The organism is Streptomyces sp. NPDC020747 (assembly GCF_044334695.1).
Lineage (GTDB): Bacteria > Actinomycetota > Actinomycetes > Streptomycetales > Streptomycetaceae > Streptomyces.
The window spans coordinates 1-57,142 of sequence record NZ_JBIRTJ010000014.1; the positions used below are offsets into that span (position 1 = coordinate 1).

51 protein-coding genes (1 of these 51 cut by a window edge) are annotated in these 57,142 nt (G+C 70.2%); 23 read left to right on the forward strand and 28 right to left on the reverse strand.

Annotation, left to right across the window (positions count from 1 at the left end):
• Positions 1–396 precede the first annotated feature (396 nt).
• Positions 397–1,038 carry a DNA-3-methyladenine glycosylase gene (locus tag ACH4YP_RS32395; protein WP_398494311.1) on the reverse strand — a complete coding sequence of 214 codons (642 nt, stop codon included), beginning with the start codon at positions 1,036–1,038 and terminating at the stop codon, positions 397–399.
• 167 nt (positions 1,039–1,205) lie between these two features.
• Here ACH4YP_RS32395 and ACH4YP_RS32400 point away from each other — a divergent pair, with 167 nt between their 5' ends.
• From ACH4YP_RS32400 to ACH4YP_RS32410, 3 genes are all read left to right on the forward strand, one after another.
• Complete coding sequence (locus tag ACH4YP_RS32400) at positions 1,206–1,991, forward strand: sporulation protein (protein WP_398494313.1); 786 nt, start codon at positions 1,206–1,208, stop codon at positions 1,989–1,991.
• Positions 1,992–2,041: 50 nt separating this feature from the next.
• Entirely contained in the window at positions 2,042–2,581 is a 540-nt protein-coding gene (locus ACH4YP_RS32405; RefSeq protein WP_398494315.1) for a YbhB/YbcL family Raf kinase inhibitor-like protein, read from the forward strand.
• 145 nt (positions 2,582–2,726) lie between these two features.
• Positions 2,727–3,233: an HNH endonuclease gene (locus ACH4YP_RS32410; protein ID WP_200399165.1), complete on the forward strand. Its 507-nt coding sequence runs from the start codon at positions 2,727–2,729 to the stop codon at positions 3,231–3,233.
• A gap of 233 nt (positions 3,234–3,466) precedes the next feature.
• Here the strand turns inward: ACH4YP_RS32410 and ACH4YP_RS32415 are convergent, their stop codons facing one another.
• The 3 genes from ACH4YP_RS32415 to ACH4YP_RS32425 all read right to left on the reverse strand — a co-directional run bounded on the left by ACH4YP_RS32415 (position 3,467) and on the right by ACH4YP_RS32425 (position 5,842).
• Positions 3,467–4,417 carry an SPFH domain-containing protein gene (locus tag ACH4YP_RS32415; RefSeq protein ID WP_306940712.1) on the reverse strand — a complete coding sequence of 317 codons (951 nt, stop codon included), beginning with the start codon at positions 4,415–4,417 and terminating at the stop codon, positions 3,467–3,469.
• Positions 4,418–4,547: 130 nt separating this feature from the next.
• Entirely contained in the window at positions 4,548–4,979 is a 432-nt protein-coding gene (locus ACH4YP_RS32420; RefSeq protein ID WP_361072896.1) for an NfeD family protein, read from the reverse strand.
• 71 nt (positions 4,980–5,050) lie between these two features.
• Positions 5,051–5,842: an ABC transporter ATP-binding protein gene (locus ACH4YP_RS32425; RefSeq protein WP_361072899.1), complete on the reverse strand. Its 792-nt coding sequence runs from the start codon at positions 5,840–5,842 to the stop codon at positions 5,051–5,053.
• Between the two features lie 122 nt (positions 5,843–5,964).
• Here ACH4YP_RS32425 and ACH4YP_RS32430 point away from each other — a divergent pair, with 122 nt between their 5' ends.
• Positions 5,965–6,753, forward strand: coding sequence for a hypothetical protein (locus ACH4YP_RS32430; protein WP_361072902.1), 789 nt, complete (start codon positions 5,965–5,967; stop codon positions 6,751–6,753).
• 409 nt (positions 6,754–7,162) lie between these two features.
• Here ACH4YP_RS32430 and chpE read toward each other — a convergent pair whose 3' ends face one another.
• The 3 genes from chpE to ACH4YP_RS32445 form a co-directional block, all read right to left on the reverse strand.
• On the reverse strand, positions 7,163–7,408 hold the full coding sequence (chpE, locus tag ACH4YP_RS32435) for a chaplin ChpE (protein WP_361058598.1): 246 nt from the start codon (positions 7,406–7,408) through the stop codon (positions 7,163–7,165).
• Between the two features lie 192 nt (positions 7,409–7,600).
• Positions 7,601–8,245 carry a response regulator transcription factor gene (locus ACH4YP_RS32440; RefSeq protein ID WP_361058601.1) on the reverse strand — a complete coding sequence of 215 codons (645 nt, stop codon included), beginning with the start codon at positions 8,243–8,245 and terminating at the stop codon, positions 7,601–7,603.
• The gene (locus ACH4YP_RS32445) at positions 8,238–9,383 is read right to left on the reverse strand and encodes a GAF domain-containing sensor histidine kinase (protein ID WP_361058603.1); all 1,146 of its coding nucleotides are present in this window, start codon (positions 9,381–9,383) and stop codon (positions 8,238–8,240) included. The genes ACH4YP_RS32440 and ACH4YP_RS32445 overlap by 8 nt, the downstream gene beginning before the upstream one ends.
• Before the next feature lie 187 nt (positions 9,384–9,570).
• Between ACH4YP_RS32445 and ACH4YP_RS32450 the strand changes: the two genes are divergently transcribed.
• The 3 genes from ACH4YP_RS32450 to ACH4YP_RS32460 all read left to right on the forward strand — a co-directional run bounded on the left by ACH4YP_RS32450 (position 9,571) and on the right by ACH4YP_RS32460 (position 12,417).
• Complete coding sequence (locus ACH4YP_RS32450; RefSeq protein WP_398494319.1) at positions 9,571–10,266, forward strand: SDR family NAD(P)-dependent oxidoreductase; 696 nt, start codon at positions 9,571–9,573, stop codon at positions 10,264–10,266.
• The gene (locus ACH4YP_RS32455) at positions 10,263–11,405 is read left to right on the forward strand and encodes an S-adenosylmethionine:tRNA ribosyltransferase-isomerase (protein WP_361058607.1); all 1,143 of its coding nucleotides are present in this window, start codon (positions 10,263–10,265) and stop codon (positions 11,403–11,405) included. The genes ACH4YP_RS32450 and ACH4YP_RS32455 overlap by 4 nt, the downstream gene beginning before the upstream one ends.
• 301 nt (positions 11,406–11,706) lie before the next feature.
• Complete coding sequence (locus ACH4YP_RS32460) at positions 11,707–12,417, forward strand: transglycosylase SLT domain-containing protein (protein WP_361058609.1); 711 nt, start codon at positions 11,707–11,709, stop codon at positions 12,415–12,417.
• A gap of 102 nt (positions 12,418–12,519) precedes the next feature.
• On the opposite strand, the gene ACH4YP_RS32465 is transcribed toward ACH4YP_RS32460, so the two are convergent.
• On the reverse strand, positions 12,520–15,030 hold the full coding sequence (locus ACH4YP_RS32465; protein WP_361058610.1) for an FHA domain-containing protein: 2,511 nt from the start codon (positions 15,028–15,030) through the stop codon (positions 12,520–12,522).
• 241 nt (positions 15,031–15,271) lie between these two features.
• On the opposite strand from ACH4YP_RS32465, the gene ACH4YP_RS32470 reads away from it, so the two are divergent.
• Together ACH4YP_RS32470 and serB are read left to right on the forward strand one after the other, a co-directional pair.
• The gene (locus ACH4YP_RS32470; RefSeq protein ID WP_398494321.1) at positions 15,272–17,248 is read left to right on the forward strand and encodes a streptophobe family protein; all 1,977 of its coding nucleotides are present in this window, start codon (positions 15,272–15,274) and stop codon (positions 17,246–17,248) included.
• A 174-nt stretch (positions 17,249–17,422) separates the two neighbouring features.
• Positions 17,423–18,628 (forward strand): phosphoserine phosphatase SerB, encoded by a 1,206-nt coding sequence (gene serB / locus ACH4YP_RS32475; RefSeq protein ID WP_398494323.1) that lies wholly within the window; start codon positions 17,423–17,425, stop codon positions 18,626–18,628.
• Positions 18,629–18,732: 104 nt separating this feature from the next.
• On the opposite strand, the gene ACH4YP_RS32480 is transcribed toward serB, so the two are convergent.
• The 4 genes from ACH4YP_RS32480 to ACH4YP_RS32495 form a co-directional block, all read right to left on the reverse strand.
• On the reverse strand, positions 18,733–19,251 hold the full coding sequence (locus tag ACH4YP_RS32480) for a histidine phosphatase family protein (protein WP_055615411.1): 519 nt from the start codon (positions 19,249–19,251) through the stop codon (positions 18,733–18,735).
• Positions 19,252–19,327: 76 nt separating this feature from the next.
• Positions 19,328–19,543: a hypothetical protein gene (locus ACH4YP_RS32485; RefSeq protein ID WP_361058616.1), complete on the reverse strand. Its 216-nt coding sequence runs from the start codon at positions 19,541–19,543 to the stop codon at positions 19,328–19,330.
• A 212-nt stretch (positions 19,544–19,755) separates the two neighbouring features.
• Positions 19,756–19,872 (reverse strand): SGM_5486 family transporter-associated protein, encoded by a 117-nt coding sequence (locus ACH4YP_RS32490; protein WP_107102519.1) that lies wholly within the window; start codon positions 19,870–19,872, stop codon positions 19,756–19,758.
• Between the two features lie 83 nt (positions 19,873–19,955).
• Positions 19,956–21,278, reverse strand: coding sequence for a CynX/NimT family MFS transporter (locus ACH4YP_RS32495; protein ID WP_398494326.1), 1,323 nt, complete (start codon positions 21,276–21,278; stop codon positions 19,956–19,958).
• Between the two features lie 124 nt (positions 21,279–21,402).
• Here ACH4YP_RS32495 and ACH4YP_RS32500 point away from each other — a divergent pair, with 124 nt between their 5' ends.
• Positions 21,403–22,107 carry a FadR/GntR family transcriptional regulator gene (locus ACH4YP_RS32500; RefSeq protein WP_361058620.1) on the forward strand — a complete coding sequence of 235 codons (705 nt, stop codon included), beginning with the start codon at positions 21,403–21,405 and terminating at the stop codon, positions 22,105–22,107.
• A 41-nt stretch (positions 22,108–22,148) separates the two neighbouring features.
• Here the strand turns inward: ACH4YP_RS32500 and ACH4YP_RS32505 are convergent, their stop codons facing one another.
• The 5 genes from ACH4YP_RS32505 to ACH4YP_RS32525 form a co-directional block, all read right to left on the reverse strand.
• Complete coding sequence (locus ACH4YP_RS32505) at positions 22,149–22,475, reverse strand: hypothetical protein (RefSeq protein WP_398494605.1); 327 nt, start codon at positions 22,473–22,475, stop codon at positions 22,149–22,151.
• Positions 22,476–22,774: 299 nt separating this feature from the next.
• Positions 22,775–23,542, reverse strand: a complete 768-nt coding sequence (gene fabI, locus ACH4YP_RS32510) for an enoyl-ACP reductase FabI (RefSeq protein ID WP_361058622.1) — start codon at positions 23,540–23,542, stop codon at positions 22,775–22,777.
• 5 nt (positions 23,543–23,547) lie between these two features.
• Positions 23,548–24,264 carry a 3-oxoacyl-[acyl-carrier-protein] reductase gene (gene fabG, locus ACH4YP_RS32515; protein ID WP_361058624.1) on the reverse strand — a complete coding sequence of 239 codons (717 nt, stop codon included), beginning with the start codon at positions 24,262–24,264 and terminating at the stop codon, positions 23,548–23,550.
• A 463-nt stretch (positions 24,265–24,727) separates the two neighbouring features.
• The gene (locus tag ACH4YP_RS32520) at positions 24,728–26,215 is read right to left on the reverse strand and encodes a hypothetical protein (protein ID WP_398494329.1); all 1,488 of its coding nucleotides are present in this window, start codon (positions 26,213–26,215) and stop codon (positions 24,728–24,730) included.
• Between the two features lie 5 nt (positions 26,216–26,220).
• Positions 26,221–31,968: a hypothetical protein gene (locus ACH4YP_RS32525; RefSeq protein ID WP_398494331.1), complete on the reverse strand. Its 5,748-nt coding sequence runs from the start codon at positions 31,966–31,968 to the stop codon at positions 26,221–26,223.
• A gap of 356 nt (positions 31,969–32,324) precedes the next feature.
• Between ACH4YP_RS32525 and ACH4YP_RS32530 the strand changes: the two genes are divergently transcribed.
• The 3 genes from ACH4YP_RS32530 (at position 32,325) to tyrS (ending at position 36,591) form a co-directional block, all read left to right on the forward strand.
• Positions 32,325–33,848: a TldD/PmbA family protein gene (locus ACH4YP_RS32530; protein WP_361058630.1), complete on the forward strand. Its 1,524-nt coding sequence runs from the start codon at positions 32,325–32,327 to the stop codon at positions 33,846–33,848.
• On the forward strand, positions 33,845–35,239 hold the full coding sequence (locus ACH4YP_RS32535) for a metallopeptidase TldD-related protein (protein ID WP_361058632.1): 1,395 nt from the start codon (positions 33,845–33,847) through the stop codon (positions 35,237–35,239). The genes ACH4YP_RS32530 and ACH4YP_RS32535 overlap by 4 nt, the downstream gene beginning before the upstream one ends.
• 89 nt (positions 35,240–35,328) lie before the next feature.
• Positions 35,329–36,591 (forward strand): tyrosine--tRNA ligase, encoded by a 1,263-nt coding sequence (gene tyrS, locus ACH4YP_RS32540; protein WP_398494333.1) that lies wholly within the window; start codon positions 35,329–35,331, stop codon positions 36,589–36,591.
• 64 nt (positions 36,592–36,655) lie between these two features.
• Here the strand turns inward: tyrS and ACH4YP_RS32545 are convergent, their stop codons facing one another.
• A complete protein-coding gene (locus ACH4YP_RS32545) occupies positions 36,656–36,931 on the reverse strand; it encodes a GlsB/YeaQ/YmgE family stress response membrane protein (protein WP_361058637.1) in 276 nt (91 codons plus the stop codon).
• A 212-nt stretch (positions 36,932–37,143) separates the two neighbouring features.
• On the opposite strand from ACH4YP_RS32545, the gene ACH4YP_RS32550 reads away from it, so the two are divergent.
• Positions 37,144–37,530, forward strand: a complete 387-nt coding sequence (locus ACH4YP_RS32550) for a DUF3099 domain-containing protein (protein WP_361058639.1) — start codon at positions 37,144–37,146, stop codon at positions 37,528–37,530.
• 289 nt (positions 37,531–37,819) lie between these two features.
• Positions 37,820–38,122 (forward strand): hypothetical protein, encoded by a 303-nt coding sequence (locus ACH4YP_RS32555; protein WP_398494335.1) that lies wholly within the window; start codon positions 37,820–37,822, stop codon positions 38,120–38,122.
• Between the two features lie 12 nt (positions 38,123–38,134).
• On the opposite strand, the gene moaA is transcribed toward ACH4YP_RS32555, so the two are convergent.
• The 3 genes from moaA to ACH4YP_RS32570 all read right to left on the reverse strand — a co-directional run bounded on the left by moaA (position 38,135) and on the right by ACH4YP_RS32570 (position 41,336).
• Positions 38,135–39,124: a GTP 3',8-cyclase MoaA gene (gene moaA, locus ACH4YP_RS32560; RefSeq protein WP_361058643.1), complete on the reverse strand. Its 990-nt coding sequence runs from the start codon at positions 39,122–39,124 to the stop codon at positions 38,135–38,137.
• A 215-nt stretch (positions 39,125–39,339) separates the two neighbouring features.
• On the reverse strand, positions 39,340–40,983 hold the full coding sequence (locus ACH4YP_RS32565) for a cation acetate symporter (RefSeq protein WP_398494337.1): 1,644 nt from the start codon (positions 40,981–40,983) through the stop codon (positions 39,340–39,342).
• Entirely contained in the window at positions 40,980–41,336 is a 357-nt protein-coding gene (locus ACH4YP_RS32570) for a DUF485 domain-containing protein (protein WP_361058647.1), read from the reverse strand. The genes ACH4YP_RS32565 and ACH4YP_RS32570 overlap by 4 nt, the downstream gene beginning before the upstream one ends.
• A 395-nt stretch (positions 41,337–41,731) precedes the next feature.
• Between ACH4YP_RS32570 and ACH4YP_RS32575 the strand changes: the two genes are divergently transcribed.
• The 3 genes from ACH4YP_RS32575 (at position 41,732) to ACH4YP_RS32585 (ending at position 46,231) form a co-directional block, all read left to right on the forward strand.
• Positions 41,732–43,258: a S8 family peptidase gene (locus ACH4YP_RS32575; protein WP_398494339.1), complete on the forward strand. Its 1,527-nt coding sequence runs from the start codon at positions 41,732–41,734 to the stop codon at positions 43,256–43,258.
• Between the two features lie 62 nt (positions 43,259–43,320).
• Complete coding sequence (locus tag ACH4YP_RS32580; RefSeq protein ID WP_398494341.1) at positions 43,321–44,865, forward strand: S8 family peptidase; 1,545 nt, start codon at positions 43,321–43,323, stop codon at positions 44,863–44,865.
• Between the two features lie 343 nt (positions 44,866–45,208).
• The gene (locus tag ACH4YP_RS32585; protein ID WP_398494343.1) at positions 45,209–46,231 is read left to right on the forward strand and encodes a CopD family protein; all 1,023 of its coding nucleotides are present in this window, start codon (positions 45,209–45,211) and stop codon (positions 46,229–46,231) included.
• A 131-nt stretch (positions 46,232–46,362) separates the two neighbouring features.
• Here the strand turns inward: ACH4YP_RS32585 and ACH4YP_RS32590 are convergent, their stop codons facing one another.
• The 7 genes from ACH4YP_RS32590 to ACH4YP_RS32620 all read right to left on the reverse strand — a co-directional run bounded on the left by ACH4YP_RS32590 (position 46,363) and on the right by ACH4YP_RS32620 (position 53,245).
• On the reverse strand, positions 46,363–47,061 hold the full coding sequence (locus ACH4YP_RS32590) for a lysoplasmalogenase (protein ID WP_361058653.1): 699 nt from the start codon (positions 47,059–47,061) through the stop codon (positions 46,363–46,365).
• Positions 47,058–48,023: a sterol desaturase family protein gene (locus tag ACH4YP_RS32595; protein WP_361058655.1), complete on the reverse strand. Its 966-nt coding sequence runs from the start codon at positions 48,021–48,023 to the stop codon at positions 47,058–47,060. Before ACH4YP_RS32595 ends, ACH4YP_RS32590 begins: the two co-directional genes overlap by 4 nt.
• Positions 48,024–48,173: 150 nt before the next feature.
• Entirely contained in the window at positions 48,174–48,908 is a 735-nt protein-coding gene (locus tag ACH4YP_RS32600) for a VIT family protein (RefSeq protein ID WP_398494345.1), read from the reverse strand.
• 25 nt (positions 48,909–48,933) lie between these two features.
• Positions 48,934–50,163: an amidohydrolase family protein gene (locus tag ACH4YP_RS32605; protein WP_398494607.1), complete on the reverse strand. Its 1,230-nt coding sequence runs from the start codon at positions 50,161–50,163 to the stop codon at positions 48,934–48,936.
• Between the two features lie 71 nt (positions 50,164–50,234).
• Entirely contained in the window at positions 50,235–51,521 is a 1,287-nt protein-coding gene (locus ACH4YP_RS32610; RefSeq protein ID WP_398494347.1) for an amidohydrolase family protein, read from the reverse strand.
• A 41-nt stretch (positions 51,522–51,562) separates the two neighbouring features.
• Positions 51,563–52,447, reverse strand: coding sequence for an SDR family NAD(P)-dependent oxidoreductase (locus tag ACH4YP_RS32615; protein WP_398494349.1), 885 nt, complete (start codon positions 52,445–52,447; stop codon positions 51,563–51,565).
• Entirely contained in the window at positions 52,448–53,245 is a 798-nt protein-coding gene (locus ACH4YP_RS32620; RefSeq protein ID WP_398494351.1) for an acetoacetate decarboxylase family protein, read from the reverse strand.
• A 113-nt stretch (positions 53,246–53,358) separates the two neighbouring features.
• Between ACH4YP_RS32620 and ACH4YP_RS32625 the strand changes: the two genes are divergently transcribed.
• From ACH4YP_RS32625 to ACH4YP_RS32645, 5 genes are all read left to right on the forward strand, one after another.
• Positions 53,359–54,060 carry a TetR/AcrR family transcriptional regulator gene (locus ACH4YP_RS32625; RefSeq protein WP_398494353.1) on the forward strand — a complete coding sequence of 234 codons (702 nt, stop codon included), beginning with the start codon at positions 53,359–53,361 and terminating at the stop codon, positions 54,058–54,060.
• A gap of 2 nt (positions 54,061–54,062) precedes the next feature.
• Positions 54,063–55,073 carry a DEDDh family exonuclease gene (locus ACH4YP_RS32630; RefSeq protein ID WP_361058666.1) on the forward strand — a complete coding sequence of 337 codons (1,011 nt, stop codon included), beginning with the start codon at positions 54,063–54,065 and terminating at the stop codon, positions 55,071–55,073.
• A gap of 122 nt (positions 55,074–55,195) precedes the next feature.
• Positions 55,196–55,429 (forward strand): hypothetical protein, encoded by a 234-nt coding sequence (locus ACH4YP_RS32635; protein ID WP_361058668.1) that lies wholly within the window; start codon positions 55,196–55,198, stop codon positions 55,427–55,429.
• 77 nt (positions 55,430–55,506) lie between these two features.
• Entirely contained in the window at positions 55,507–56,298 is a 792-nt protein-coding gene (locus tag ACH4YP_RS32640) for an SURF1 family protein (RefSeq protein WP_398494608.1), read from the forward strand.
• Positions 56,299–56,461: 163 nt separating this feature from the next.
• Positions 56,462–57,142, forward strand: partial view of a glycoside hydrolase family 15 protein gene (locus ACH4YP_RS32645; protein WP_361058670.1) — the start only. Its footprint extends 1,140 nt past the window's final position; only the first 681 of its 1,821 coding nucleotides appear in the window; its start codon is at positions 56,462–56,464; the stop codon falls past the right edge of the window.

Consider the following 57,142-nt stretch of genomic DNA (forward strand, 5'->3'; position numbering starts at 1 on the left):
GCGTTGATTTTTGGCACGCTGTTGAGTTCTCAAGGAACGGACGCTTCCTTCGTACTCACCCGAGAGACTCTCTCGTGGCTTTCCTCCGGGCGCTTTCCTCCGGGCGCTTCCCTTCGGTCTTGCGTTTCCGACTCTATCAGACCCTTTCGGGCCGTGATTCCCAATCGGCGGGATTTGCCTTTTGGCCTCGCGGCCTTTCGACATTCACTACGTTAGCCGATTCCCTCAGCAACTCATAATCGAGTTCCGCAAGCTTGAATTCAGGCATGCAGACACGCCGAACTCGCCCTCGCTCAGAGGAAGTCGTAGGTAGTGGGTTGGCCGCTTCCGACTGCTGACTGAACGCCGTACCCGGTTCAGCGGCTCGGGCTACATTACGGACCCTTCAAGGGAGAGTCAAGTTCGGCGACGGCGGGGGGTATGGGCCCGATAAGGGCTCACCGTCGGGTCGTTGTCGGCCCAGAAGCGCCACGGGTGGACGCCTCCGTCGCCGGACACACCGGTACGTGGACCGTTGCGCACCTGGTCGGAAGGCACCGGAGTGCCCGTGAGGAGGCTCAGGGGTGAACCCTCGGTGGCGCAGGCGTCCGTACCGTCGAGAGCCCGGTCGATCCCGAGGGCCGTGGCCAGGCGGGCCGGGCCTTTGGCCAGTTCTCTGTCATTTCGGGCCGAAAGTCGACGTTTGCGTGCCAGTTCGGCGCCCTCGGTGATCTCGCCGGCGCGAAGCAGGACCGCGCTCGCCCTGCCCTCCGGGCCGCACACCAGGTTCATGCAGTGCCACATGCCGTAGGTGAAGTAGACGTAGACGTACCCGGGCGGACCGAACATCACGCCGTTGCGGGCCGTGGGGCCGCGATAGGCGTGGGAGCCGGGGTCGTTGGGACCGTCGTACGCCTCGACCTCCGTGAGGCGGAGTTCGATCGGGCCGTCCGCAGTGGTGCGCACGAGTACGCGCCCCAGGAGGTCGGGGGCGACCTCCAGTACGGGTCGGTCGAAGAACTCCCGGGTGAGGGGCGTACGGTCAGGGGCCGCGATCATGGCGTACGAGCGTAGTGCAGAGGTGTGACTGCGTGCGGGGTGGTCAGGGAGCGTGCGTCTTGCCAGGGTGAGTGCGCGGAACCGGACACGGCTGGATCGCGTTTGTATGGATCAAGGATCCGATCCGGACAGAACAACAACGGGGCGTTGCCCGAGGAGGAAAAGACATGGGGTTCAAGCGGCTGCTCGCGAGCCTGGGGGCCGGTGGGGCTTCGGTCGAGACGGTGCTGACCGAGGTCAACGTCGTACCCGGCGGCGTCGTCCAGGGTGAGGTGCGGATCCAGGGCGGGTCCGTGAACCAGGCGATCGAGGGTCTGTCGGTCGGTCTCCAGGCCAGGGTCGAGGTCGAGGGCCATGACGACCAGGAGTACAAGCAGGACGTCGAGTTCACGAAGCTGCGGCTCGGCGGTGCCTTCGAGCTGCAGGCGGGCGGGGTGCACGCGGTGCCGTTCGGGCTCGAGATCCCGTGGGAGACGCCGATCACGACGATCGACGGGCAGCCGCTGCGCGGGATGAACATCGGTGTGACCACGGAGCTGGAGATCGCGCGCGCGGTGGACTCCGGTGACCTGGACCCGATCAGCGTGCACCCGCTGCCGGCGCAGCAGGCACTGCTTGACGCGTTCATCCAGCTGGGCTTCCGCTTCAAGAACGCGGACCTGGAGCGCGGCCACATCCGGGGTACGCGGCAGAAGCTGCCGTTCTACCAGGAGATCGAGTTCTTCCCGCCGCAGCAGTACCGCGGTCTCAACCAGGTCGAGCTCAGCTTCGTCGCGGACGACCGTGAGATGGACGTCGTACTGGAGATGGACAAGAAGCCGGGCCTCTTCAGTGAGGGCAGCGACACGTTCCGCTCCTTCAAGGTGGGGCTCAACGACTTCCAGGGGACCGACTGGAACGCGTATCTCAACCAGTGGCTGTCCGAGGTCGGTAGTAAGCGCAACTGGTTCTAGGCTCGGGGCGAGAGTTTCCAAGGATCAGGAACCGATCAGGAGGTGCCGAGGTGACCGAGCCCAAGAGGCCGCCGCTTCCCCATGACTTCCATCCCGTCGTGCCGTCGTTCACGGTCACGAGTGAGGACGTCGAGCCGGGCGCGACGCTGAAGGACGCTCAGGTCTACGCGGCCGGGAACACCTCGCCGCAGCTGCGCTGGGAAGGCTTCCCGCCGGAGACCAAGAGTTTCGCCGTGACGTGCTTCGACCCGGACGCCCCCACGGGGAGCGGCTTCTGGCACTGGGTCGTGTTCGACATTCCGGCCTCGGTGGCGGAACTGCCGACGGGCGCGGGCACGGGGAAGTTCGAGGGGCTGCCCGAGGGCGCCGTGCAGGTGCGCAACGACTACGGGTCGAAGGACTTCGGCGGCGCCGCGCCGCCTGCCGGGGATCCGGCGCACCGGTACGTGTTCACGGTGTACGCGGTGGACCAGGAGAAGCTCGGCCCCGACTCGGACGCCTCCCCGGCTGTCGTGGGCTTCAATCTCCGGTTCCACACGCTGGCGAGGGCGCAGTTCCTCGCCGAGTACGCGGCTCCCGCGGACAGCTGAGCGTTCACTGAACGTTTGCCCGCCCCTGGTCATGGAATTGATCAGGGGCGGGCATTTTTTATTGCGTTGTCCATCTCGGCGTGCCCGGCCAGAGTTGATCCAAGCCCGCCAGGCGGTGGGCCGGTGCGCATGGGAGGTGGGCTTGATGCGGGACACGCTGGTGCTGAATGCGAGCTTTGAGCCGCTGTCGACGGTGACGTTGAACCGAGCCGTCGTTCTGGTGCTGCAGGACAAGGCTGTCGTCGAGCAGGCCCACCCCGAACTGCGTATGCGCGGAGCCGCGCTCGACATACCGGCGCCCCGGGTGATCAGGCTCTGCCGCTATGTACGGGTGCCGTTCCGAAGACAAGCGCCGTGGTCGAGGCGGGGTGTGCTGGTGCGTGACCGGCACAGGTGCGCGTACTGCGGTCGTCGGGCGACGACCGTGGACCACGTCGTGCCTCGGGCGCAGGGTGGTCAGGACTCCTGGCTGAACACGGTTGCCTCGTGCGCGGAGGACAACCATCGCAAGGCTGCGCGGACGCCGGAGCAGGCGGGGATGCCGCTGTTGCGGCAGCCGTTCGAGCCGACGCCTGCCGATGCGATGTTGCTCGCGCTGGGGCGCGATGATCTTGAGGCTTTGCCGGAGTGGCTTGCGCAGCCGGCGGCGTAGGCGCTCCGCTCGGGGCGGGGTGTGCGGGTGAGCTGTCGGGTGCGGGTGGGTCGTGGCTGGTCGCGCCCCGCGGCGGAGCCGCAAATGTCAGAGCCTCGCGCCCTAAAAGATTGCGCAGTTCCCCGCGCCCCTGGAAGCCAAAAGACTGCGCCGTTCCCCGCGCCCCTGAAAGCAAAAGCGGCTCCTCGTGTCCCCCTGACAGGGGCGAGAGGAGCCGCTTTCCACGACCGGTGTCAGTCGGTGACCGACGGCTTTTCTCGGCGTTCTGTGGGGGTGTTGCCCTGGCCGCCGCCTCCGCCCATGCCGCCCATCGGGCCGAAGTTGCCCATGGCGCCGCTGAGGCCCTTGAGGGCGTCGCCGATCTCGCTGGGGACGATCCAGAGCTTGTTGGCGTCGCCCTCGGCGATCTTCGGGAGCATCTGGAGGTACTGGTAGGCGAGGAGCTTCTGGTCCGCGTCTCCGGCGTGGATGGACTCGAAGACCGTACGGATGGCCTGGGCCTCGCCCTCGGCGCGCAGTGCGGCGGCCCTTGCCTCACCCTCGGCGCGCAGGATCGCGGACTGCTTCTCGCCCTCGGCGGTGAGGATCTGCGACTGGCGGATACCTTCGGCGGTGAGGATCGCGGCGCGCTTGTCGCGGTCGGCGCGCATCTGCTTCTCCATCGAGTCCTGGATGGAGGTGGGCGGCTCGATGGCCTTGAGCTCTACGCGGTTGACGCGGATACCCCACTTGCCGGTGGCCTCGTCGAGGACGCCGCGCAGCGCCGCGTTGATCTCCTCGCGGGAGGTCAGGGTCCGCTCCAGGTCCATGCCACCGATGATGTTGCGGAGCGTGGTGACGGTGAGCTGCTCGATCGCCTGGATGTAGCTGGCGACCTCGTACGTGGCGGCGCGGGCGTCGGTCACCTGGTAGTAGATGACCGTGTCGATGTTCACGACCAGGTTGTCCTGGGTGATCACCGGCTGGGGCGGGAACGGAACGACCTGTTCACGGAGGTCGATGCGGTTGCGGATCGAGTCGATGAACGGGACGACGATGTTGAGGCCGGCGTTGAGCGTGCGCGTGTAGCGGCCGAACCGCTCGACGATGGCCGCGCTGGCCTGTGGGATCACCTGGATGGTCTTGATCAATGCGATGAAGACCAACACCACCAGAATGATCAGGACGATGATGATCGGTTCCATCGTGGTCCCCGTACCCTTCTCCGCCTAGGTGCTTCCGGAAGATCTTGTGATTGTCGAAGATCTTGCTGGACGAGTGTGTCAGACCACAACTCGCCACGTGCGACGTTCCGTTCACTGGACGCCACGGGAGTCACATGACGATCGCCGTGGCTCCTTCGATCTCCACGACGTCCACCTCTTCGCCTGCTTCGTAGGCGCGTCCGGTGTCGAGGGCGCGCGCGGACCAGACCTCTCCGGCGAGCTTGATCCGGCCACCCGAACTGTCGACCCTCTCCAGGACGACGGCCTGTTTGCCCTTCAAGGCGTCGATGCCTGTGGCGAGTTGGGGCCGCTGGGAGCGATGTCGGGTGGCGACGGGGCGTACGACCGCGATGAGCGCGACCGAGACGGCGGCGAAGACCACTACCTGGAGGACCACACCGCCTCCGAGTCCTGCGGTCACGGCGCCCGCGACGGCGCCGACGGCGAGCATTCCGAACTCCGGCATCGCGGTCACGACGAGCGGGATTCCGAGCCCGACCGCGGCGATCAGCCACCACACCCATGCGTCGATGTCGTCCACATGGTCATGGTAGGTCCGCGGGTCCTGTCCCCGACAGGGCGCCGATCAAGTTGAGGCAGGTGTTCCTGGTGTCAGGACAGGGGCAGGCCGTGCGCGGTCCAGCGGTCGCCGACCTGTTCGACGACGAGCGGGAGGCCGAAGCACAACGACAGGTTGCGCGAGGTGAGTTCGAGCTCCAGGGGGCCCGCGGCGAGCACCTTGCCCTGACGGATCATCAGGACGTGGGTGAAGCCCGGGGCGATCTCCTCGACGTGGTGCGTGACCATGAGCATGGAGGGGGCGATCGGGTCGCGGGCGAGGCGGCCGAGGCGGCGTACGAGGTCCTCGCGGCCGCCGAGGTCGAGACCGGCGGCGGGCTCGTCGAGGAGGAGCAGCTCGGGGTCGGTCATCAGCGCGCGGGCGATGAGGGTGCGCTTGCGCTCGCCCTCGGAGAGCGTGCCGAACCTGCGGTCGACGAACTCGGTCATGCCGAGGCGGTCGAGGAAGGCGCGGGCACGCCGCTCGTCGACGTCCTCGTAGTCCTCGTGCCAGCCGGCCGTCATGCCGTAGGCGGCGGTCAGGACGGTCTGCAGTACGGTCTGGCGCTTGGGGAGCTTCTCCGCCATGGCGATGCCGGCCATGCCGATGCGTGGGCGCAGCTCGAAGACGTCGACCTTGCCGAGGGTCTCGCCGAGGATGGTGGCGGTGCCCTGGCTGGGGTAGAGGTAGCTGGAGGCGAGGTTCAGAAGGGTCGTTTTTCCGGCGCCGTTGGGACCGAGGATGACCCAGCGCTCGCCTTCCTTGACCGACCAGGAGACCTGGTCCACCAGAGCCCGGCCCTCTCGGACCACTGATACGTCCTCAAGCTCCAGAACATCGCTCATGAGCGCGCTGTCTCCCATTGCAGTCTCGGCCGTCGCTGACGTCTGTGGACGCAGCCCCCAGGGAAAACCTACGCCACCGGTCGACCCGTCCAATCCATCGGCCGGTCCTTAGGGTGGGAGCCATGCATTCGGAACCACGCTCAGGACGGCTGGCGGCATGGGGAAATGCCCTGTTGGCCGGTTTTGCCTCTCCGGACGACGCGGTCGTCGCCATCGTCGGCGAGGACGCGGTACACCGGGTCGAGGGGCTGCCCGGTGAGACCGCGCCCGTCGGACTCACCCTCGCGCTGGGGCGGCTGCGCGCGCTCGGGGTGACCGGTCTGCGGGTCGCGCTGCCCGCGCCCGGGCATCCGCTCGGGCTGAGCGGACCGCCCGACTTCAACGCCCGCGCCCTGGACGCCGAGGAGGCGGTGGTCTGTCACGGGGCCGCGCTGGGGCTCGTGCCCGAGGTGTACGAGGCCGGGCCCGACGGCGATGTCCACGTGGAGGTCGTCTGGCACTGCTTGCCCGTGCGTGAGGCGCCGCCCGCCGATGTGCCGTCGCTCGGCGAGGCGGAGCGGGAGCTCGCGGAGGCGCTGCGCGATGCCACGGAGATGTTGTCGCGGCTCGATGTCGCCGGGTCGGGTCCGGTCGCCGAGGCCGCGATCGACGCGTACCGGGCACGGGCCGAGCGGGGTCGTGAGGCGCTCGCCCCCGGGTATCCACCGCGTGCGGTACGGGTGTTGGAGCTGGCCCAGCGGGTCGGGCTGCTCATCTCCGTCGCCCACGAGAACGGGCACGGCGGGGCTGTGAGCGCGTCCGAGATGGCCGCGCGCTCCGAAGCGCTGCGGCCGGTCGAGCGGACGGCTCGACGGGCTCAGGTGGCGGCGTACAACGCGTTCGTGGAGGAGCGGGAACGCGGGGTTCGCTGAGCGCCGGCGGCCGGAGGCCGACGCAGCGCCCCGAAGCCTGCGAAGCAGTGCGAGGGGCGCAGACAGGAGGGGTCAACGCGTTCGTGGAGGAGCGGGAGCGGGGGGCGCGCTGAGCTGCGCCCACTGACTCGGTGGGAAGGGGGCTTGGCGGCTGCGGGTGAGTCGTGTGCTGGTCGCGCAGTTCCCCGCGCCCCTGAAAAGCGGGCCCGGTCTTTAGGGGCGCGGGGAACTGCGCGCTCAACCACAGACGACCCGCACTGTGCACGCCGACGTCAGCCACCCCTCAGGGGCGCGGGGAACTGCGCAATCGGCCACCGGCGGCGCGCAGGTATGGGCGGGCCGGAAACCGGACCGGCCCCCCAGGCGTGCCTGGAAGGCCGGTGGTCACTGGGGACCCGGGGCGCGAACGTCAGCCGTTGAAGCCGTTGTTGCCGAACGCCGGGTTCAGGATGCCGACAACGTTCACGGTGTTGCCGACCGCGTTCACCGGGATGGCGACGGGGACCTGGACGAGGTTGCCCGAGGCGACGCCCGGCGAGCCGACGGCCTTGCCGCCCGCGTGCGCACCATCGGTGGCGGAGGCGAAACCGGCACCGGCGGCAACCAGGCCACCGGCCACCATCGTGACGGCTGCGGCCTTCTTCAGGTTCTTCACTTCTAGAGCCCTCTCCTTGTGAACCACTGCGGCAAAGCGCCGCAGCACGCACTGGAGAACGGCGGAGATCCCGGAAGGATGCGCCATCCGGGGGACATTCCCACGACGGTATGAATCTCAGTCCGGAACGGGACCCTCCGTGTTGCCGTCCGTAGTCCTCTCCGGAAGGCCACCGATCCGCGGATCAGCAGGTCATCCGTCGGCCACACCATGGCGTACGGCCCACAGCGCGGCCTGCGTTCGGTCGGCGAGGTCGAGTTTCATCAGGATGTTCGAAACGTGCGTCTTGACGGTCTTCTCGGAGAGGACGAGGGCGCGGGCGATCTCGCGGTTGGAGCGGCCGTCGGCGATCAGGCCGAGCACCTCGCGCTCCCGTTCCGTGAGTGAACTACCTCTCCCCTGCCCGTAGTTGGTCTCCTCCTGGGACAGCAGCGCGCCGGCCACCTCGGGCTGGAGCAGGATGTGTCCGGCGTGGACGGAGCGGATGGCCCCGGCGAGGGCGTCGGGGTCCACGTCCTTGTAGACGTACCCGGCGGCGCCCGCGCGCAGGGCCGGGATCACCGTGCGCTGCTCGGTGAAGCTGGTGACGATGAGCACGCGCGCGGGGTTGTCGAGTCCGCGGAGTCTGCGCAGGGCCTCCACGCCGTCCATGCCCGGCATCTTGACGTCCATGAGGACGACGTCGGGCTTCAACTCCTCGGCGCGGGCGACTCCTTCGGCGCCGTCGGACGCCTCTCCCACGACCTCGATGTCGTCCTGCACTTCGAGGAAGGTGCGCAGGCCCCGGCGGACCACCTGGTGGTCGTCGACGAGCAGCACCTTGATTGCGTCAGCCACCAGGGACCTCCATCTCGATCGTGGTGCCCTTTCCGGGCGCCGATTCCACGGTGAGCGTGCCTCCGACGCCGTTCGTCCGGTCGCGCATGGACACCAGGCCGAGGTGGCGTCCCGCGCGGCGCGTCGCCTTTGGTTCGAATCCGCTGCCGTCGTCGATGACGCGCAGGACGGCGCCAGGACCGTGCCGCTCCAGGGTGACGTCGACACGGGCGGCGCCGGAGTGCCGCAGCGCGTTGTGCAGCGCCTCCTGGGCGACGCGCAGCATGGCCTCCTCCTGGGACGCGGGCAGCGCGCGGACACCTCGGCTGTCGAAGGTCACGCGCGCGGAGTGGGCACGGTCGAGGACCTGTATCTGGGTGCGCAGCGTGGCGACCAGTCCGTCCTCGTCGAGTGCCGCTGGGCGCAACTCGACGACGGCCGCGCGCAGTTCGTCGGCGGCCTCGGCGGCGAGGGCGGCCACCTGCTGGAGTTCACCCTTGGCGCGGGCCGGGTCGCGGTCGACCAGCGCGGCGGCGGCCTGGGCGGTGAGGCGCAGGGAGAACAGCTTCTGGCTGACGGCGTCGTGCAGTTCGTGGGCGAGGCGGGAGCGCTCCTCGGCGATGGTGAGTTCGCGGCTGCGCTCGTACAGGCGGGCGTTCGTGAGGGCGATCGCGGCGTGTTGGGCGAGGATCGTCAGGAGTTCCTCGTCGTCCTCGGTGAAGCCGCAACCCCCGTCCGGCTTGGGGCAGTTCTTGTTCGCCAGGAACAGGGCGCCCATGACCTCGTCGCCGTCGCGGATGGGCAGGCCCAGGAAGTCGGACATGTCGGGGTGGGCGGAGGGCCAGCCCTCGAAGCGGGGGTCCTTGCGCACGTCGGCGAGGCGCTCGGGGCGAGCCTCGTGCAGCATCGCGGCGAGGATGCCGTGCTGGCGCGGGAGCGGGCCGATGGCCTTCCACTGGGCGTCGCTGACGCCGTCGACGACGAACTGGGCGAAGCCGCCGTGGTCGTCGGGGACCCCCAGAGCCGCGTACTCCGCGTCGAGCAGTTCGCGGGCCGAGGCGACGATCGTCTTGAGGACGTCGCGCACCTCCAGGTGTCGGCTCATGGCCAGCAGCGCGGTGCTCACCGCGGACAGGCCCGACCGGGGTCCTTTGCTCATGACCTCACGGTACCGGCGGGGTGTGACAGTGCGTATCCGACCTGTGGCGGCCCTCCCTAAGCCGCTGGACCTAGGGCGAAGGGCCCCTTCGCATTGCGGCCCGCGCACGAGGCGGCGGGGGCGGTCCGGTTCCTACGTTGGAGGCACTCGCCGGGAGCGGCGGCCATGGGACGAGGGGACGGAAGTCATGCCGGTAGCGATCATCACGGGGGCTTCGAAGGGGCTGGGGCGCGCACTCGCCGAGGCCCTGGCCGAGCGCGGCTGGGATCTGGTGCTCGACGCCAGAACTGCGGAGGTCCTCCAGGAGACGGCCGCCGCCCTCGCCAAGTACGGGACGCGGGTGGAGGCGCTGCCCGGGGACGTCACGGACGGTGCTCATCGGGCCGGTCTGGTGGCGGCGGCGTGGGGGCTGGGCGGCGTCGATCTCCTGGTGAACAACGCGAGCGCGCTGGGCGCCGAGCCGCTCGTACGTCTCGACGCGCTGGCCCTGGACGGGCTGCGGCGGGCCCTGGAGGTCAACGTGGTCGCGGCGCTCGGTCTGATCCAGGAGGCGCTGCCGCTGCTGCGGGAGTCCTCCGCGGGCGCGGTGATCGCTGTCAGCTCGGACGCCGCGGCCGAGGCGTACGGGACCTGGGGCGGCTACGGGGCCTCGAAGGCGGCGCTGGACCAGCTGTCGGCGGTGCTCGGGGAGGAGGAGCCCGGGCTGCGGGTCTGGGCGGTCGACCCGGGCGACATGGGCACCGACCTGTACGCGGCGGCCGTGCCGGACGACGAGGATCCACGGCCCGAGCCGGCCCGTGTCGTGCCCGCCTTTCTGCGGCTGCTGGAGCAGCGTCCGGCGAGCGGGCGCTTCGGGGCGCCGTCACTGCTGGAGCAGCGATGACGACGGCTCTTCGGGTGCCGGAGGAGCTGTCGGCCCGGGTGCCCGCCGAGCAGCGGGGGCCGGGGCTCGACCGTGACGCGGTGCGGCTGCTCGTCTCGCGGGGTACGGAGGTGTCGCATCACGGGTTCGCGGAGCTGCCGTGCCTGCTGAGAGCCGGGGACCTGCTCATCGTGAACACGTCGCCGACGCTGGCGGCCGCGGTGGACGGGAGGATCGGGCACGCGCGCGTGGTGGTGCATTTCTCCACGCGCGGGGACGACGGGCGCTGGGCCGTGGAGGTGCGGGATCCCGACGGAACGGGCACCACGCGCGTGCGTGCGGGTGGGCCCGCGGGGACAGAGGTGCGGCTCCCCGGGGGCGTACGGCTCGTCCTGGAGGAGCCCCTCACGGAGCGGAGCCCGCGGCTGTGGTGGGGGCGGGTGTCGGAACCGGGCGGGCAGGTGCCGGACCCGGAGGGCCTGAGGCCGGAAGGCCCGTGGCCGGAGGCCGACGTCCTGGGGTTGCTGGGCCGGCACGGGAGGCCCATTCGTTACTCCTATACGGAGCGGGACCAGCCGCTGTCCGCGTACCAGACGGTGTTCGCGCTGCCGTCCGCCGACGGGTCGGGCAGTGCGGAGATGCCGAGTGCGGCGCGGCCCTTCACCGCGCGGCTGGTGGCGGCGCTGGTGAGCCGGGGCGTGCAGTTCGCGCCGGTCACGCTGCACACCGGGGTCGCCTCGGCCGAGGCGCACGAGCCGCCGTACCCGGAGCGTTTCGCGGTGCCGGAGACCTCGGCGCGGCTGATCAACGCGGCCGGGGCGGGAGACGGCAGGGTCGTCGCCGTCGGGACGACGGCCGTACGGGCGGTGGAGTCGGCGACCGGTGCCGACGGGGTGGTGCGGGCGGCCGAGGGCTGGACCGGTCTCGTGGTGACCCCGGAGCGCGGGGTGCGGGTCGTCGACGGGCTGCTCACCGGGCTGCACGAGCCCGAGGCCTCGCATCTGCTGATGCTGGAGGCGGTCGCGGGGCGGGCCGCGATCGACCGCGGGTACGAGGCGGCGCTGCGGGGGCGCTACCTGTGGCACGAGTTCGGCGACGTGCACCTCATCCTCCCCGAGGAGGCCCCTCACACAGAGCATTGCTCCAGCAACTGCTGGTGAGACCGGACCGGGGCCGGTGTGAGCCCGCACATAGGACGCACATCACGTACGAAGGGACCTAGGAGACAAAGAGACTCCTGGTGAGCGGGGCAGACGTATCGGTCTGCCCCGATTTGCCCTTCCTGGGTCCACTACCCGGGTTCGTACGTCACACCTTTGCCACGGAAAATTGCGACCGCTAAGAATGGCCATCGGTCGTTCGGCGGCGTGGGCCTTTACCCGCGGCGCTTGTCCCGGAAACATTCCTTGTCCCCATCGGGCCGAGAGCGACCTCCGCGCTATTCGAAGAGGTCCATCAGCCATGCCCAAGCAGCAGAACACTCCTGGTCATAGCCGCACGCTGACCAAGACCCACAAGCTCTCCATCGCCGGTGTCGCCACCCTCGGTGCCGCGGCCCTCGCGTTCTCGCTCGTGCCGGGGAACACCCAGCAGGCCAGCGCCGACTCGGTCGCCGCCGCTCCGGTCGCCTTCTCCGCGGAGCAGCTCAAGCCCGCGACCGCCGGCCTCAGCGGACAGCTGGCCGACGCCCAGGCCGCGGCCGCGAAGAAGAAGGCCGCCGACGCCGCGGCCGCCAAGAAGGCCGCGGAGGCCGCCGCGAAGAAGAAGGCCGAGGACGCCCGCAAGGCGAAGGAGGCCGCGAGCCGGTCCGCCAAGCGTGCCGCCGTCAAGCCGGCCGCCGCGAAGACCTACGCGAACAACCTGGACGGCTGGATACGCCAGTCGCTGGACATCATGAAGAAGCACGGCATCCCGGGCACGTACGACGGCCTGCACCGGAACATCATCCGGGAGTCCGCGGGCGACCCGAACGCCATCAACAACTGGGACATCAACGCGATCAACGGTGTCCCGTCCATCGGTCTGCTGCAGGTCATCAAGCCGACCTTCGACGCGTACCACGTCGCCGGCACGGTCAAGAGCCAGTACAACCCGGTCGCCAACATCACCGCCGCCGCCAACTACGCGGCCGACCGGTACGGCTCGATCGACAACGTCAACAGCGCGTACTGAGGTTTGCGCGGACCTCTGACACGTACGCCGAAAGGGCGGCACCCCCAACGGGGCGCCGCCCTTCGCGTGTCTTCCCTGAACGGTCCGGTTTGAACGGTCCGGCTACTTGCGCATGACCTCGGGCTCGTGGCGGCGCAGGAAGCGCGCCACGAGGAAGCCGCAGACGGCGGCGAGCGCGAACAGCGCCGCCATGTCCAGTGCCCAGGTCAGCGCCTCGTGGTCCCAGAGCGGGTCCGAGTCGGTCGTGTTGTGCGGGTTGATCCTGTTGAAGTCGAGCGTGGTGCCGGCGGCGCCGACCGCCCAGCGCGACGGCATCAGATACGAGAACTCGTTGACGCCCAGGGCCCCGGCCAGGGGGAACAGGCAGCCGGTGAAGACGACCTGGATGATCGCGAACATGACCAGCAGCGGCATGGTCTTCTCGGCGGTCTTCACCAGCGAGGAGATGACGAGGCCGAACATCATCGAGGTGAAGCCCAGCGCCATGATCGGCAGCGAGAGTTCGATCGCGACCGAGCCGCCGAGGATCAGTCCCTTGTCGGGGATCGTCCGGCTCATGAAGCCGATCGCGCCGACCAGCGCACCCTGGAGCATGGTGATCACGCCGAGGACGATCACCTTGGACATCAGATACGCGGAGCGCGACAGGCCGGTCGCACGCTCCCGCTCGTAGATGACCCGTTCCTTGATCAGCTCACGGACCGAGTTGGCCGCGCCCGCGAAGCAGGCGCCGACCGCGAGGATCAGCAGCACCGTGGCGGCCGTGCCGTTCGGGATGGGCATGCCGTTCGGCCCCAGCTGCTTGTTCACCAGCAGCGTCTTGTCGGGCTCGATGAGCAGGCTCACCGCGCCGAGCACCGCCGGCAGGATCACCGTCAGTGCCAGGAAGCCCTTGTCGGACGCGATCACCGACGTGTAGCGGCGGATCAGGGTCATCAGCTGCGAGCCCCAGCCCTGCGGCTTGGGCGGGCGCATCGACTGGGCCGACGGCATGTCTACGGACTGCGGGGCGACCGCGTCGATGTCCGCGGCGTACATCTGGTAGTGCTGCGAGCCCTTCCAGCGGCCCGCCCAGTCGTAGTCGCGGTAGTTCTCGAAGGCGGAGAAGACATCGGCCCAGGTGTCGTAGCCGAAGAAGTTCAGAGCCTCCTCGGGCGGACCGAAATAGGCCACCGAGCCGCCGGGCGCCATGACCAGAAGCTTGTCGCAGATGGCCAGCTCGGCGACCGAGTGCGTGACGACGAGGACCGTACGGCCGTCGTCGGCGAGGCCGCGCAGCAGCTGCATGACGTCGCGGTCCATGCCCGGGTCGAGGCCGGAGGTCGGCTCGTCGAGGAAGATCAGCGACGGCTTGGTCAGCAGCTCCAGGGCCACCGAGACGCGCTTGCGCTGGCCACCGGAGAGGGAAGTGACCTTCTTCTCCTTGTGGATGTCGAGCTTGAGCTCGCGCAGCACCTCGTCGATACGGGCGTCGCGCTCCTGCGTCGTGGTGTCCGCGGGAAAGCGCAGCTTGGCCGCGTACTTGAGGGCCTTCTTGACGGTCAGCTCCTTGTGCAGGATGTCGTCCTGCGGGACCAGACCGATGCGCTGACGCAGCTCGGCGAACTGCTTGTAGAGGTTCCGGTTGTCGTAGAGGACGTCACCCTCGTTGGCGGGGCGGTAGCCCGTGAGCGCCTTCAGGAGCGTCGACTTGCCGGAGCCCGACGGGCCGATGACCGCGACGAGCGACTTCTCCGGGACGCCGAAGGAGACGTCCTTGAGGATCTGCTTGCCGCCGTCGACCGTCACCGTGAGGTGGCGGGCCGAGAAGGAGACCTCGCCGGTGTCGACGAACTCCTCCAGCCGGTCGCCGACCAGGCGGAACGTCGAGTGGCCGACGCCGACGATGTCGTTCGGGCCGAGCAGCGCGGAGCCACCCTTGGCGATCGGCATGCCGTTGACGTACGTGCCGTTGTGCGAGCCCAGGTCGTGGATCTCGTAGCGGCCGTCCGGCGTCGCGTGGAACTCCGCGTGGTGACGCGAGACCTGGAGGTCGGATACGACCAGCTCGTTCTCCAGGGCACGGCCGATGCGCATCACACGGCCGAGCGAGAACTGGTGGAACGTGGTGGGGCTGCGGTCGCCGTAGACCGGCGGCGCCCCCGCGCCCCCACCGGATCCTTGCTGCGGCGGAATGTGCGCGCCCTGCTGCGGCTGCTGCCAGCCCTGGTCCGGCGCGTGCTGCTGCGGCTGCGGAGCCTGCTGGGCCCAGCCCGCCGCCGGCGCCCCCTGCGCGGCGTACGGCTGCTGCTGGGGCTGTGCCTGCGGCGCGGCGGCGGCCGCGTTGCCCCCCAGGCTCAGCCGCGGTCCGTCGGTCGCGTTGCCGAGGTGCACGGCCGAGCCGGGGCCGATCTCCATCTGATGGATCCGCTGCCCCTGCACGAATGTGCCGTTGGTGCTGCCGTGGTCCTCGATGACCCAACTGCGGCCGCTCCAGCTGATCGTGGCGTGACGCCAGGAGACCCTGGCGTCGTCGAGCACGATGTCCCCCTGCGGATCACGTCCGAGGGTGTGTGGCCTGGACGCATCGAGCGTCCAGGTCCGTCCATTCAATTCCAGTACGAGTTCCGGCACTCCATGCCCCACTGAGTTGTCCCCCGAAGTTCCCCCATCACAGGGAGTCTAGGGATGTCGAACATCGTGGGGAACTATTTCAGTAGGACCCCCTTGACCGAAAGTCGGGCCTTGTGAAGACCGCGTACGGGCGGCTTGTCCGTTTCCGTTGACTGGGTTGAAACCGGCCCGGAGAGTGGTAATCCCACGCGAGGGGGACACCGCGGTGGAACCATCGCGGCGCGGAGTCGGGGGGCTGACGATGAGCGACGGAACCGTGGGACACGGCAGGCGTGTGCCGTGGGGTGATGTGCTGCTGGCCTCGATCGCCGCCGTGAGCTGGGCCTTGATCGGCATGGCCGGCGTGGCTGCGCTCGGGCTGCATCTGCTCGGCGCGGACGCAGCGGGTTCGCTCGGGACGATGACCGCGGCGGTCGTGGCGCTCGGGGCGGGCGGGTCGGTGAAGCCGTCCGGCGACGTGTCGGCTTTCGGCCTCGAGGGCGCGCAGGCCGACACCGCCCTCCAGATCACGCCACTGGGCGTGAGCCTGGTGGGCGCGCTGCTGCTGTCCTGGTTCTTCCTGCGGTCACTGCGCGGGGCCGGGGCCGTGATCGCGCCGGCCGAACTGTTCGCGCGCGCGGGCACCGTGGCGGCGCTCTTCGTGGCGATGCTCGGCGGCCTGGCCTGGGCGGGGCACGACGTCATCACCATCGACGGCGGCTCCCTCGGGCTGGACGCGCTGCCGGGCGGCGGGCTGCCCGACGAGGTGGACGTGCCCGGGCTCGGTGACATCGGCGGGCTGCTGCCCGACCGGCTCGGGGACCTCGCGGACGCGAACGCCAAGGTGGGCTTCACGGTCGAGACCGTGCCGACGCTGCTGGGCGGCCTGATCTGGGTGCTCGGCGTGCTGGCGATCGCGCTGCTGGCCTCGCGCCGGACTCCGCTGCCGCGCGGCCTGACCGCGATGCACCGCCTGGTGCGTCCTGCCGCGTCCGCGCTGGTCACGGTGTTGCTGGTGGCGGTCCTCGCCGGGCTCTCGGCGGCTGCGTACGCGGCTGTCGGCGACGACAATCCGAAACGGATCGCGGGTGCGGCGCTGGTCGGGGCCCCCAACGGGGTGTGGCTCGGCATCCCGATCGGGCTCTTCGTGCCGTGGGACGGAAGCGCGTCGGGGCCGCTCGTCCAGTTCCTGCCCGATCCCCTGGACAAGTTGCTGAGCGCTTCCGACGACCAGTCCGTCTCACTGGGACGCTTGGCCGAACTGGACAGCCGGGTCTGGCTGTTGGGGGTCGCGGCGGCCCTGATGATGCTCTACGCGGGCGTGCTGACCGCGGTGCGCACTCCGTTCGTACGGGAGCGGGGTGCCCCGGGTGAACAGGGTGTCGGTGTCCTCGGTTTCGCCGGGCGCTGCGCGCTGCGGCTGGGGATCGTGACCGCGCTCGCGATGCCCCTGCTCGCCTGGCTGACGGACGTGTCCGTGGACGCCTCGATGGCCGTGCTGGGCATCGACGCGTTCGACGCGGGGATTGAGCTGCACGGGCAGTTGGGCATGGCGCTGCTGCTCGGGGCGCTGTGGGGTGCGGGCGCGGGGGCGGTGGGGGCGCTGCTCGCGTGCGCCACCGGGGCCGCCGGGCGGCGCGCGGCACCGCAGGCGCTGGGAGACGTGGGTGCGGGTGGCGCAGGCGCTGGTGACGTTGGCGCTCCGGGTTTCCCGGCCTCCGCTCCCCCGTTCTCGGAGGTCGCCGGGGACAGCGGGCCCTACAACCCAGGTATGCCGTACCGGCCGGCGAACCCCGGGACGAACCCGTATCTGCGGCTGCCCGACGAACTTCGGGAGCCCGGGCCCGGGCGGCGTCCCGGCGTCCCGCCGCCCGGCCCCCAGTCCCCCGGCAACCGGTCCTCGGGTCCGCCGCCTTCCGGACCCCGGCCCCCTGGCGCACAGCTCCCGGGCCGACGGTCGCCCGGGGCCCGGCCCTCCGGCGGGCAGCCTCCCGGGGGACGGGATCCGGACGGACGGGAGCCGGGCGGGCAGGATCCGGGCGGGTGGCCACCGGGTGCCCGACCTCCGGGTGCGCGGCCGCCGAACGACGTGTACGGCGCCCCCACGGTGGCCGGGCCGTTCACGCCACCGCCCGCTCCGGGGCAGCGGCGCCGGTCCCGGTCGTCGCAGGACGGGCCGCCGCCTCCCCCGCCGGACGAGCCACCGCCTCCGTCCGGGAGGCCGCCCGGACGGCGTTGACCTGCGGTCCGGACGATGCCGACCGGCGGCTCGGACGGTGTTGGCCTGGGCCGTGGCGTGCGGGCGCCACTGCTCGTGAAGACCGCGGTCACCTCGGCGACACCCACTGTTCCCTGTCCGTCAGGCGGACCTCGGCGGCGTACTGCACAGGGTGCCGGATACGGTGGAAGCACCATGAGCGCATCACAAACGTCTGATGTCCCCACTCTCCTCGTCAAAATCTTCGGCAAGGACCGGCCAGGAATCACGGCCGGGCTCTTCGACACCCTCGCCGCCTACTCGGTCGACGTGGTCGACATCGAGCAGGTCGTCACCCGTGGCCGGATAGTGCTGTGCGCGCTCGTGACGCATCCGCCGGCCGGCCTGGAGGGCGACCTGCGCGCCACGGTGCACAGCTGGGCGGACTCGATGACCTTGCAGGCCGAGATCATCTCCGGCCTCGGCGACAACCGGCCGCGCGGGCACGGCAGATCGTTGGTGACCGTGCTCGGGCACCCGCTCACCGCGGAGTCCGCGGCCGCGATCGCCGCCCGGATCACCGGCACCGGCGGCAACATCGACCGTATCTTCCGGCTGGCCAAGTACCCCGTGACAGCTGTCGAGTTCGCCGTGTCCGGTACGGAGCCGGAGGAGCTGCGGACCGCCCTGGTGACCGAGGCGGCGGCCCTGGGCGTCGACATCGCGGTGGTCGCGGCGGGGCTGCACCGGCGGGCGCAGCGCCTGGTGGTCATGGACGTGGACTCCACGCTCATCCAGGACGAGGTCATCGAGCTCTTCGCCGCGCATGCCGGCTGTGAGGACGAGGTCGCCGAGGTGACGGCGGCCGCGATGCGCGGGGAGCTGGACTTCGAGCAGTCGCTGCACGCGCGCGTGGCCCTGCTCAAGGGCCTCGACGTCTCTGTGGTGGACAAGGTGCGCAGCAAGGTGGTGCTCACGCCGGGGGCGCGCACCCTGATCCGTACGCTGAAGCGGCTCGGCTTCCAAGTCGGTGTCGTCTCGGGCGGGTTCACCCAGGTCACGGACGATCTCAAGGAGCGTCTCGGGCTGGACTTCGCCCAGGCCAACACCCTGGAGATCGTCGACGGGAAGCTGACGGGCAAGGTCACCGGCGAGATCGTGGACCGGGCGGGCAAGGCGCGGCTGCTGCGCCGGTTCGCCGCGGAGGCGGGGGTGCCGCTCGCCCAGACCGTGGCGATCGGCGACGGCGCCAACGACCTGGACATGCTCAACGCGGCCGGTCTCGGGGTCGCCTTCAACGCCAAGCCGGTGGTGCGCCAGGCCGCGCACACCGCGGTGAACTTCCCCTTCCTGGACACGGTCCTGTACCTGCTGGGTGTGACACGGGAAGAGGTCGAGGCGGCGGACATGCACGTGGACTGAGTTCTCGCACGTCCACGACAGGGACGGGGCCCGGCACCGTGATGGTGCCGGGCCCCGTCCGCGTGAGACGTGAGACGTGAGACGTGAGAAGGGAACGACCGGGTCTACTCGGACGGCGCCCAGTAGTCGAGCAGCGTGGCCACGCCCGGCTCCAGGGCCTTCCAGGAACCGGTGAAGGAGAGCACGGCGAAGGCGGCCGCGGGGAAGCCCAGACGGCTCATCCGCTCCTGCGCGTCGCCCTCGGACTGGCCGGCCAGGATGTCGGCGAGGCCCTGCACGCCGGGGTTGTGGCCGATCAGGAGTGCGTTCTGTACGTCGTCGGGGGTTTCGTTGAGCACGGCGATCAGCTCGCCGGGCGAGACCTCGTAGAGCCGCTCCTCATAGACCGTTTTCGGCCGGTGGGGGAGCTCGTGGACGGCGAGTTTCCATGTCTCGCGGGTCCGGGTCGCGGTGGAGCAGAGGGCCAGATCGAAGGGGATGCCGGTGTCGGCCAGCCTGCGTCCGGCGACGGCGGCGTCCTTGCGGCCCCGCTCAGCGAGCGGCCGCTCATGATCGGAGACCTCGGGCCAGTCGGCTTTCGCATGCCGGAAAAGGACAATCCTGCGGGGTTCTGCGACGCTCATGGTTCCCAGCTTCGCACGAAACACGCCATGGGGCGCAGGGAGTTGACTGGCTGCCCCGACGTGGTGTGCCGGGAGCTCAGGAGCCCTGGTGCGACACCATCTGCTGGACCTGCTCGAAGAGCCGGCCGACCGCCGGGTCGCCGCCTGCCGCGTGCGCGTCGGCGGGGTTCAGTATCAGCAGGAGCAGCGCGGCGAAGGCGAGCATGGGGAGGACGAGGGCCCACCAGGGGAGCCGGGTCTCGACGCCACGCCTGGTCGCCGGGTGGGGCGGGATGTGCGTTGGGGCCGACATGCCGCCTCCGTGGGGCTTCGAGTGGTCCGTGGTCCGCGTCCTCGCGGCCACATCTCGAAGTTACGGACTCCGGAGCCCTCAACCCATCCGGAGATCCACCCACTTGACCCTGACACTCACCCCCTAGGGGATGGTGGGGCTACCCCCACCATCGCGTCCCGTCGCGTCGCGGAGACCTCACGCCGGAGGGCCGGGGGCGGGCTTCCGGCGGGTCAGGGTGAGGCGATCGACGCGATGACACCGATGATCACGAAGATGAGGAGGAACGCGCCGAAGACGAGCAGCATCTTCTTCTGGCCGTTCTGGGGGTTCGGGTCGAGCACGGGCATACGAGCAGTCTCGCACCCCTCTGCCGCCCGCACGCGGGTGGGGTCGGCATGCTGGTGGCGACCCTACGCGGGCGGCGGCGAGGTCACGGCCGACGCGCGGCCTCGTCCTCCACCGTGCGGTCGCGGCCGGCCAGGATGCCCACCACGATCTGCGGGATCATCAGGCCCGCCATGAGTGCGATCGGCAGCCCCCAGCCGCCGCTGTGCTGGTAGAGCACACCCACCAGGAGCGGGCCGGGGATCGAGATGAGGTACCCGGTGCTCTGTGCGAAGGCGGAGAGCTGCGCGACCCCCGCCCCGGTCCTGGCCCGCATGCCGACCATGGTGAGGGCCAGCGGGAACGCGCAGTTGGCGATGCCGAGCAGCAGCGCCCACGCCCAGGCACCGCCCGCGGGGGCGAGGTAGAGGCCCGCGTAGCCGACGAGGCCGCAGACCCCGAGGGCGACCACGATCGGCCCCTGGCTGGGCAGGCGTGAGGCCAGCCGCGGGATGACGAAGGCCAGCGGCACGCCCATCACCATGGTCACGGCGAGCAGCAGTCCGGCCGTGCCCGCCGGGACACCCGCGTCCCGGAAGATCTGCGCCATCCAGCCCATCGTGATGTACGCGGCGGTGGCCTGGAGCCCGAAGAAGACGGCCAGCGCCCAGGCGGTACGGCTCCGGGTGATCCGCAGCGGGGAGGGCTCCTGGCCCGCCGCGGAGGCCGAGGACGCACCATGAGTGGGGGCCGGAGCCGAGGCCGCGTCGGTGGACAGGGCGGTGCCCCGGGCCCGTACGAGTGGAATCCACGGCAGTACGGCGACGGCAGCGAGCCCCGCCCAGACCGCGAGTCCCGCATGCCAACTGCCGCCCAGCGCCCGGGTCATGGGCACGGTGACGGCCGCCGCGGAGGCGGTGCCGAGGGCGAGGGCCATGGAGTAGAGGCCGGTCATGGAGCCGACCCGGTCCGGGAACCAGCGCTTGACGATCACCGGCATCAGGACGTTGCTGACCGCGATGCCCATGAGCGCGAGGGCACTGGCGACCAGGAAGCCGGCCGTGTTCCCGGCGAAGGGCCGGATCACCAGTCCCGCGGCGATCGCGACCATGCCGGCGCAGACCACGGCGGCGGGCCCGAAGCGGCGGGCGAGGCGTGGTGCCATGACCCCGAAGACGGCGAAGCACAGCGGCGGTACGGAGGTGAGGAGCCCGGCGAAGCTGCCGCTCATGCCGAGCCCGTCGCGCACCTCTTCGAGGAGGGCGCCGAGGCTGGTGATGGCGGGGCGCAGGTTGAGGGCGGTGAGGACGATGCCGATGATCACCGCACGCGTCAGCCACGCGCGCGTGGCGGGCGGGTGGAGTTCCGCGTCCTGTGCGGAGCTGCGTATCGGTGGGGACATCGCCGTCCGGGTTTCCTCGCCAGTCATGCCAGCCATCATAGAATCATGGGATGATTGGTTGTCCAATCCCCCGGTGCACACCTGGGGCACAATCCCCTGACACGCATTCCGGTGCGTCCTCCCGGTGCACCCCCTGGCACGAAGGACCGTCATGCCGCTGAGCCACCCCCGCCGATCGGCACTGTCCGAGCAGGTCATCGCCGAGCTGCGGAACCAGATCACCTCGGGTGAGTGGCCGGTGGGCTCCCGCATCCCCACCGAGCCCGAGCTGGTCGAGCAGCTGGGGGTCGCCCGGAACACGGTCCGCGAGGCCGTCCGCGCGCTCGCGCACAACGGCCTGCTCGACATCCGTCAGGGCTCGGGCACGTACGTCGTGGCGACCAGTGAGCTGGCGGGCGTGATGCAACGCCGCTTCGCGGACGCCGATCCGCGGCATATCGCCGAGCTGCGCTCCACGCTGGAGTCGAGCGCGGCGAAGCTGGCCGCCGAGCGCCGCACGGAGCGCGATCTGAAGCAGCTGGACGCCCTCCTCGTACGCCGGGAGGAGGCCTGGGAGTCGGGCGACGCGGAGGCCTTCGTGACCGCCGACACGACCTTCCACCTGGCCGTGGTCGCCGCGTCCCACAACGACGTCATGACGGCGATGTACGCGGACCTGGGCGAGGTCGTGCGTGACTGGCTGCGCGAGGACGTGGGCGAGGAGCTGACGCCCGAGACGTACATGGACCACACACGCCTGGTGGACGCCATCCGTACGGGCGACGCGCGGACGGCGGCCACGGAGGCCGCGGGCTATCCCTTCCTGTGCCGCCCGGGCCGGCCCGCCGTGGAGAAACCCGACGCCGCCCAGGCGTGAGGAGTTCCGCGGTCAGCGCCGCTCGGTGACGAAGCCCGCCGTCATCGCTGGTGGCTGACCCACGCCGAGCGGACGTCCTTCCAGCAACGGCCGGTCAGCCGTACGGTCTGCGCGGGGCCGGCCTCGACCGAGGCTCCGTCGGTGTCGATGTCCCACCACGGGTCGCACTCGATGTGCAGGCGGACGTGATCGGGCTCGGGGTACGGGTTGTGGCAGTACGCCGTCACGGACGAGCCGTCGACGGCGGTCCGGCACGCCGCCCCGAAGGGCCTCTCCGCCACGGGCACGCGCGCGTGGGGCGCTGTTCTCGTGGTGTGCGAGGCGGCGCCGCAGGGCAGCGCGAGCAGGAGGGTCAGAGCGGCGAGCAGCGCAGCAGACGGAGCGGCGGAGCCATTCCAGTGGAGCCGATGCTTGCATCGGAGCTGGGACAGGCGCACAAGGGGACCTCCTCGGCCAGGCTCGGGAGGACATCTCGGGAGGGGGGAACTCCTACTCCAGAGTGCGCAGTTACCGGGTCAACCGCCCGGCCGACAGGGCCGAACGGGTGACGCCCCGCTCCCCGCGCGCTGCGGGAAACGGGGCGTCGAAGCCGTACGAAGGGCCGTACGAAGGAAGGGCCGTACGAAGGCGGATACGTAAACGTTCGCGTAAACGCTTACGCGAACGTTTACGCGCCGATCGCGTGCAGTCCGCCGTCGACGTGGATGATCTCGCCGGTGGTCTTCGGGAACCAGTCGCTGAGCAGGGCGACGACGCCGCGGCCGGCCGGCTCGGGGTCCTTGAGGTCCCACTCCAGCGGGGAGCGGCTGTCCCACACGGCGGCCAGGTCGCTGAAGCCCGGGATGGACTTGGCGGCCATGGAGGCCAGCGGGCCGGCGGAGATGAGGTTGCAGCGGATGTTCTGCTTGCCCAGGTCACGGGCGACGTAACGGCTGGTGGCCTCCAGGGCGGCCTTGGCCGGGCCCATCCAGTCGTACTGCGGCCAGGCGAACTTCGCGTCGAAGGTGAGACCGACGACCGAGCCGCCGTTCTGCATCAGCGGCAGGCAGGCCATGGTCAGCGACTTCAGGGAGAAGGCGGAGACGTGCATGGCCGTGGCGACCGACTCGAACGGCGTGTTGAGGAAGTTGCCGCCGAGCGCGTCCTGCGGGGCGAAGCCGATGGAGTGCACGACGCCGTCCAGGCCGCCCAGCTCCTCGGCGACCAGGTCGGCCAGCCGCGCCAGGTGCTCGTCGTTGCTGACGTCGAGCTCGATGACCTTGGTGGGCTTGGGGAGCTTCTTGGCGATGCGCTCGGTCAGCGTGGGCCGCGGGAACGCGGTCAGGATGATCTCGGCACCCTGCTCCTGGGCCAGCTTCGCGGTGTGGAAGGCGATGGAGGACTCCATCAGCACACCGGTGATCAGGACGCGCTTGCCCTCGAGAATTCCGCTCATGGTGATCAGTGACCCATTCCCAGTCCGCCGTCTACGGGGATGACGGCTCCAGTGATGTACGAGGCGTCGTCCGAGGCGAGGAACCGCACCGTTGCGGCGACCTCCTCGGGCTGCGCGTACCGGCCGAGCGGCACCTGCTTCACGATGCCCTCGCGCTGCTCGTCGGTGAGCACCTTGGTCATGTCGGTGTCGACGAAGCCGGGCGCGACGACGTTGAAGGTGATGTTGCGCGAGCCCAGCTCACGGGCGAGCGAGCGCGCGAAGCCGACGAGGCCGGCCTTGGAGGCTGCGTAGTTGGCCTGGCCCGGACCGCCGTACAGCCCGACGACCGACGAGATCAGCACGACACGGCCCTTCCTGGCCCGCAGCATGGCGCGGTTGGCGCGCTTCACGACGCGGAAGGCGCCCGTCAGGTTGGTGTCCAGGACGGAGGTGAAGTCGTCCTCGGACATCCGCATCAGCAGCTGGTCCTTGGTGACTCCGGCGTTGGCCACGAGCACCTCGACCGGGCCGTGCTCGGCCTCGATCTCCTTGTAGGCCTGATCCACCTGCTCGCTGTCGGTGATGTCGCACTTGACGGCGAGGAACCCTTCTTTTCGAAGAGCTGCGGGCTCACCCGAGCGGTACGTGATCGCGACCTTGTCGCCCGCGTCGGCGAAAGCGCGGGCGATGGCGAGGCCGATGCCCCGGTTTCCTCCGGTGACGAGAACCGAGCGGCTCAACGGATCACCCTTTCGATAGCCGGTCTGGTACCTCGAAAACCTATCGGCCCCGTCCCCCGTACGGAGAATCGGGCACCGACAGTGACGTACCGTGCCTGCTGTCGGATCCCTACAGTCGGCGCACTCCGGTCAGCCCGGGACGCTCGGCGAGGAAGTCCCGCAGAGCGTCCGCGTTCGCACGACCCGTCGGCAGGGTCGGCAGGACCGAGGAATCCATGCGGATCAACGGTCGTCGTCCTCGCGCTCGGCCGGCGACGAGGTCGGAGTAGCGGGCCCTTTGCGACACGTGCCAAGACCGCGCTGGGGTTGTACGAGAGCTCGCGGACGGAAATGGCGCTCATGCCGGGCTCCCTCGCTACGGCAGGGCACAGCAGTGTGTGCCTACATGGCAGGGGCCGTCGCGGCTGCGGCCACGAGACAACTCGGGCCTCCCCTCCGACGGGAGAGCGAGGCGGAGCAACGGCTACTCGGCCTGGGCCCATCTTCGGTCCGCCCGGGCCAGTTCGGCGCAGAGCGTGTTCAGCGTGGCGTCGTACAGAACACCCCGGTGGGACAGCACGTTCCGGGCCGTGACCAGCACTTCGAGCAGTCGTGCCTCGTTCGCCGGAAGGCTCAACTGCCCGTCGCGGTGTGCCTTCAGCATCGGGCCGACCTCTATGCCTTCGAACGCCCGCCGTGGGTGGGTCCGGAAGTCCGTCGGCGGGCGCTCGATGTAGCGCGAGACCAGATCGATGACGGGTCTGGTCGCGCAGGGGAGGGCGAGGATCGCCAGTCGTCGACGAGCCTCCTCGATCCAGGGCAGGAGGACTCGCTGCTGCGCCTGGCTGACCAGGACGGTCAGTGCGTCGGGGCGTGCTGTGCGACCGTCGGAGTACCAGCCGGCCGGATGATGCCGGGGCCTGCCTTCCCAGGACTGCACCGTGCCTAGAGCCCAGGCGGTACGCAGGTTCGCACCAGGCCTGTGCTCCGTCCCGGACACACCGTGCCCTGCCGAGCCGGTGGCGGTGGGCGGGACGGGCCCGTCGGCCAGGCATGCACGCAGGCAGTCGTCGAGGGTGCGGTCGCTGCCGTCCCAGCTCCCCGCGAGACTGACGGCGAGACCCAGATTGGGCCCGCACACCTCACTCACCACTTCCTCGCGGACAGCACGCAGTATGCGGCTGCGCAAGGCCTCTCCGCCCCTGCGGGAGGAGTGCCCGCCGTGGTCGCCCCTGGCCGAGACCACGGTGGCCGTGTCCAGTCGCCCTATGACACCCCACCACCAGTGGACGGCTGTCACCGCCAGGTCGAGCTCCAGCTCGTCCGGGAGCAGGGCGGGAAGGTCCTGCACTCGGGCGGTGACGAGCAGTCTCGGCCGGGCGTCCGGAGGGAGGCCCGCCTCCTTGACCGCAGCGCCAAGGACCCGGATCAGGCGAGCGATGTCCTGTCCCCGTTCACTTGCCCGCTCCCCCGACCGCCACGGCGGTTCCGGCTCGGTCCAGGCCTGGATCCCGATCACGGGATACCAGCGCGCCGACGGTCGGACCAGCGTCTCTGTCACCTCGCCCGGCGCCACCGAGAGTTCCTTGGCGAGTCTTGCCACGAGGTCCGACGGGGCGAGCTCCGTGGTCACCACGTCAGTCCTGGACCGCGACGGCGTGGGTTCCCATCCGATGTCGAATCCGTCGTCGTAGTCGTCGAGCACCGGCAGATCGTCGATGTGCGAGCCGACCGCCTCGAATGCCGCCCCAGTCACACGGCCGCCTGTGTCTGTGGGCGGTCGTGGCAGGTTCAGCCGCTCGGGCGACTGGTGCAGGGCCGTCAGGTGGAGATCCTCGGCGTAGCCGGTCGTCACCATGTCGTCGGGCAGCAACCACACACAGGTGAGCCCGGCTTCGAGGTCGGCCGCGAGGCGCCCCAACTGCCGACGTACACCTGGCAGTCGGCACAGCTCTTCGGCGGGCAGGTCCATCCACGTCACCCTTCGACGAAGCGCGCCCGCACAGCGCGGAAGGTGACGGGATCGACGGCGATTCCGCCATCCACGGAGTCCAGCACGCCCAGCTGGTCCAGGTGCCCGAGCCACGCCTCCGTCTCCGGTGTCGGGAGCCCGGTCGCGGCCTCGACGTCGTCGACAGGAACTCCCTGCCCTTCCTCTAGATAGGCGTTCCACATGCCGAGCAGTTCCAGGTCTCGTTCTCCGAGTCCGGACTGCTCAAGATGCGCGTCCACGTTGACAGACTTGTCGATTGTCCGTCGCACGTATCCCAGGGCGCTGTCGAGCGTCGCACCCTTCACCGCGACCTCGGCGATGGCGAGTTCGGCCCACTGCGCCCAACCTCCGGTGGCCTCGACCAGCCGGGTGCGCTCCGAGCGGGAGACGAACGGACACTCCGGCCACGCCCGCAGCGCGTCCACGGTCCACCGCTCCGGCTGGAAGAAGCGCACGGGGAGCCGTTCCCCGTCCCACGTGCCCTGAAGGGCGCCGACGGCCTCGATGTCCGCGACGACGAGCACCGAGCGGTTGCCGGTGCGGTTGCGCCCCTCCTCCTGATGCACGATCTTGTCGGCGGCGGGCCCCGCGTGCTCGACGCAGTTGCGTACGGCGGTGGTGAGCTCCCCCGCCCCGCAACCCCTGAGGTCCGCCAGGAGTACGTAGTTCTTGCGTACCCTGGACGCGTCCTTGAGCACGACGCGCATATCGTCACGCGCCTCGCACCGGCGGACCTCCACCCCCCTCGCCTCGGCGAACGCGGACGCCGCCTTGAGTATGAGGGACGGCCGATGCAGGGCCGTCACTCCGACCACCGTGACGCCCGGCTGGGCCGCCTCGTGCAGTTGCCCCTCGGTCAGCGGGCTGTACCGCTGCAGTTGATTGCGCGGGTCACGGCCCAGGAGACGGCGTGCGGCACGGGGGTTGTAGTCGTAGGGCAGGCTGAACTCGGTCTCGCTCAGTTCGAGTTCGAGCTCCTCCCGGGTGCCCAGCATGTTCACCACGTTGGGGCTGCGGACAGCGAACCGGGAGCGGTCGCCGAGTCGGACGAGCAGGCCCAGGCCCACCATCTCGGTGAGGTAGATCTCCACCCGTTTCACGCCGAGTTCCTCGAAGCCCGCCGGCCACGCCTCGCTCGCCCACAGCAGCAACTGCTTGGCGGTGTAGTCGCCCCGGTAGCCGTCCTCCAGACTGCGCAGCGCGACGACCAGGGTGAGAACGCGGTAGCGGTCCTCGAGGTTGATGGTGAAGCGCAGTCGCTCCGCGAGCCGCCTGCGTACGGTCTCGGAGGCGGCGACCGCCTGCACGTCGTCTTCGGTGACCAGGGTGGGCCGCTCCGGCTCGCTGTGCGGGCGGGCCTGCAGCGTGCGAACGAGTTCGCTGCAGAAGATCTGTACCAGGTTGGCCTGGTAGTTGGTGATGGCGAGGATGCGCCAGACCAGTTGGGGGCGGTCGAAGAGATAGCCAAGGGCTGCCATCGGTTCGGTGACGAGCCGTACGGCAGCGTGCTGGTTGAGGGGGCCGACCAGCACGTCCGGCCCGCCGTGCGCCGTCGACACGTTGGACAGTTCGCCGAACCTCTGCACCTGGTGCAGACCCGCGAACACCACCTTGAGCCTGCGGTCCGTCTGTTCCATGAGCTGCTGGAAACGCTTGACGTTGGGGAAGGTGGACTCGCCACCAGCCCGGAAGACGCGCCGCGAGTCGGCTGTCAGGAACGCGTCCGCCTCGTCAGCGAGGATCAGCAGTCGACGCGAGTCGTCCTCGTCCAGCCAGGTCCTGATGTGCTTGACCACGATGTCGGGACCGGCCCCCGCGGACACTCTCTTCGGGTCGATGACATTGCGCCGCTTGAGGTCCTCCGCGAGCAACTGCCAGATCTGCTCGGGGGATTCCGCCTGCCCGATCTCGGCCTTGAGCAGGTCGAGGTAGACCGCGATGTTGGACTCCGAGCGGCTGGGGAAGAGTTCGGCGACCCGCCGCAGCAGAGCGGACTTGCCGAGTTGCCGACCGCCGTAGAGGAAGAGACCGCCGGCCTGGTCCATCACCTCCCGCATCTCCTCGTCACGGCCGTAGAAGACCTCGGGAGGCACCAGCCCCGCGACGAAGGGCGTGTAGGGGTTGTACGACGTCCAGGGCAGCGTCACACGCTGCAGGGCCCGAAACGCCCCGGGCGCACGCGCGGCCATCCAGCCGAAGACCGCGGGATCGACGACCAGGGCCTGCTGGGCCCTGGTACGCGCGGACTCGGCGAGGCCCCGCCGCCCCTCCAGGCCGAGCGGATGGAGGTAGAGCACGATGTTGGCGTCGACGTCCGCGTCCTCGAGATGGGCCAGCGGGCCGTCAGCACGCTGCTCCTCCCAGATCAGCAGGATCGTGTAGGAGGTGGCACGGGAACCGAGAGCCGCGACGTATCCGGCGCCTTCGGCGACGCTCGCACGGACCTTGAGGCGCCGCGCCCCCTGTTCCGGCCGCTCGGGGTTGAGCGAGCCGGTCGGTTCCAGTCCGAGCAGCCTCAGCACGCGTGGGAGGTGCTGCTGCCATTCGCTGTTGCGCCCGCGTTTGGTGCACAAGGCCTTCCAGGACTCCAGGCCCAGCTCCGCGGCCGGCGTGAACTGCTTGCCCGAGCTGTAGCGCTGGGCCCACCAGGCTGCGTGCACGCCTTCGCCACCGGGTGTGGGGGTGCCGGGCCCGGTGAGACCGGCTACGAACTGGGCGAGTTCGGCGTCGTCGTCGACCGGCCGGTCCGGCAGCTTGCCTCCCCCGCCGACCAGGGCCAGGAACTCCTGAGCGGTGACGGTGTCACCCTCGTTGATGAGCCGAAGGATGCGGTCGTGGTCCGCTTCGTCCAGCGGGCTGTCCGGGTCGAGACGGAGTCTGTCCAGGTCCTCGCGCAGCCTGCTTGTGGACTCGCCGACGAGTTCGGCCAATTCCCCCACCAGGGCCGCGAGACTTGCGATGGCGTACCGGTAGCGGCCTCCCTCGTCACCGTCCGCGAACTGCTGGAGCCGGCCGGTGAACTCGCGCTCGGTGTCGGGTGGCATCAGGTTGAGCGTGCGTATCTGCGCGAGCAGTCCGGCGGCCTCGCGGTGGCGATCGGCGACCTTGCGCCGCCAGGTCTTCTCCGCCTCCCTCCGACGCCGGCTCGCCTGCTCGCACCATTCGGCGTCCACGGTTCCGCTGTCGTCGGGGTCACGCTCGACCCGCCGCACCAGAGCCCGGGCCAAATGGAGGTCACCGCGTTCCAGGTACCGCTGCAGCGCCTCTTCCGGCGCCGGAGGCGCCAGCAGCGGCGCCATGCGCCGGGCGGTCCGCTGGTCCTCGATGTCCACGTCACCGTCGGCGTCCCGCGGCAGGTCGGGCAGGGCGAGAAGGCAGTCGGCCGACGGCCTGGTGGGGTCGTCGGCGCTCGTCACCACGTCGGCGCCCGCCCGGACCCGGATCGTCCCGGACAGCCATGAGCGCAGGAGCCCCAGGGCAGCTCCGCCCACCCCGGTGGGTGCCTCGTATGCCTTCACCTCGCGGAGGACCGTGGACAGTTGCGGGATGTCCGCTTCCGCCTCACCGTCACGCCGCGCCAGGCCGGTCGCTACGGCGTCGGCCTTCGCCAGCAGTTCTCCGACCGACTTGGCAGCGGCGTGGAGTTGGCGCAGCGCCCCGGAGTGGATGGGCTCCTTGGCCTGCTTGGGTGTGCGGAAGCGGCTGTCGCTCTCCTCGATGAGGCGGTCGATGTGATCCTTGCGGCGTAGTGTCTCGCCGAGTTCCTGGAAGGCCCGCGCATCGCCCTCGCCGTTCGCCCAGTGGACCAGGGCACGCAGGGCGTTGCCGAGTTCGCCCGCCGAACCGCACAGGTACTGCAGCACTCTTGAGGCGCGCTGGTACTGAATCTTTCGGCGAGGCAGGTCCTCCAGCAGCACGCGTGCCGCTTCGCCGATGTCCTGCGGCGTGAGCCTGGTCTCCGCTCCGGCGTCCGCCTCGACGGCCCCCGGTTCGAAGGTGCGGCAGTCCCTGACCGCGGTGACCAGCACGGTGAGCAGTTCCTGCCAGGGAGCGGAGAGACCGGAGGGCATCGTGAAGTCGCTGACCAGAGCATGTGGCCAGCGATCGGTCAGGCCCGTGCGCAAGGCCGCGACGAGGGCGACGAGGTGGGCTTCGCGGTCCTGGGCCAGGTCCTGCGGTTCCACGTCGTAGGCGATCTGGATCTGTGTCGCCTCGGCTTCGCCCGCGCAGCCGAAGGCGCCGGTGGCGAAGCCGAGCGCCTGGCAGCGCCACTCGGACTCGTCGGAGGCGCTCGTCATCCAGTACGCCTCTGCCAGGCGCCCGGTGCGTACCAGCTGTGCCACCGGCGAGCTCGCGCCGCTGTCCCAGGGTGCGCGAGCGTCCCATTCGAGACCGTGTGCACCGACGCGCCACGGTTCGTCGCCCTCCGGGGCCGGGGCCACGGAGGGGGGCGCGGCGGACGAGGTCGTACCGGTCGGCCCCAGGGCGGTTCGCGCCGGGGGCGGCTCGGACGCGTCTTCGGTGTCTTGAGCCCCCTGTGCCTTCCCCGTCTCCTTGACGGCCGCGGCCTCAGGGGGTTCCGCCGGCTCGTAGCCCGGTACGGCCGGCGGGGTGGCGGTCGGCTCCACGACCACGGCGGGCTGCGCGAGTTCGCCGGTCTGTACCGCTCCCGCAGCTCCGGCGGGGTCCTCCACCGCGGCGGATTCAACGGGTTCGGCGTCCGCCGGCTCCGGGGCGTCTGCGGTGGTGGTTCCCGTCTCCTCGGCCTCCTCCCCTGCCTCCTCGTCGGCTCCGAACGTCGTGGCGCCGACGGCTTCAGCGGGGGCAGAGTCCGGGCACTCGTCGTCTTCCGGGGCTTCCGGGGGTGCCCCGACCGCCTCCGGCGAATCGCGGACGAGTTGAGCGATTCGCAGCCGCACCCGCTCCAGAGCGCTCCGGAGAGCTGCCGCCTCGACCTCGTCCCCCGCCTCGGCGACCAGCCCCTCGTACCGGGTTACCTTCTCTCGCAGGAGGCCCAGTTCGGCATCCCGCTCCTCGCGTATCCTGCCGAGCTCCGCCGTGAGCTCTTCGTAGCCGGCGTCCACCGGCCAGGTGCCGCCCTCTCCGGCAAGCAGGGTCGCCGTCCGTGCGCGCAGTTCGGCCCAGGCGTCCAGGTCCTCACGCAACCGCAGGCCCTCGGTTCCATACCCTGCGAAGACGGCGTCGGCGGCTTCCCGGAGTCTGTCCGCGAGATCCGTTCCAGCCCGTCTGAGCTCCGTAACGACGTCGTCCGAGGTCAGCGACCGCTCCCGGGCGGCCACGCCGGTCCCGCTCTCGTCCTTCGCCGCCATCGTCATCGCGGTGCCTTCCGTTCCTTCGCTGCCTGACTCGTCCTCATCCGCCCCGGACGCATACGTCCCGCCCACCTCCCTGGCGTTCGGCGGCGGTTCCCGGTCGGCCGCCACGCTCAAGCGCGCCTGATGTGCCACTGCCAGGGCCGCCGCCGGGACCTCGTGCGCATCCGGCGAGATCAGCCCGTACAAGACGCAGCGCGCGAGCGGCGGTTCGAGCACCTCCAGCATCACGAGCAGCTGATCGACGGACGGGGCCGCCACCACTTCCTCGGGGAAGCCGTACTCCTCGCGCAGTGCCCGGGAGGTCCATCCCAGGGCGCACATCGCCAGGGAGACGAGCTGGGGCTCCTTCGCCTTGGACAGCCACACCCGGGCCGAGTTCACCTCGCGGCGTGTCACCGCCTGCAGCGTCCTGGCGCTTCGCCGGTGGACGCACCCCTGGTTCCTCAGACACGGGTGCCAGGCCAGTAGGCGCCGGATCTGAGTCTCGTCGAGAGACAGCAGCCACACACGGAATTCGTTCCCCCACCCCTGCATGACGTGATGGTGCCACCCATCACCCCACCCGGCCACCTCGTCGCATCAATTTGGTCTGCCACCAACGTTCCTGACACCTCATCAGACAGTTGGGGCGCCATGGTTCGACCGGGATGGCGCAATGCCGTCCGGACCTCGGGTGGAACCATGAACGGGCGGTCAGTCCTCCATGGTTGACTTCGACGTGCCAGTCATCACACCGAAGGGGAGACCCGCTCGTGGCTCATGAGGTCGATCAGTCATTCCTGGCCCTGCCCTTGCGGGCCCTGGCCGACGCGGCGCTCGCGCGGGCCAGGGCGCTGGGCGCCGACCATGCGGACTTCCGGTTCGAGCGGGTGCGCAGCGCGGCCTGGCGGCTGCGGGACGCGAAGCCCGCCGGGTCCTCGGACACCACGGATCTGGGCTACGCGGTGCGTGTGGTGCACGGCGGGACCTGGGGGTTCGCGTCGGGTGTGGACCTGACGATGGACAGTGCCGCGAAGGTGGCGTCGCAGGCCGTGGCGATGGCGAAGCTGTCGGCCCAGGTGATCAGGGCGGCGGGTTCGGACGAGCGTGTGGAGCTCGCGGACGAGCCGGTGCACGCCGAGAAGACCTGGATCTCCTCGTACGAGATCGATCCCTTCTCCGTGCCGGACGAGGAGAAGTCCGGGCTGCTCGCCGAGTGGAGTGCGCGGCTGCTCGCGGCGGACGGCGTCAGCCATGTGGACGCCTCGCTGCTGACGGTGCACGAGAACAAGTTCTACGCGGACACGGCGGGGACGGTGACGACGCAGCAGCGGGTCCGGCTGCATCCCCAGCTGACCGCCGTCGCCGTCGACGAGTCGAGCGGCGAGTTCGACTCGATGCGCACGATCGCGCCGCCCGTCGGCCGCGGCTGGGAGTACCTCACGGGCACCGGCTGGGACTGGGAGTCGGAGCTCGCGCGGATCCCGGAGCTGCTCGCCGAGAAGATGCGGGCGCCGAGCGTGGAGGCGGGGGTGTACGACCTGGTCGTCGACCCGTCCAACCTGTGGCTGACCATCCACGAGTCCATCGGCCACGCCACCGAGCTGGACCGCGCGCTCGGCTACGAGGCGGCGTACGCCGGGACCTCCTTCGCCACCTTCGACCAGCTCGGCAAGCTGCGGTACGGCTCCGAGCTGATGAACGTCACCGGTGACCGCACCGCCGAGCACGGGCTCGCGACCATCGGGTACGACGACGAGGGCGTGGCCGGGCAGTCCTGGGACCTGGTGAAGGACGGGACGCTGGTGGGCTACCAACTGGACCGGCGCATCGCGAGGCTGACCGGCTTCGAGCGGTCCAACGGGTGCGCGTACGCCGACTCCCCCGGCCATGTGCCCGTACAGCGCATGGCGAACGTGTCGCTGCAGCCCGATCCCGCCGGGATGTCCACCGAGGACCTGATCGGAAGCGTCGACCGCGGGATCTACGTCGTCGGCGACCGGTCCTGGTCGATCGACATGCAGCGCTACAACTTCCAGTTCACCGGCCAGCGGTTCTTCAGGATCGAGAACGGGCGGATCACGGGCCAGCTGCGGAACGTGGCCTACCAGGCGACGACCACGGACTTCTGGGGCTCGATGGCGTCGGTCGGCGGCCCGCAGACCTACGTCCTGGGCGGTGCCTTCAACTGCGGCAAGGCCCAGCCGGGCCAGGTCGCGGCGGTCTCGCACGGCTGCCCGTCGGCCCTCTTCAAGGGCGTCAACATTCTGAACACCACGCAGGAGGCCGGTCGATGAGCCCTCGTACGAACAAGCCGCACGAGATCGTCGAGCGCGCCCTCGAACTGTCCCGGGCCGACGGCTGTGTCGTGATCGCCGACGAGCACTCGTCGGCGAACCTGCGCTGGGCGGGCAACGCGCTGACCACGAACGGCGTCACGCGCGGACGCACGCTGACCGTCGTCGCCACCGTGGACGGGCGCGAGGGCACCGCGTCCGGGGTCGTCTCGCGTGCGGCCGTGACCCCGGACGAGCTGGAGCCCCTGGTGCGGGCCGCCGAGGCGGCGGCGCGCGGCGCGGGTCCGGCGGAGGACGCGCAGCCGCTCGTCGAGGGCGTGCCCGTCTCCCCCGACTTCACGGACGCGCCCGCCGAGACCTCGTCGGCGGTCTTCGCGGACTTCGCCCCGGCGCTCGGCGAATCGTTCGCACGCGCGCGTGCGGGCGGACGCGAGCTGTACGGCTTCGCCAACCACGAGCTCGTCTCCAGCTATCTCGGTACGTCCACGGGTCTGCGCCTGCGTCACGACCAGCCCAACGGGACGCTGGAGCTGAACGCCAAGTCGCCGGACCGTACGCGCTCGGCGTGGGCCGGCCGCTCCACGCGGGACTTCAAGGACGTGGACCCGGCGGCGCTCGACACGGAGCTCGCCACGCGGCTGGGCTGGGCCGAGCGGCGCGTCGAGCTGCCCGCCGGCCGGTACGAGACGCTGCTGCCGCCTACCGCGGTCGCGGACCTGCTGATCTACCAGATGTGGTCGTCGGCGGCCCGGGACGCGGCCGAGGGCCGGACGGTGTTCAGCAAGCCCGGCGGCGGGACGCGCGTCGGCGAGAAGCTCACCGACCTGCCGCTGACCCTGCGCGGCGACCCGAACGAGCCGGGCCTGGAGTCAGCGCCCTTCGTGCTCGCGCACTCCTCCGGCGACGACGCCTCCGTCTTCGACAACGGACTGCCGCTCCGGCCCACGGAGTGGGTCCACGAGGGCGAGCTGAGGCATCTGACGAGCACCCGGCACAGCGCGGGCCTGACCGGTCTGCCGGTGGCCCCCGGCATCAGCAACATCATCCTGGACGGAGGCGAGGACAAGTCCCTGGAGGACATGGTCGCCGCGACCGGGCGGGGCCTGCTGCTGACCTGCCTCTGGTACATCCGCGAGGTCGATCCGGCGACGCTGCTGCTGACCGGGCTGACCCGGGACGGCGTCTACCTCGTCGAGGACGGCCAGGTCGTCGGCGAGGTGAACAACTTCCGGTTCAACGAGTCGCCGGTGAGCCTGCTGGGGCGGGCGACCGAGGCGGGGCGCACGGAGAAGACGCTGCCGCGCGAGTGGAGCGACTGGTTCACCAGGGCCGCGATGCCCGCCCTGCGGGTGCCCGACTTCAATATGAGCTCTGTCAGTCAGGGCGTATAACCTCGATAGCCTCGCGGTCGGCCGACATCCCGGCCGCCCGAAGATCGATCCCCGGCTGACCGAAGAACATCCAAGGAGACACGAGAACCGTGACGGACATCGTCGACGAGCTGAAGTGGCGTGGGCTGCTCGCCCTCTCCACTGACGAGGACGCATTGCGCAAGGCGTTCGCGGACGGTCCCGTCACGTTCTATTGCGGCTTCGACCCGACCGCGCCCAGCCTGCACCTCGGCAACCTCGTGCAGATCCTCACGATGCGCCGGATCCAGCAGGCGGGCAACCGCCCGCTGGGCCTGGTCGGGGGTGCCACGGGCCTGATCGGCGACCCCAAGCCGAACTCGGAGCGCACGCTGAACGCGCCGGACGTCGTGGCCCAGTGGGTCGAGCGGCTGCGCGCCCAGATCCAGCCGCTGCTGGACTTCGAGGGTCCGAACGCCGCGGTGATGGTCAACAACCTGGACTGGACCCAGGGCCTGTCGGCCATCGAGTTCCTGCGTGATGTGGGCAAGCACTTCCGCGTCAACAAGATGATCGCGAAGGAGGCCGTCTCCCGGCGGCTCAACTCCGACACGGGCATCAGCTACACGGAGTTCAGCTACCAGATCCTTCAGGGCATGGACTTCCTGGAGCTCCACCGGAGGTACGGCTGCACGCTGCAGACCGGCGGCAGCGACCAGTGGGGCAACCTCACCTCGGGCACCGACCTGATCCACCGGGTCGACCCCGAGGCCGTGGTGCACGCGCTGGGCACGCCGCTGATCACCAAGGCGGACGGCACCAAGTTCGGCAAGACGGAGTCCGGCACCATCTGGCTGGACCCTGAGATGACGACGCCGTACGCGTTCTACCAGTTCTGGCTGAACGCGGACGACCGGGACGTCTCCAAGTTCCTGCGCATCTTCAGCTTCAGGTCCCACGCGGAGATCGAGGAGCTGGAGAAGCTCACCGAGGAGCGTCCGCAGGCCCGGGCCGCGCAGCGCGCCCTCGCCGAGGAGCTGACGACGCTGGTGCACGGCGCCGAGCAGACGGCCGCCGTGGTCGCCGCGTCGCGGGCGCTCTTCGGCCAGGGTGAGCTGAGTGACCTCGACGCGGCGACGCTGGGCGCGGCGCTCTCCGAGGTGCCGCACATCCAGGTCGACGGACTCGGTCCGGTGGTCGACCTCTTCGCCGAGGTGGGCCTGGTGGCCAGCAAGTCCGCCGCGCGACGGACGGTCAAGGAGGGCGGCGCCTACGTGAACAACGTGAAGGTGGCCTCCGAGGACGCCGTCCCCGGCAAGGAGGATCTGCTGCACGGCCGGTGGCTGGTGCTGCGACGGGGCAAGAAGAGCCTCGCCGCGGTCGAGCTCCGCTAGTTCAACTGGCGCGCAGGAAGAGGGCGGGGCTCCTTCACGGGTCCCCGCCCTCTTTCCTGTGCGTTCAGGCTCTCTGTTTGTTGCCCCGCATCGCCGTGTACATCATGTCGCCGAGGAAGACGATGACGATCGCGGCGCCGAGCTGGAGGGCGTGGCGGCCCCAGTCGATGCCGGGGGTCGCCTCGATGCCGAAGCCGCGGGCGATCGCGTTGCCGACGATCGCGCCGATGATCCCGAAGATCGTGGTGAGCCAGAGCGGACTGTGCTGCTTGCCCGGAATGATCGCCTTGGCCAGCAGGCCCAGCACGAATCCCACGATGATCGCCCACAACCAGCCCATGGCTGCCTCCTATACGGCTCTACGTGAGCATTACGCCCAGTGTCGGCCTGTGCGCCATACGGCGCATGTCGGGCACGGCCATACGCGGTACGGCGCAGCCCTCCCCCGCCGAAACCGGACCTGCCCCGGTCTCGTGGGCGACGCAGCCGCGGCGTAACGTGGAGGCTGTACGGGCCAGGGGAGTGTCCGACACGGGCGGGTGGTGGAACGTGATGCGGAAGCAGAGCGAGGCCGAGGTCTTCCGGATCACCGGAGCCAGGCAGGGCCTCGCCGACGACGTACGTGGCAGGCAGCGCCGCTACATCATCTCGATGTCCGTCCGCACACTCTCGGTGATCCTCGCGGCCACCCTGTGGAACGTCGAACGGCACGTCGCCGTCGTTGCTCTGGCGCTCGGCATCCTGCTCCCCTACGTCGCCGTGGTGATCGCCAACGCGGGCCGGGAGAACGCGCCCTCGCTGCCGTCCACCTACGTGACCGCGCCGACCCGTCCGATGCTGTCGGCGCCCCGTGCGGGCGACGCCGCGGAATCCGTCCCGGAGGACCTCGTGACCGATCCGGGCGCCCGCCTGCGGGACGAACCGCACGAGCGGACCTGACCACGAACGATCCTCCGGGACCGAAATTCAGGACCGTACCAAGCTCAAGAAAAGCTCAGATCAATCATGTTGTTCCGGTGCCGGGCAGCGGGCTACCCGTGACATACTTCGTACGCGCTCCGCATCCCCCGTCGGAGCGACAGACCGACGCCGGGCAGCTCCCCCCGTGGCTGCTCGGCGTCGCCTTTTGTGGAGCCAGATTCGTGGCCCCCTCACACCACACCCGGAGCAGTCGGCGCACAGCTCCCGGAGCGGTCGCCGGCCGGCACCGCTGACGTAGGGTCGAGGCGTGATTCTGAACGTTCCCGGCTCCGAACCGTCCTCGCCCGCCACCCCCGTCTGTTCGGCGAAGGCCTGCCGCGCCGACGCGGTGTGGGTCCTCGCCTGGAACAACCCCAAGCTGCACACGCCGGAGCGCCGCAAAACCTGGCTCGCGTGCGAGGAGCACCGGGAGCACCTGTCCCAGTTCCTGGGCGTCAGGGGCTTCCTCAAGGACGTCGTACTCCTCGCGGACTGGGAGTCTCCGGATTCCTCGGAGTCCTCGGATTCCTCGGAGTCCTCGGATTCCCCGGAGTCCCCGGAGTCCTCCTAGCGGGCTGAGTGATCAGCCGCCGATCGCCGACATCGGCCGGTCCGGCTGGACGAACGTCGGGTCGTCCAGGCCCGCCCCCGCCTTCTTCCCCCACATGGCGAGCCGCCAGATTCGGGCTATCTCCTCGTCCGACGCGTCCGAGCGCAGGGCGGCCCGCAGGTCGGTCTCCTCGCGCGCGAACAGACAGGTGCGGACCTGGCCGTCGGCCGTCAGCCTCGTACGGTCGCAGGCCGAGCAGAACGGGCGCGTCACGGAGGCGATCACACCGACCCGGTGCGGCCCCCCGTCCACGACCCACCGCTCGGCGGGTGCCGAGCCCCGCTCCTCGGACCCCTCCTCGGTGAGCTCGAAGCGCGTACGCAGTGAGGCGAGGATGTCACCGGCGGTGACCATGCCGTCGCGCTTCCAGCCGTGCTGCGCGTCCAGGGGCATCTGCTCGATGAACCGCAGTTCGTAGTCGTGCTCCACGGCCCAGGCGAGCAGGTCGGGCGCCTCGTTCTCGTTCAGTCCCGGCATCAGTACGGAATTGACCTTGACCGGGGTCAGCTCCGCGGCGCGGGCGGCTTCGAGGCCCTCGATGACGTCCTTGTGGCGGTCACGGCGGGTGAGGGTCTTGAAGACGTCGGGGCGGAGGGTGTCGAGCGAGACGTTGACCCGGTCGAGGCCCGCCGCCTTCAAGGCGGTCGCGGTGCGCTTGAGGCCGATGCCGTTCGTCGTCAGGGACATCTGGGGGCGGGGCTCAAGTGCCGCCACGCGCTCCACTATGCCGACCAGGCCGGGGCGCAGCAGGGGCTCGCCGCCGGTGAAGCGGACCTCGGTGATGCCCAGCCGGGTGACGGCTATGTCGATGAGGCGGACCATCTCGTCGTCCGAGAGCAGGTCGGGCTTGGCCAGCCACTGCAGGCCCTCCTCGGGCATGCAGTACGTGCAGCGAAGGTTGCACCGGTCGGTCAGCGAGACACGCAGATCGGTGGCCACTCGGCCGTAGGTGTCGATGAGCACGTGGGCCCCCTCCCTCTAGCTCTTTCCGTACGGATCTCGGCAGAGACATCCGGTCGATCAGTCGGTTCGACCGGCCGGATGATCAGTTGGTCGATCAGTCGATCCGATACCAGCGAGCCTACGTGACGGCACCGACAACGCGACGGGCCCTGATCCCACGAGACGCACCGCGGCCGCGTCGTAGGGATCTACGACGCGGCCGCCGGCCGTGACGGTCAGTGCGCTCCGGTACCGGTGAGGGAGCGGACCTCCAGTTCGGCGTACTTGCCGGTGTCCGGCTCCTCCTTGGACAGGATCGTGCCGAGCCAGCCGAGCAGGAAGCCGGCCGGGATCGAGATGATGCCCGGGTTCTCCAGCGGGAACCAGTGGAAGTCGACGTCCGGGAACATCGAGGTGGCCTTGCCGGAGACGACCGGCGAGAACAGCACCAGGCCGACCGCCGTGGTGAGGCCTCCGTAGATCGACCACAGCGCGCCCTGGGTGGTGAACCGCTTCCAGAAGAGGCTGTAGAGGATCGTCGGCAGGTTGGCGGAGGCCGCGACCGCGAAGGCGAGGGCGACCAGACCGGCGACGTTGAGGTCACGGGCCAGGGCGCCGAGGCCGATGGAGACGACGCCGATACCGATGGTGGCGTACCGGGCGGCGTTGATCTCCTCCTTCTCGGTGGCCTTGCCCTTCCTGATGACGTTCGCGTAGATGTCGTGGGCGAACGACGAGGACGAGGCCAGGGTCAGACCGGCGACCACCGCGAGGATCGTGGCGAAGGCCACCGCGGAGATCGTGGCGAGCAGGATCGCGCCCCAGGCCGAGTCGACGCCGCCCAGATGCAGTGCGAGCAGCGGCGCGGCCGTGTTGCCCGCGGGGTTGGACGCGACGATCTCCTCCTTGGAGATGAGGGCCGCCGCGCCGAAACCGAGCGCGATGGTCATCAGGTAGAAGCCGCCGATGATGCCGATCGCCCAGTTCACGGACTTACGCGCGGCCTTGGCGTTGGGCACGGTGTAGAAGCGGATCAGGATGTGCGGCAGGCCCGCGGTGCCCAGCACCAGGGCGATGCCCAGTGAGATGAAGTCGATGCTGGACGTGGTCGTGAGGCCGTACTTCAGGCCCGGCTCCAGGAAGGCCGCGCCGCCGCCGCTGTTCTCGGCGGCCTTGCCGAGCAGGTCGGAGATGTTGAAGTCGAACTTGAGCAGCACCAGGAAGGTGATGAGCAGGGTGCCGCTGATGAGCAGCACGGCCTTGACCATCTGGACCCAGGTGGTGCCCTTCATGCCGCCGATGGTCACGTACACGATCATCAGGACGCCGACCAGGGCGACGATGCCGACCTTCCCGGCGTCGCTGGTGATGCCGAGCAGCAGCGAGACCAGGACGCCCGCGCCCGCCATCTGGGCCAGCAGGTAGAAGATCGAGACGACGATCGTGGAGGTGCCGGCCGCCGTACGCACCGGGCGCTGGCGCATGCGGTACGCGAGGACGTCGCCCATCGTGTACCGGCCGGAGTTGCGCAGTGGCTCGGCGACCAGGAGCAGGGCCACCAGCCAGGCGACCAGGAAGCCGATGGAGTACAGGAAGCCGTCGTACCCGAAGAGGGCGATTGCGCCGGCGATGCCGAGGAACGACGCGGCGGACATGTAGTCGCCGGAGACGGCGAGGCCGTTCTGGAACGCGCTGAACGAACGGCCACCCGCGTAGAAGTCGGCGGCGTCCTTGGTCTGCCGGCCGGCCCAGACGGTGATGACGAGGGTGGCGACGACGAAGACCGCGAACAGGGAGATGATCAGCGGCCGGTGCTCGCTGGCCTCCCCCGCCGCGAGCTGCGCCTGTGCGAGCTGGACCTGTGTGATCGCGGGGCTCATGCGCCGCCCTCCATCCGGGACTTGATCGCTTCGGCCTTGGGGTCGAGCTGGCGGGAGGAGTGCCGCTCGTACCACCAGGCGATGAGGAACGTGGTGAGGAACTGGGCGAGGCCCAGGACGAAGGCGACGTTGATGTTGCCGAACAGCTTGGTGCCCATGAAGTCGTCCGCGTAGATCGACAGCAGGACGTACAGCAGGTACCAGCTGATGAAGCCGATGGTCAGCGGGAAGGCGAAGGAGCGGTGGGCGCGGCGCAGTTCACCGAACTCAGCGCTCTCCTGTACCTCAACGAATTCCTCGGTGGTGGGGAAATGAGGTTCGGCTTTCGCGGGGGGCGGTGCGTCGGTGGCCACGGAGTCTCCTCGCGTTGCGGGTGCGGTTGCGACGTTGGACGGGGGTCTTTGGGGATCGGGGGACGGGCTGAGTACGGACATGGCTGTTCTCTGACCTCACGGTGATGTGGATCACGTGGGCCGGGTGGCGATGCCAGGTGCCCCGGGCGTGATCCGACAGGGGGCTCGATCGTGCTCGTGCTCCCTGCTCAACGTCACGGAGCCGCGCGAGGAGCGGTTCAACTCCGGGCACTTCTTTCGGAAGTCGCGGCCGAGGTTTCGCAAGACATCCCCGTAAGTCATTGCTGGCCAGGGACGACGGGAGATAGCTTCGGGCCTGCACCACCCCGTCATGTACCTGCCCGGGCACCACCTGTGTTCGGGCTGGTTCCGTTTCCGGATGATGTGGAGATCCCATGGCTCATCTGCGTTCCAGACGCCGTCTTGCCCTCGCCGTACCCGTTGTTCTGTCGCTCACCGCCTCGCTCGGTTTCATTCCGGGTGTCGCGACGGCGGCCGCCCCGCAGTCCGCTCCCGCCGTCACGGCGGCGGACGGCCCGAATCTCGCGTACGTGGTCAACACGAAGACCGACCACCGCACGATCGAGTCGGTGAAGAAGGCGATAGCCAAGGCCGGCGGCACGGTCGTCACCACGTACGGCAGGATCGGCGTCATAGTCGTCCACTCCGCCAACCCGGAGTTCGGCCCGCAGATCCGCGCCGCGCGCGGCGTGCAGTCGGCCGGTGCCACGCGCACGACGCCGCTGACCGCGGCGGGGACGACGGACGAGGGCGCCGCCGACTATCTGTCGGCCGCCGAGGCCGCCAAGGTGAAGGCCGCGGCCACCCCGAAGAGCGAGCCTCTCGAGGCCGACCAGTGGGACCTGCGCGCGATAGGCGCCGACAAGGCCGCCAAGATCAACCCGGGCAGCAAGAAGGTCACGGTCGCCGTGATCGACACGGGTGTCGACGACACGCACCCGGACCTGGCCCCGAACTTCTCCGCCAAGCAGTCCGCCAACTGCGTGGGCGGCGTGGCCGACACGAGTGCGGGCGCCTGGCGTCCGTACACCGCCGAGGACTACCACGGCACGCATGTCGCCGGTGAGATCGCGGCCGCCCGCAACGGCATCGGTGTGGCCGGTGTCGCGCCCGGCGTGAAGGTCTCCGGCATCAAGGTCAGCGACCCGGACAACGGACTCTTCTACCCCGAGAGTGTTGTCTGCGCCTTCGTGTTCGCCGCCGACCACGGCGTGGAGATCACGAACAACAGCTACTACGTGGACCCGTGGCTCTACAACTGCATGAACGACCCCGACCAGAAGGCGATCGTCGACGCGGTCAACCGGGCCCAGCAGTACGCCACGAAGAAGGGCACCCTGCACCTCGCGTCGGCCGGCAACTCCAACCACGACCTGGACTCGGACGCGATCGTCGACGACTCGAGCCCCGACGACTCGACGCCGGTCAGCCGCACGATCGACCCGCACGAGTGCTTCGACGTACCGACCCAGCTGCCGGGCATCGTCACGGTGAGCGCGACGGGCGTACAGAACCTCAAGTCGTACTACTCCACGTACGGCAAGGGTGTCATCGACATCGCCGCTCCGGGTGGTGACGGGCGCTACCAGATCCCGGACACCCCGTCGAAGAACGGCCGCATCCTCTCCACGATGCCGAACAACCAGTACGGCTTCCTTCAGGGCACCTCGATGGCCTCGCCGCACGCCGCGGGTGTCGCCGCACTGCTGAAGTCCGAGCATCCGTGGGCGAGTCCGGCCCAGCTGCAGGCGCTGCTGAAGGCCCAGGCGGACAACCCGGGCTGCCCGGACTCGTACGACCAGGACGGCAACGGCACGCAGGACGCCAACTGTGAGGGCGGCAAGCGTGTCAACGGCTTCTACGGCTTCGGCATCGTGAACGCGCTGAAGGCGGTCAAGTAGCCCGCGTTTCCCGGGACTTCCCGCACGGCCCGCACGTATTCGCGAAACGAACTGGAGACAGCATGACAGCGCCTCAGACGCGCTCCCGCCGCGTCATAGCCATCCCGCTGGGGATGGCCCTGGCGACGGCTCTCGCCTTCCTGCCGAACGTCAACGCCTCGGCGGCCCCGGCGGCCGACACGGCCGGTGTCGCCGACGCGGCGGCGAAGATCTCGGCGGAGGCCACCCCGCTGAGCTACGTCGTCAACGTCCGCGCCGGGCACGGCCCTTCCTCTCAGGTGAAGAAGGCCATCGCCCGGGCCGGCGGCACGATCGTGACGTCGTACGACAGGATCGGCGTGATCGTCGTCCACTCGTCGAACGCCGACTTCGCCAAGACCATCCGCAAGGTGCGCGGGGTGGAATCGGCGGGCTCGACGCGCACGGCGCCGCTGCCCGCGCAGTCCACGACCGACGTCGGCACCCCCAAGGTGCTCAGCGCGGAGCAGGTCGCGGACGTCGAGGCGGCGGCCGGGCAGGACCCGTTGGAGCCGCTGCAGTGGGATCTGCCCGCCATCAAGGCGGACAAGGCGCACGAGAAGACGCTCGGCAGCAAGAAGGTCACCGTCGCCGTGATCGACACCGGCGTCGACGACACGCACCCCGACATCGCGCCGAACTTCGACCGCAAGGCGTCGGTCAACTGCGTGTCGGGCAAGCCGGACACGACCGACGGGGCCTGGCGGCCGAGCGCCGCCGAGAGCCCGCACGGCACCCATGTCGCGGGCGAGATCGCGGCCGCCAAGAACGGTGTCGGCGTCACCGGTGTCGCGCCGGGCGTGAAGGTCTCCGGCATCAAGGTCTCCACGACGGCCGGCTTCTTCTACACGGAGGCCGTCGTCTGCGGCTTCATGTGGGCGGCCACGCACGGTGTGGACGTCACGAACAACAGCTATTACACCGACCCGTGGTACTTCAACTGCAAGAACGACCCGGACCAGAAGGCGCTCGTCGAGGCCATCGGCCGGGCGACGAAGTACGCGGAGAAGAAGGGCACGGTCAACGTCGCGGCGGCGGGCAACGAGAACTACGACCTCTCCGCCGACGAGATCACCGACCCGGTCTCGCCGAACGACTCGACTCCTTCGGAGCGCGTCATCGACCCGTCGGAATGCCTTGACATCCCGACGCAGTTGCCGGGTGTCGTCACGGTCGCGTCGACCGGTGCGAAGGGCATCAAGTCGTCCTTCTCCAACCACGGCCTGGGCGTCATCGACATCGCCGCCCCCGGCGGCGACTCGACACGCTTCCAGACCCCGGCCCCGCCGGCCACGAGCGGCCTGATCCTCGGCCCGCTCCCGGGCGGCTCGTGGGGTTACATGGCCGGTACGTCGATGGCGTCCCCGCACGTCGCGGGCGTCGCCGCACTCATCAAGTCGACGCACCCGCACGCCTCGGCGGCCAAGGTGAAGGCCCTGCTGTACGCGGAGGCCGACGCCACGCCGTGCACCAAGCCGTACGACATCGACGGCGACGGCAAGGTCGACGCGGTCTGCGAGGGGCCGAAGAACTACAACGGCTTCTACGGCTGGGGCACCGCCGACGCGCTGGACGCGGTGACGAAGTAACACCTGGACGAAGCAGCGCCTGACTGAGGGGAGTTGAGCTCCCCTCAGTCGAGCTTCCCTCAGGAAGTCGAGCCGGGTGGCCCGTGGGCCACCCGGCTCTCGCGCGTTCGGGGGCATCGCGTCCCCTGCCTTGTCCTGCCGCCGGTCTCTTTCGCGGGCGGGCCAGGGCGGCTTGTCTCGGCCACCCGGGCCCTGGGATGCGGATTCGCCGGGCTGGGGCTGAGTCGGGAGGGCTGCCGGGCGCGTATGGATGGGCGGAATGTCGTGTGCGTCAGCGGAATACCGTTCCGCCAGTTGTCTGCCAGGACTTGCCCGGACCTGGACGACTGGTGAAGATCTTGAGGTGAGTTCGATAAGACCGACTGCCGACGCGGGTGGCGAAGCGGGCGCGCCCCGGGTGAGCGCGGCCGTCGTCCGGCGCTCCGTCGCCGTCCTCGCCCTGGTGGCCCTGGCCGCGCTGATCCCGTACCTCGGGCCGCCCGCCGCACTGCGCGGCACAGGAGAGGCCACCCCGCCCGGCGTGGGCGGGATCGCGCTGCTGCGGACCGTCCTGTTCGCCGCGGTGTGCGTCTCGGCGGGTGAGCTGTTCGTCGCGCGGCTGGCCCGCAGGGTGCCGGGCGTGCCTCTGGAGGACGCGCCCCGCAGCTGGGCCCCGGCCGCGGCCGGGGCCGGTTTCGTCGCCGCGCTCGGTCTCGCCTCGGTGGTGGCCACCGGCAATCTGGTGCCGCGCGGCCTCTCCGACATGGACATCGGCGGGCTCTACCAGACCCGGGACGGCGCGCTCGCGCTGCTGGAGGTCAACGCGTTCGTCGTGATGGGGCTGTGCGCCCTGTCACGCCGCCCGGGCAACCAGGTGTGGCCGCTGGCCGCGGTGGCCGTCGCGGAGGCGCTGCGCGCCCACCCCACCACGGAGCAGAGCCCGCTGATCGGCTCCGGTCTGACACTCGTTCATGTGACATGTGCGGCCCTGTGGGCGGGCGGGCTGCTGTATGTCCTGCGCACGCTCCACCGGTGGCGGAACACGGCCCCTGGGGAGGGCGTCGCGTTGTTGGGCCTCTACGCGCGCGTGGCGGCCGTTCTGCTCGCCGCGATCACCGCGACGGGGGTGTGGAGCACCCTGCGCCGGATGCCGCCCGGCACGGTCCTGGAACAGCTGACGACGACGGCGTACGGGCGCGTCCTGCTCGCCAAGGTGCTCCTCGTCGTCGCCGTCGCCGTCCTCGCCCTGTGGGCCCGCCACCGGCTGCACCGGGCGGCCGACCCGCTCACCGCCTACTCCCCCGCGCGCGCGGAGGTCGTGGTCCTGGGCGTGGTGGTCGCGGTCTCGGCGGTGCTCACGGCGGTGCCGGTGCCGATCCGCTGGTGACCCTTTCCGCGGGCCGACGGGTCAGTGCCGTCGTACCGGTCGGCACGTCGTACCGGTCGGCACGTCCCCCACCCGCATGTCGAACGCGGCGTGGACGGTGGTGGCGCACATGGCTTGGTCCTGCTTCCCGCTCAGGTGGTGAGGGTGCGCGTGTCACGGTACGTCGCTGGCGGTGCGGGCCGCTCGCCGACGGCCTCCAGCACCCCTCTGGCCAGCAGATACTGCGCCGCGATGTACGTGATCATGATCCAGAGGTCGGGCCGCGGAAGCTGTGGCCAGTCGGCGACGCCGGTCGCGATGAGGGTGTCCGACAGCATGAACAGGGCCCCGCCGACGCCCGCGAGAAGCCCGAGCCGCGTGGCCCCGTACGCCATCGCGGTCAGCAGCAGGCTGTAGCCGGCGACGGGGACGCGGAGGTCGGCCGGGAGGCCCGGCCACAGGAGGGCGACGGTGGTGACGAGGGCGAGGGCGTACGCGGCTGCCGCCGGCCAGGTGCCACGCGCGCGTGGCGGCCGTTTCCCGGCGACTGCGGCCGTCCGCCTGAAGAGGAGCAGGTAGCAGACGTGGCCCGCCGCGAAGGACGCCATCCCCGCGAGGAAGGCGGGCTCGGCGTCGAACAGGAGCAGGACGTCTCCGCCCCATCCGAGGAGCAGCGCGGCGACGAGGAGCCGGGGGCCGCCACACACGCGCGCGTAGACGGCCAGCAGGGGCATCAGGAGGGGCTTGGCCGCCGTGTGGCCGGTCTCGTACCCGGCGGACAGGGAGACGAGGTCCACGACCGTCACCAGGCCGAGGGCGACGAGCGGCACGCGCGCGTGGCGCGCGTTCACGCGGCGGGCTCCGGCTCCGTGACGGGCTTCTCGTGGGACGTAACGGCGTCCTCCGGCGACGCGACGGCTTCCCCCTGGGACGTGACGGCCTTCTCCGAAGAGGCGGCCCGCTCCGAAGCGGCCGCGGGCGACGGCACCGGCTGCCACCCCGGCCCCCGGAACATCCGCCCGGCCCGCTCCCGCCAACTCCCCGCGGCCCGCAGGTCCCTGGCGATGGCGGCGTACTCGTGGGTGGCGACCCGGATCGGGTTGTACGTGTCGATGTTCTTGGTCAGCCCGTACACCGGCCGCTCGGTCTCCGGGACGAACGACCCGAAGAGCCGGTCCCAGACGATCAGGATCCCGCCGAAGTTACGGTCCAGATAGCCGCCCTGGGAGGCGTGGTGGACACGGTGGTGCGAGGGCGTGTTGAAGACGAACTCGAAGGCCCGGGGCAGCTTGTCGATGCGCTCGGTGTGGATCCAGAACTGGTAGACGAGGTTCACCGACGAGCAGAACGCGAGCGCGGCCGGATGGACGCCGAGCGCGACGAGCGGGACGTAGAACGGCCACACGGTCCATGTCGTCCAGGGCTGGCGCAGCGCGGTGGTGAGGTTGAACCTCTCGCTGGAGTGGTGCACGACGTGACAGGCCCAGAGGATCCGGATCACATGGTGCCCGCGGTGCGACCAGTAGTAGAAGAAGTCCTGCGCCAGCAACATCAGTGGCACGGTCCACCACAGGACGGGCACCCGCAGTGGTGTCAGCTCATATATGGCCGTGTAGACGGCGACGATCGGGATCTTCCACAGAAGGTCGAAGGCCAGACTCCCCAGACCCATGCCGACACTCGTGGCGGCGTCCTTCGTCTCGTACCCCGCGGCATCCTCATCCGGATGGATCCGGACGCTCACCACCTCGATCACGGTGAGCAGCACAAACGCGGGTATCGACCACAGCACGACATCGGGCAGGTTCGGCATGCAAGCACCGTAGAACCGCTGGTGGACCGCGGCTAGACGTTGTTACCCACAAGTATTACCGGGGGTATGCGCTTGCTTCTTGGTGATCTCCGCCAAGGAGCCGTGCGGCTCGGCCCACTGTACGAGCGCCTCGGCCCCAGGTCGTGACCGTCACACCCCCGCCGCCCCCAGCAACGCCCCAGCCCCATACGTGACAGCCATGGCCAGCGCCCCGCCCGCCACGTTCCGCAGCATCGCCCGGCCCGGGTCGGCGGCGCCCAGGCGGGCGCTGGTCCAGCCGGTCAGGACGAGGGCGGCGAGGACCGAGACCACGGTGACGGCCAGGCGCCAATCGGCGGCAGGCAGCACCATCGCCAGCAGCGGGAGCAGTGCCCCGGCGGTGAACGCCAGGAAGCTCGCCCAGGCCGCGTGCCACGGGTTCGCCAGCTGGTCCGGGTCGATGCCGAGCTCCACGCGCGCGTGGGCCTTCAGCGCGTCCCGTTCGGTGAGCTGCTGTGCCGCCTCCCGGGCCACGTCCCGCGAAAGACCCCGGTCCTCCAGCAGTTCGGTGAGTTCCTCCAGTTCCGCCTCCGGCTGGTCCCGCAGTTCCCGCCTCTCCTCGGCGAGGGCGGCCTTCTCCGAGTCCCGCTGGGTGGAGACGGAGACGTACTCCCCCGCGGCCATCGACATGGAGCCGGCGAGCAGGCCGGCCAGCCCGGCCGTCAGCAGGGCCGAGCGGGCGTCCGTCGCGCCGGCCACGCCGACGACGAGGCCCGCGGTGGACACGATGCCGTCGTTGGCTCCGAGAACGGCCGCTCGCAGCCAGTTGAGCCGCTCGCCCAGCGCCCCGCCGTGGGCCTGGTCATGGGCTTCGTCGTGGGCCTCGTCATGTGTCGGTTCCGTCACACGCGGGAGCATCGCACCCGGGACGTCACCAGACCCGTACCGACCCTCCCCGCGCGAACACCGGACTCGTCGCGTCGGCCGGTGGCTCGCCCAGTGGTTCGGCGATCTCCTGTGCCGTCGGGCCGGACTTCGCCGCGATGGGGTCGAGGAGGTCGAGGTCGAAGCCGTACACGCGGGCCGCGTTGCCGCCGACCATCGCCGCGATCTCCTCGCGCGCGAGGCCCGCGTACGCGATCCGCAGGCCCTCGCGGGTGTACGGGTACGTGCCCTCGTCGTGCGGGTAGTCGCTGCCCCACATGATCTTGTCGAGGCCGATGCGGTGGCGGAACGGCACCTCGTGCGGGCGCATGAAGCTGGCGCCGACGAAGCAGTTGTCCCGCCAGACCTCCGAGGGGCCCTTGCCCATCGAAGCGGCGAGACCGGCGCCGAACTTGGACTCGGCCGTGGACGCCTTCGACGCCGCCGCGACCAGCCGCCCGTGGTAGTAGTCCAGCATGTCGAGCACCCCGGGTATCCAGCCCGAACCCTGCTCGGTCAGCACCAGTTTCAGGCCGGGATGGCGGCGGAAGGCACCCCCGAAGATCAGGTGCCAGAGCGCGCGGTGCGAGAACCACGTCGTCTCCACCATGAAGACCGCCCGGGCGGCGGGCTCCTCGCCGAGCGGCGGGGAGGCCGAGCCCGCGTGGTGGTTCACGGGCACGCCCAGTTCCTCGCAGACCGTCCAGATCGGGTCGTACGCCGACGAGTACAGCTCGGGCAGTCCGCTGCCCGGTGGCGTGCCGGGCAGCAGGAGCCCGCCCCGCAGGCCCGCGCCGACGGCCCACCTGATCTCCTTCACCGCCTCCTCGACGTCGTTCAGGAGGATCTGGAAGACGCCCGCCCGCCTGCCCGGCGCGGCCGAACAGAAGTCCGCCAGCCAGCGGTTGTGGGCCCGCAGACCCGCCCAGCGCCGCTCGAACTCCTCGGCCGTCGGCGCGGGCGCCATCAGCGAACCCGAGGGGAAGAACGGCGGGATGGTGTTCGGGAAGACGACCTCGGCGACGATCCCGTCCTGCTCCAGCTCCGCGAGCCGCCGCTCCGAGTTCCAGTTCTTGTCCGCCGTGTCGGCCATCAGGTCCTCGTACGGATTGACGTACGTGGCCGCCCAGGCGTCGAACTCCTGGTGGTACCGACTGGCCAAGTACGGCTTGTAGTCGAGGAGATCGGCTCCCGCGTGGCAGTCGGCCGAGATGACGGTGTAGCGGTCCTCGCCCAGGGGGACCCTGCTCACGGGGCTCTCGCTCGCGGCGTTCTCGTTCACGGGTTTCTCCGTCACGGGGTCCTCGCTCACGGGGTCACCCCCAGGACCGGGAAGTCGTTGTCCGTCAGCCAGTGGCGGCCCACCTCGCGGGAGCGCGCCCAGGACGCCTCGACGGCCGACTGGTCCTCGGACTGGCCGAGTTCGGCCGGGGTCGGGCCGATGCGCCGGGCGAGCGGGGCCAGTTTGCCGGTGTCGAAGCCGAAGACCTCCGCCGCCGCCAGGCCCAGCATGCGGCGCGTCTCCGCCACCGGGATGTCGTGGAACGTGCGCGACAGCCACGCGCGCGTGTCGGGCCAGGTCCCCTCGGGGTGCGGGAAGTCGCTGCCCCAGAGGATGTTGTCGACGCCGATCTCGTACCGCTGGGCGAGTTCGCGCCGCTTGGTGTTGGTCGCGCAGACGAAGACCTGGCGGTCCAGGTACTCGTGCGGCGGACGCGTCAACTCCGCGAAGGGGGACAGCTTCTTGCCGCCGTGCGCGCCCAGGTAGAGCCGGTCCATGAACCACAGGAGGTTCGGCAGCCACCAGCAACCGGACTCCGCCACACCGAACTTGAGACCGGGATGGCGCTCGAAGACACCGGACCAGAGCAGGAACCACAGTGGCCTGGCCGGCCACCAGGTCACCTCGCTCACATAGATCCCGAGGTGGTCGCCGTACTCGTGGCGGGGCGCGGCGCCCGAGTGCGTCAGCACGGGCATGGCGCACTCCGCCGCCGCGGCCCACACGGGGTCGTAACGGCGGTCGTGGTACGGCTCCTTGTCGACCCACATGGAGGGGATCATCAGGGCGCCCAGGCCCGACTCCTTGGCCCGGTACACCTCGACGACGACCCGCTCGGTGGGGGCCGTGACGGGCAACAGGGCGACTCCGCAGTGCCGTTCGGGGTTCTCGCCGACGAACTCGGCCAGCCAGCGGTTGTGCGCCTGCGCGCCCGCCATGCCCAACTCCGGGTCCTGGTCGCCGGAGAGGCCGAGGCCAACCCCGAAGGGCGCGGCCGTCTGGCTGTCCACCGCGTCGGCGTCGGGGAATACGACCTCGGCCGCCACTCCGTCGCCGTCCAGCTCCTTGAGCCGCTGCGCGGAGTCCCAACCACCGCGCAGGCCCTCCTCGTTGTCCTGGAACCACTTGCTCGCGAACGCCTCGTTGCGGATGCCGAGCCGCGTCATCTCCTCGCGGCGACGGTCACGGCCCGCGAGGAACTCGTCGAAGTCCCGGTGGAAACGGGCGTCCAGATAGGGCCGGTACTCCTCGGTGGGCAGTCCGGCGTGGCAGTCGGAGGAGATGATCAGGTAGGGCTCTGTCGTCGAGGCCATGTGCGGCTCCTCAGTCTGGTCCTCAGTGGTCCGTCCGGTCCTCAGTCCAGAATGAAGTTCTCCAGGTACGCCGGATCGGCGCGGTCGAGCATCGACCGCGAGCGCGCCCGGATCTGCGCGTCGCTGTGCTCGCTGTCGGGCAGCAGCCAGAAGCGGTCCGCCCGGATGCCGTCCGCCACGAAGTCGGCGACCTCCTCGACCGGCGTGAACCGCACGTCCTTCCCCGCCTCCTTCATCGCGGCCTCCCACTGGCCGAGGCTGCGGTACGGGGTCCTGCGGGGCTTCCGCTTCGCGTACCGGTCCGGCCTGTTGCGATGCGACTCCCACAGGCCCGTACGGAGCATGTGGGGCCCCGGGAAGAGCACGGAGGCACCCACGCGCGCGTGCTCGGCCCTCAGGTGCGCGTACAGCGACTCGGTCATCGTCACGACGGCCGCCTTGGTGACGGCGTACACGGAGGCGGTCGGCAGGGGCGCGATGCCGCCGTCGCCTGACGAGGTGTTGACGATGTGGCCGGGCTCGCCGCCCGCCAGCATCCGCGGTACGAAGGCCTGGACGCCGTGGAAGACGCCCCAGACGTTGACCGCGAACGCCCACTTCCAGTCGTTCGGATCGTGCTCCCACATGCGGCCCTCGGCGCCCGAGCCGACTCCGGCGTTGTTGCACAGGACGTGCACGGCACCGAACCTCTCGTACGTCTCCTCGGCGAGCGCGACGACCTCCTCGCGCTCCCCGACGTCGACCACGCGCGCGTGCACCACGGCCCCGTCCTCGCGCAGCCCCGCGGCGGCCTTCTCCAGGGCGCCCTCCTCGACGTCGGCGAGGACGACCTTCAGCCCCTCGGCCGCGAACCGCCGTGCCATGGCCAGCCCGATGCCGCTCGCGGCTCCGGTGACGACGGCGACCTGTCCCGCCCTCAGTTCCATTCAGGTGCTCCCCTCGGGCGGCCCGTCGAGAATCTGCTGCGGGTCGTCGTAGCGCTGGTGGATGTACGGCAACAGGGCCTGCCCGCTGACCCGTTCGACGACCCGGCCCTTCTGGTCCGTCGTCTTCTCGCCGAGGGTGATCTCGACGAGTTCACGCACGGGGAGGTCGGCGACCGGGTCGTACATGGACTCCCGGAGGACGACGTCACCGGTGATCCGCTCCAGCTTGCGCACCTTCTCGTTGCGCACACAGTGCACGAGTACGGGGTCGGAGTCGAAGCCCGAACCGTCCACCGCCGGAAGGAACTTGAAGTAGAAGTCGGTCTTCCGCGTCGGCTCCGGCAAAGGCAGCGCCCCGCTGACCGCGCCGCGTACCTCCACGAACTCGATGCCGTGCCGGGCGAGTACGGCCCGTACGACGAGACCGTCGCGTTCGACCGTCACCTCACCGAGCTTCTTGGGCTCCCCGAAAACCTCCCGGCCGCCGATGAGGGCCCGTTCGTGGGTCATCGGCATGACGAGCGGGTACCAGCCCTCGACCCCGTCGTGGGCGGCGGCGACCGCGAACGAGCCCGCGCCCAGGGGGTATCCGGGCAGGTCGACCTTGCTGATGTTCACCCGGACCAGGGGCCGCCCGGTGGGTTTGAGCGGCGGCGGCAGGACCGCCGCGACCGCGTCCGGGTCGCTCTCCCAGACGGCCACCACACCGGTGGACCAGATGTCGGGGAGCCGGGAGCTCGCGGTGCGCGCGGCGCCGATCTCCGCCTCGGTCCGCGCGCCGTACCGTACGCGTGCCATGTCGTACCGCCCTTCTCTGACCGTCCTTCTCTGATGGGCCGTCACCTGTAACACAGTTACAGCAGACCTCGCGAAGGGTAAATACTCTTGCGTCACAAGGACTTGGGGGCGTCATGGCAAGACCGGCACTGACCCGCGAGGAGGTCCTGGCCGCCGCCGCGGACCTGGTGAGGCAGCACGGTCCCCAGGCGCTGACGATGCGGAAGCTCGCCGCCGAGCTGGGCACGGCGGTGACCTCGATCTACTGGCACGTCGGCAACCGCGAGTCGCTGATCGACGCGCTGGTCGAGCGCACCGTCGCCGAGCTGGGCGAGATCCGGCCCGTCGGGCGCACCCCGGCGGGGCGCATCGTGTCCGTGGCGCGTGCCCTGCGCCGACGGCTGCGCGACCATCCGCACCTCGTCGCGATGGTGCACGAACGCGGCCTGACGGAACGGATGTTCCTGCCCGCGCAGCAGGCCCTGGTGCACGAGGTGCACGCGGCGGGACTGCGCGGGGCGCGTGCCGCCGACGTCGTACGAGCCGTGCAGTTCCAGGTCGTCGGGCACGTCCTGGTCGAGCGCAACCGTGAGCGCGCCCCGGCGCAGCACCCCGGCGAGGAGGAGCTGTGGGGGGCGCGTACGGCGGAGGAGGACCCGGCGCTCGCCCGCGGCCTCGCGCGGGTCATCGACACGGAGAAGCTGTTCACCCTCTCCGTGAAGGCGCTGGTGGCCGGGTTGTTGGCGGGGACTCGTGACGGGGAGTCGGACTCCGGATCCGGCCCGGGCCCGGACTCCGGGGACAGGACTGTCAGTCGCGCCCCTTATCCTCAGTGACCATGCTCGAAGACCATCAGACCGCACCGTCCACCACCCCGTGGCCGGCCGCCTATCCGCAGGGATACGCGGTCGTCGACGTGGAGACCACAGGACTGGCCCGCGACGACCGCATAGTGTCGGCCGCGGTCTACCGGCTGGACGCGCGCGGCGAGGTCGAGGACCACTGGTACACGATGGTCAACCCGGAGCGGGACCCGGGTCCGGTGTGGATCCACGGTCTGACGAGTGACGTGCTCGAAGGGGCGCCCCTGTTCCCGGAGATCGCCGAGGAGTTCGCGTCCCGGCTCGACGGCCGCGTCCTCGTCGCGCACAACGCGGTGTTCGACTGGTCGATGATCGCGCGGGAGTACGCACGCGCGGAGCGCGAGGCGCCGGTCCGTCAGCGGCTGTGCACCATCGCGCTGTCCAAGGAGCTGGGCCTGCCGCTGGCCAACCACAAGCTGGAGTCGCTCGCGGCGCACTTCGGCGTCGTGCAGCAGCGCGCGCACCACGCGCTGGACGACGCGCGCGTGCTGGCCGAGGCGTTCCGGCCGAGCCTGCGGGCCGCCGCGCGCGGGGGCGTACGGCTGCCGCTGCTCGAATGCCGGCCGCTGACGGAGTGGACGGACCGGGCGGCGCCACGGATCGGCCGGCAGTCCGGTGGCCACTCGTCGGGCGGCTACCCGTCCGGGGGCTATCCGTCCGGGAGTTGGCGCCCCTCGCGCAAGCGGCCGGCCTGCCCGTATCCCAACCCGGGGCGGTACGAACCGGGCAAGCAGCTCAAGCAGGGCATGCGCATCGCGTTCTCCGGGGACACCTCGGTCGAGCGCGACCTCCTGGAGGACCGCGCCGTCGAGGCCGGACTGCATGTCGCGACGAGCCTGTCCCGGCTCACCAGCCTCCTCGTGACGAACGACCCGGACTCCGGTACGTCCAAGGTGGTCAAGGCCCGCCAGTTCGGCACCCCGGTCGTCGACGAGGCGGCGTTCGGCCAGCTGGTGCGGGACGTGGAGCCGGCGTCGAAGGCGTGACGGAGCGTCTGCCGTGTGGGGTGCACGCCGGGGGCGCGGACATCCGGTCGTACGGGTGATTGGGGAGCGACTCGCCCGGCGACCGCTCGCCCATACCGCCCCGGCGGCCCACCCTGTGGCGCATGGCACGTTGTGAGGTCTGCGGAAACGACTACGGCATGACGTTCGAAGTACACGCGCAGGGCGCGATCCATGTCTTCGACTGCTTCTCCTGCGCCATCCACCGCATGGCGCCCATCTGCGAGCACTGTCGCGTCCAGATCATCGGCCAGGGTGTCGAGGTCGAGGGCCACTGGTACTGCGGGGGCCACTGCGCCCGCGCGGAGGGGAGGGTGGGGATCATCGACAAGGTCTGAACCGTCCCGTCCGGACCACACGCCTCCAAGCCACCCCTCCCGCCCAGCACCCCATGACCGAGTTGTACGGTCGTGGGGTGTACCGCTTCCTGTTGACCCGGCAGTGGGTGATCCTCACCCTCATCATGCTCGCGCTCATCCCGACGATGATCGAGCTGGGCTTCTGGCAGCTGCACCGGCACGAGCACAAGGTCGCGCTGAACAAGGTGATCTCCGACTCGTTGTCCGCGAAACCGGCCCCCGCCGAGTCGCTCACCGCGCCGGGCAAGGCGATCAAGCGCGACGACCTGTTCCGCCGGGTGACCGCGACGGGCACCTTCGACACCGCGGACGAGGTCGTCGTCCGGCGCCGCACCAACTCCGACGAAGAGGTCGGCTACCACGTACTGACCCCGTTCGTCCTGGACGACGGCAAGGTCCTCATGGTCAACCGCGGCTGGATCCCCGCGGACGGCGCGCAGAGCCAGTTCCCGAAGGTGCCCGCGCCCGCGAAGGGCGAGACGACCGTCACGGGCCGGCTGATGGCCGACGAGACGACCGCCGACAGCGGCATCAAGGACGTCCGCGGCCTCCCCGACCGCATGGTCATGCTGATCAACAGCGAGCAGCAGGCGAAGTCGCTCGGCAAGCAGGTCCTCGGCGGCTACATCGAGCTGACCGCGCCGGAGCCGAAGGGCGACACCCCCGAACTGATCCCGGAGCCCGACCACAGCAGCATCGGCCCGCACATGGCGTACGCGATCCAGTGGTGGCTCTTCGCCGCCGGCGTCCCCGTCGGCTGGGTGATCCTGGTCCGCCGCGAACGCCGCGACCTGGCGGAGGCGGCCACCGCGGAATCCACGCCGGAGGCGGAGCCTGCCACGGTCTGACCGCCGCGGGCCCGGCGCCCCATAGGGGGCGCGGGGCTGTGACATTTTGCGGCTCCGCTGTGTGGGCGCACCCAGCCACGAACGACCCGCACTTCTCGAACGGCCCACCCCGCGGAGCGAACCGCCTGGATTGATCGCCACAAACGCCGGGAACCCGGCACACGTGCACCCATCCATCGAGGACTACGCCCTCATCGGCGACCACCAGACCGCCGCCCTGGTCGGACGGGACGGGTCGATCGACTGGCTCTGCCTGCCGCGGTTCGACTCGGCGGCCTGTTTCGCGAAACTGCTCGGGGACGAGGAGAACGGCCACTGGCGGATCGCGCCGAAGGGAGCGGACGTCTGCACCCGACGCGCGTACCGGACCGACTCCCTCGTGCTCGACACCGAGTGGGAGACGGAGGACGGCACGGTACGCGTCACCGACCTGATGCCACAGCGCGACCGCGCCCCCGACGTCGTACGGATCGTCGAAGGCCTCAAGGGCCGGGTCACCGTGCGCAGCACGCTGCGGCTGCGCTTCGACTACGGCTCGATCGTGCCGTGGATGCGCAAGTCCGACGGCCACCGGGTGGCCGTCGCGGGTCCGGACTCGGTGTGGCTGCGCAGCGAGCCCGAGGTGCGCACCTGGGGCAAGGACTTCGGTACGCACTCGGAGTTCGAGGTCGCCGAGGGCGAACAGGTCGCCTTCGTACTGACCTGGCACCCCTCGCACCAGCCGCGCCCCGCGCGCGTCGACCCGTACGAGGCGCTGGCCGAGAGCCTCTCCGACTGGCGGGCGTGGGTGGCCCGCTGCCGCTACGACGGACCGCACCGGGACGCCGTCGTCCGCTCCCTGATC

Coding starts and splice junctions, on each gene's coding strand:
- ACH4YP_RS32480 (WP_055615411.1), bottom strand. CDS start 19,251: ATGAGCGTCGCAGAACCCCGCAGGATTGTCCTTTTCCGGCATGCGAAA.
- ACH4YP_RS32470 (WP_398494321.1), top strand. CDS start 15,272: ATGAGCGACGGAACCGTGGGACACGGCAGGCGTGTGCCGTGGGGTGAT.
- ACH4YP_RS32635 (WP_361058668.1), top strand. CDS start 55,196: ATGGCACGTTGTGAGGTCTGCGGAAACGACTACGGCATGACGTTCGAA.
- ACH4YP_RS32460 (WP_361058609.1), top strand. CDS start 11,707: ATGCCCAAGCAGCAGAACACTCCTGGTCATAGCCGCACGCTGACCAAG.
- ACH4YP_RS32565 (WP_398494337.1), bottom strand. CDS start 40,983: ATGAGCCCCGCGATCACACAGGTCCAGCTCGCACAGGCGCAGCTCGCG.
- ACH4YP_RS32545 (WP_361058637.1), bottom strand. CDS start 36,931: ATGGGCTGGTTGTGGGCGATCATCGTGGGATTCGTGCTGGGCCTGCTG.
- ACH4YP_RS32490 (WP_107102519.1), bottom strand. CDS start 19,872: ATGCCCGTGCTCGACCCGAACCCCCAGAACGGCCAGAAGAAGATGCTG.
- ACH4YP_RS32580 (WP_398494341.1), top strand. CDS start 43,321: ATGACAGCGCCTCAGACGCGCTCCCGCCGCGTCATAGCCATCCCGCTG.
- ACH4YP_RS32425 (WP_361072899.1), bottom strand. CDS start 5,842: ATGAGCGATGTTCTGGAGCTTGAGGACGTATCAGTGGTCCGAGAGGGC.
- ACH4YP_RS32630 (WP_361058666.1), top strand. CDS start 54,063: ATGCTCGAAGACCATCAGACCGCACCGTCCACCACCCCGTGGCCGGCC.
- ACH4YP_RS32535 (WP_361058632.1), top strand. CDS start 33,845: ATGAGCCCTCGTACGAACAAGCCGCACGAGATCGTCGAGCGCGCCCTC.
- ACH4YP_RS32410 (WP_200399165.1), top strand. CDS start 2,727: ATGCGGGACACGCTGGTGCTGAATGCGAGCTTTGAGCCGCTGTCGACG.
- ACH4YP_RS32400 (WP_398494313.1), top strand. CDS start 1,206: ATGGGGTTCAAGCGGCTGCTCGCGAGCCTGGGGGCCGGTGGGGCTTCG.
- fabI (WP_361058622.1), bottom strand. CDS start 23,542: ATGAGCGGAATTCTCGAGGGCAAGCGCGTCCTGATCACCGGTGTGCTG.
- ACH4YP_RS32500 (WP_361058620.1), top strand. CDS start 21,403: ATGCCGCTGAGCCACCCCCGCCGATCGGCACTGTCCGAGCAGGTCATC.
- ACH4YP_RS32430 (WP_361072902.1), top strand. CDS start 5,965: ATGCATTCGGAACCACGCTCAGGACGGCTGGCGGCATGGGGAAATGCC.
- ACH4YP_RS32485 (WP_361058616.1), bottom strand. CDS start 19,543: ATGTCGGCCCCAACGCACATCCCGCCCCACCCGGCGACCAGGCGTGGC.
- ACH4YP_RS32495 (WP_398494326.1), bottom strand. CDS start 21,278: ATGACTGGCGAGGAAACCCGGACGGCGATGTCCCCACCGATACGCAGC.
- ACH4YP_RS32415 (WP_306940712.1), bottom strand. CDS start 4,417: ATGGAACCGATCATCATCGTCCTGATCATTCTGGTGGTGTTGGTCTTC.
- ACH4YP_RS32575 (WP_398494339.1), top strand. CDS start 41,732: ATGGCTCATCTGCGTTCCAGACGCCGTCTTGCCCTCGCCGTACCCGTT.
- ACH4YP_RS32610 (WP_398494347.1), bottom strand. CDS start 51,521: ATGGCCTCGACGACAGAGCCCTACCTGATCATCTCCTCCGACTGCCAC.
- serB (WP_398494323.1), top strand. CDS start 17,423: ATGAGCGCATCACAAACGTCTGATGTCCCCACTCTCCTCGTCAAAATC.
- ACH4YP_RS32455 (WP_361058607.1), top strand. CDS start 10,263: ATGACGACGGCTCTTCGGGTGCCGGAGGAGCTGTCGGCCCGGGTGCCC.
- ACH4YP_RS32445 (WP_361058603.1), bottom strand. CDS start 9,383: ATGAGCAAAGGACCCCGGTCGGGCCTGTCCGCGGTGAGCACCGCGCTG.
- ACH4YP_RS32625 (WP_398494353.1), top strand. CDS start 53,359: ATGGCAAGACCGGCACTGACCCGCGAGGAGGTCCTGGCCGCCGCCGCG.
- ACH4YP_RS32615 (WP_398494349.1), bottom strand. CDS start 52,447: ATGGAACTGAGGGCGGGACAGGTCGCCGTCGTCACCGGAGCCGCGAGC.
- ACH4YP_RS32395 (WP_398494311.1), bottom strand. CDS start 1,038: ATGATCGCGGCCCCTGACCGTACGCCCCTCACCCGGGAGTTCTTCGAC.
- ACH4YP_RS32450 (WP_398494319.1), top strand. CDS start 9,571: ATGCCGGTAGCGATCATCACGGGGGCTTCGAAGGGGCTGGGGCGCGCA.
- ACH4YP_RS32520 (WP_398494329.1), bottom strand. CDS start 26,215: ATGGACCTGCCCGCCGAAGAGCTGTGCCGACTGCCAGGTGTACGTCGG.
- ACH4YP_RS32550 (WP_361058639.1), top strand. CDS start 37,144: ATGCGGAAGCAGAGCGAGGCCGAGGTCTTCCGGATCACCGGAGCCAGG.
- ACH4YP_RS32595 (WP_361058655.1), bottom strand. CDS start 48,023: ATGCCGAACCTGCCCGATGTCGTGCTGTGGTCGATACCCGCGTTTGTG.
- ACH4YP_RS32620 (WP_398494351.1), bottom strand. CDS start 53,245: ATGGCACGCGTACGGTACGGCGCGCGGACCGAGGCGGAGATCGGCGCC.